Raw genomic sequence first — 56297 nt, 5'->3', positions numbered from 1 at the left:
CCTATTTCGAAGGTGACAACAACCTGCAGCGCAAGGCGAAAGCCGTGCCGGTTCAGGTCGCCTGACACTAAAACGGGCGCCTTGCGCGCCCGTTCTTCCTTACTGCACCACCACCGTGCCCGGCTTGTTGGCTATCCGATCCGCCATGGTTTGGATCGAGTCGGTGCGCAGAATATACAGCCGCTTCAGCGTATAGGGGTTATCCCCCGGCTTCACCTTGCCCTGCACCGTGGTCACCGCCAGATGGAAACCGGCGTCCTGCGCCGCCTGAATCGCCCGCTGGTTGTAGCCGCCGAACGGGTAGGACAGATACAACACGTGCGGGTTGAACTGCGACAGCGCGCGGCGCGAGCGCTCAAAATCGAACTCAATGTTGTGCAGCGAACGGCTCAGCAAAATCGGCTGGCGATTGCCGTCGGTGCGGTGCAGGAAGTGGGTGTGCGACTGCACGTCGAACACGTCCTGAATCTGCTTCAGCTCCGAGACGCTCATAAACTGCAGCGAGTCCGGGTTCCATTTCTGCGGATGGCGCTTGATGCGCGAAGAGATGATGAACGCCGTCGCGCGGAAACCGTAATCCTTCAGCACCGGATAAGCGTAGCGATAAACCGACTTCAGCCCGTCGTCGAAGGTCAGCACGATCGCCTTGCCCGGCAGGTTGATCTGGTTCTTCAGGTAGGCTTCCAGCTGATACAGCGAAATGGTGTCGTAACCCGCCTGCTTCAGGTAGGTCATCTGGTTGCTGAACGCCACGTCTGAGGTGGTGGTCGAGGTGTGGCGGAAGCGTTTATTCTCTTCGTTTTTCAGCAGGTGGTGGTAAGTCAGCACCGGGATGCCGTTATCGATCTCACAGTCCAACTCATTGACGAACCCCAGCCGATCGCCGATGTTGACCTCGTACCAGGTGTTGTTCAGCCGGTCCTTCAGCTTGCCGATGATCGGATAGCGCAGGTTGCCTTCCAGCGTGCCGAAGACCTCGCTGTCCTTGTCCGCCGCGGTGTAAACGTCGATCGCTTTTTGAGTGATCAGATTCTGGTTGGTCAGCGGTTTGTTCAACTCGCCCAAATCGTCTTGCACCTTGCGCGACTTCTTCAGCTCACGCACGTCGTCTTTATCGATAAAGCCGGTGCCGTGCCCGAATTTGAATTCATAGTATTCTGCATCCGCCGGGAACACCTGAATCAGCTGCCCGCGCTTCACTTCCCCTACCGGGATCACATGCTCGCCCACCAACGCATAGACTTCGCTGTCGCGCTGCGCTTCCATGTATTCAGATTTAACCGCGCTGTCTTCCGACAGCAGATTCGCCAGGCTCACAGGGGAAACCAACGACATCAGAATGCCGAGTAACCCAGCCGTTAACGTGTATTGAAGCCGCATGATGATGTTCTGCTTACGAGTGCGTAATAACAAAAGTGAAGGAAATGTGGAGCGCCAGCATAGCACGATTTGAACAGCGGGGAACTAGCGGTTATCTGAGCAATTCTATTGATTTACGCGCCGTCTGCGCCAAATCAAGAAAAGCGCCCCCGCCGGGAAAGCGAGGGCGCGATACGATCAGCTGCGCAGGCCGCGGCCGCGCTCGATCAGATACCAGGACAGCAGGTAGAACACCGCGATAAACGCCACCAGCACCGCCATGGTGAACGCCAGCGGCACATCGTTGATGCCGAGGAAACCGTAACGGAAGCCGCTGATCATATAGACGATCGGATTCAGCTTGGACACCGCCTGCCAGAATGGCGGCAGCAGCGACAGCGAGTAGAACACCCCGCCCAGGTAGGTCAGCGGCGTCAGCACAAAGGTCGGGATCAGGCTGATGTCGTCGAAGGTGGTGGCGAACACCGCATTGATCAGCCCCGCCAGCGAGAACAGGATCGCCGTCAGCAATAGCGTCAGCGCAATCACCCACCAGGCGTGCACCTGCAACGGTACGAAGAACAGCGAGATGATGGTCACCAGCACGCCGACGCAGATGCCGCGCGCCACGCCGCCGCCGACATAGCCGGCGATCACCACGTGGGTCGGCACCGGTGCCACCAGCAGTTCTTCAATGTTACGCTGAAACTTGGCGCTGAAGAACGACGAAGCGACGTTGGCGTAAGAGTTGGTGATCACCGCCATCATGATCAGGCCGGGCACGATGAACTGCATGTAGCTGAAGCCGTGCATATCGCCGATGCGCGAGCCGATCAGGTTGCCGAAGATGATGAAGTACAGCGTCATGGTGATCACCGGCGGCACCAGGGTCTGGATCCAGATGCGCGCGAAGCGGTTCACCTCTTTGGCCCAGATGCTCTGTAAGGCCACCCAATACAAACGCGTCATGCTTTTTCTCCATTGCCGTTAACCAGGGTGACAAACAGCTCTTCCAGGCGGTTCGCCTTGTTGCGCATGCTCAGCACCTGCACGCCCTGCGCGCTCAGCTGGGCAAACAGGCCGTTCAACCCCTGTTCGCGCATCACCTCCACTTCCAGCGTCGAGGTATCCGTCAGGCGGCTGTGATAACCGTCCAGCTTCGGCAGCGGGCTTTTCGCCGCCAGATCGAGGATAAAGGTTTCCGACTTCAGCTTGGCCAGCAGCCCCTTCATCGAGGTGTTTTCCACCAGTTCCCCGTTCTGGATGATACCGATGTTGCGGCACAGCATCTCCGCCTCTTCCAGATAGTGGGTGGTGAGGATGATGGTGGTGCCCTGGGCATTCAGCTCTTTCAGGAAGCCCCACATCGAGCGACGCAGCTCGATATCCACCCCGGCGGTCGGTTCATCGAGGATCAGCAGCTTCGGTTGGTGCATCAACGCGCGGGCGATCATCAGACGGCGCTTCATGCCGCCGGACAGCATGCGGGCGCGCTCGTTGCGCTTGCCCCACAGATCCAGCTGATTGAGGTATTTCTCGGCGCGCGCCATCGCTTCGCGGCGCGTGACGCCGTAGTAACCCGCCTGGTTCACCACGATCTGCAACACGGTCTCGAACGGGTTGAAGTTGAACTCCTGCGGCACCAGGCCGAGCTGGCGCTTGGCGTTGACGATGTCTTTATCGATGTCGTAACCGAACACCCGCACGCTGCCGGCGGTTTTGTTCACCAGCGAGCTGATGATGCCGATAGTGGTGGATTTTCCGGCGCCGTTTGGCCCCAACAGGGCATAAAAATCCCCTGCCTCGACGCTCAGGTCGATGCCGCGCAGCGCCTTGACGCCACCGGCGTAAGTCTTGGTCAGCTGCGCTAATTCCAGTGCATAATTCATATGTAAAATAGTACCTTATGACGATGAGTATGCCGCCGCGCCCCCTGTTTGCGAGGCTTGAAAAAATAACAATAATCCTAGCATCGACGGCGTTTTCACTGCGTCGAATCCGTGCGGAAAATGAGGGTGCACCACTGTTCCGATTTCCAAATTGTGACGCTTACCCTATATTACCCCAACGCAATCTGTTCGTTACGAGCCAATAACCTCCATGAAAGAAATCGAAGCGCTTATCGCCAACAACCATGCCTGGTCGGCCAATATCAGTCAGGAAGACCCGGAATTTTTTGAACGTTTAGCCCAGGCGCAAAAGCCCCGTTTCTTATGGATTGGTTGCTCTGACAGCCGCGTTCCCGCCGAACGCCTGACCGGCCTCGAGCCGGGCGAACTGTTCGTCCATCGCAACGTGGCGAACCTCGTTATCCATACCGATCTTAACTGCCTGTCGGTGGTGCAGTATGCGGTAGATGTGCTGGAAGTCGAACACATCATCATCTGCGGCCACCTGGGCTGCGGCGGCGTGCAGGCGGCGGTGGAAAACCCGGAGCTGGGATTGATCGACAACTGGCTGCTGCACATTCGCGACCTGTGGTACAAGCACAGCTCGCTGCTGGGCGAGGTGCCGCCGGAACAGCGTTTCGACATGCTGTGCGAGATCAACGTCATTGAGCAGGTGTACAACCTGGGCCACTCCACCATCATGCAGTCCGCCTGGAAGCGCGGCCAGAAGGTGATGATCCACGGTTGGGTGTACGGCATTCAGGACGGCCGTCTGCGCGATATGGAAGTGCTGGCGACCAGCCGCGAGAGCCTGGAGATGGGCTACCGCAAAGCGATAGCCAAACTGAAGCAGGATAAAGGCGTATAATCCCGCCGCGGGCGCGGCTTGCCGCGCCCCACATCGATTACTCGTCCAGCAGCACCACTTTGCCGACGTACGGCAGGTGACGGTAGCGCTGAGCGTAGTCGATGCCATACCCCACCACGAACTCATCCGGGATCGAGAAACCGACATATTCGACCGGCACCTGCACTTCACGGCGCTCAGGTTTGTCCAGCAAGGTGCAAATCGCCAGCGATTTCGGCCCGCGCAGCGCCAAAATCTCGCGCACTTTGTTCAGCGTGTTGCCGGAATCGATGATGTCTTCCACGATCAGCACGTCTTTGCCGCGAATGTCTTCGTCCAGATCCTTGAGGATCTTCACGTCGCGGGTGGTGGACATGCCGCTGCCGTAGCTGGAGGCGGTCATAAAGTCGACTTCGTGCGGCACGTCGATCGCGCGGCAGAGATCGGCCATGAACATAAAGGAGCCGCGCAGCAGCCCGACCAGCACCATGTCACTGCCGCTTTCGCGGTAATGTTCGGTGATCTGACGGCCAAGTTCGGCGATACGGGTCTTAACTTCCTGCTCGGAAATCATTACGTCTACAGTGTGTTTCATAGTATTCAGGTCAGTTGCCGGAAGAAAGGCGCAGAGTTTAGCATAGCCTTTCGCCGGTGGCGACGCGAGCGCGCCACCGCTTGAGCACCGGGCCGCCATCAATCGGCGACGGTGAACCCCATCATCATGCCGGTATCTTCATGTTCCAACAGGTGGCAGTGGGCCATGTACGCATGTTCGCTGCTGGCCGGATGGTCAAAACGCACCAGCACTTCACTGCGCCACCCTTCGACGCGCACCGTGTCCTTCCAGCCACTGCGATGCGCCGCCGGCGGTTTGCCGTTTTCCGACAGGATGCGGAACTGGGTGCCGTGAATGTGGAACGGGTGCAACATCATGTCGCCCTCGCCGGAAATGGTCCATTTCTCATACTGGCCCCGTTTGGCGGCGAACATCGGCTTGGTCATATCGAAGGCCTTGCCGTTGATCATGTTGCCGTGGCTGAAATCGAACGGTTTGGCTTTGCCCTGCGCGCCGCCGTGATCCATCCCGGCCATCTTGCCATGATCCATGCCCTTCATGTTGCCATGGTCCATGCCCTGCATGCCGCCCTTCTCCATGCCTTTCATGTTGCCGTGGTCCATGCCTTTCATGTCCCCACCGCCCGTCGCGCCATGATTCATGCTCATGCCGGCCATCGCCTGGTGACCATAGCGATCCATCAGCGCCTGCATGCCGAGCATATCCAGCTGCGGATCCATCATCAGCTGCAGCCAACGCTCCTGGATGCCGGTGGTGGCAGGCAATGTCGGCAGCTTCACCAGGCTGTCCGGCATGGTTTTGATGCCCTGCGCCAACGATGGCTGAATGCACAACACCGGCAGCGGCCGATCGAACGGCGCCAGCGTCATGCCCATCTGTTTCACCGGCAGCGTCACGATATCGAACGCTTTCCCGTCGGAGGCATCAACCAGCACTTCAAAGCGTTCGCCCATCAGCATCGGCAGCTCGGTCAGCTTCACCGGCTCCGCCAGGAAACCGCCGTCGCTGGCGATAACATACAGCGGACGGTTGTCACTGGCCGCCAGATTCAACGAGCGGGCGTTGCAACCGTTGAGGAAACGCAGGCGCAGCCAGCCGCGCGGCGCCAGATGTTGCGGATACTGCGCGCCGTTGGTGAACATGCGATCGCCAAACCAGCCCACCGCCGCGCTCATCACGTCCAGGCGGTATTCGATCTGCGCGTCTTTGCCCAGCCGCTTATCCTGCAGGATCACCGGAATATCATCCTGCCCCCAGGTTTTCGGCAGCGGCAGTTTGGCGCTCTCGTCGTCTTCCAGCAGCACCAGCCCCGCCAGCCCCATCATCACCTGGCTGCCGGTTTTACCGTGCGTATGCGGGTGGAACCAGCAGGTGGCCGCCGGTTGATCGACAGTGAAATTCACCGTGCGCGTCACGCCGGGATGAATCAATGCCTGCGGGCCGCCATCGACGTCGCCGGGAATTTCCAGGCCGTGCCAGTGGACGGTGCTGGCCTCCGCCAGGCTGTTTTTGATATCGACCGTCACCGGCTGGCCACGCTGCAGCTTCACCGCCGGCCCGAGCAGCGCGCCGTTGAATCCCCAGGTTTTGGTAGCGGCACCGGGTAACCAGCGGGTTTCCCCCGCCTGCAGCGCCAGCGCAATCTTTCCCTGCGCGTCCGGCATCAACAGCGGCGGTACCGGCAGGGCCGGCCGATCGGCCGCCCAGGCGGCCCGGCTCCATAACGGCAATGCGCTCGCGGCGCCCAGCGCAGCAGTTAATTTAATAAAATCACGGCGTAACATCGCTGACCCCCTTTTCTCAGTGACATAACTCAATGCCGCCAGCCTAAACCTTCCCCCTGGCGGAAGGTCAAGCCTTTCCTGGCGGTATTTTAAGCTATGCCTCACAATCAAGAGAGCGCCATCGACGAACGCGATGCCGCGCCCAGCGGCAATAAAATTTGGTGCCTTTACAGGCAAGTGTGTTAACGTCTGCAGACGACAAACAGGCCTATTTCATGATGAAAAAAACAACGTTATCGATGCTGCTGCTGGCGATGCTGGGCTTCTCCAACGCCAGTCTGGCGCTGAATGAATCCGAGGCGGAAGATCTGGCCGATCTGACGGCGGTATTTATTTATTTGAAAAATGATTGCGGCTACAACGATTTGCCAAATGCGCAAATCAAACGCGCCATCGTCTATTTCGCGCAACAAAACCGCTGGGATTTGAGCAACTACAACAGCTTTAACATGAAGGCGCTGGGCGAAGACAGCTATCGCGATCTCAGCGGCATCGCCATTCCAACGCCTAAAAAGTGCAAATCGCTGGCGCGCGATTCCTTGAGCCTGCTGGCCTACGCCAATTAATTTCGTCCCCTTCTCCCGCCCGTCTAACGCTCTCTCTGTCTGAAATTCAACCGTGCATCACCAGGCAGAGTTAGCTATGATGTTGCGCCGATTTTTCATGGCTGTTATTACGGAGTTTCCCGCACATGACCCAGAAAGAAATTTGGTACGAAACGCTGCATACGGGCTTCGGCCAGTACTTCTCGGTAGAGCAGGTGCTGTACCGCGAGCAGACCGATCATCAGGATCTGGTGATCTTCGAAAACCCGGTGCTGGGGCGCGTGATGGCGCTCGACGGCGTGGTGCAAACCACCGAGCGTGACGAGTTCATCTATCACGAAATGCTGACCCACGTGCCGCTGCTGGCGCATGGCCAGGCGAAGAAAGTGCTGATCATCGGCGGCGGCGACGGCGGCATGCTGCGCGAAGTCAGCCGGCATCCTGGCGTGGAGCAGATCACCATGGTCGAGATCGACGCCGGTGTCGTCGAGTTCTGCCGCCAATACCTGCCCAACCACAGCGCCGGCGCCTATGACGATCCGCGCTTCAAGTTGGTGATCGACGACGGCGTCAACTTCGTGAACCAAACCGACGAAACCTTCGATGTGATCATCTCAGACTGCACCGATCCGATCGGCCCCGGCGAAAGCCTGTTCACCTCGGCGTTTTATGAAGGCTGCGCCCGCTGCCTGAATGACGGCGGCATTTTCGTCGCGCAAAACGGCGTCTGCTTCCTGCAACAGGACGAGGCGGTCAACAGCCACACTAAACTGAGTCGCTATTTTAACGACGTCAGCTTCTACCAGGCAGCGATCCCGACCTATTACGGCGGCATCATGACCTTTGCCTGGGCAAGCCAGAACCCGGCGCTGCGCCAGCGCGATCTGCCTACTCTGCAACAGCGCTTTAACCAAAGCGGCCTACACTGCCGTTATTACAACCCGGCAATTCACGTCGGCAGTTTTGCCCTGCCGCAGTATTTGCTCAATGCCCTGAACGTAACACGTTAAGCGAGAAGATAAAGGAGGTGGCCCAAATTGCATAAGCTAAAACTGCACGGCTTCAACAACCTGACCAAGAGCCTGAGTTTTTGTATTTACGATATTTGTTACGCCAAGACCGCAGACGATCGCGACGGCTATATCGCCTACATTGACGAACAATATAATGCCAACCGGCTGACCGAGATCCTGAGCGAGACCTGCTCAATCATCGGCGCCAATATTCTGAACATAGCACGTCAGGACTACGAGCCGCAGGGCGCCAGCGTCACCATCCTGGTCAGCGAAGAGCCGATCGATCCAAAAGACGTCGATACGTCGGAACACCCAGGCCCGCTGCCGAACACGGTCGTTGCGCACCTGGACAAGAGCCACATCTGCGTACACACCTACCCGGAAAGCCATCCGGAAGGTGGGCTGTGCACCTTTCGCGCCGATATCGAAGTCTCGACCTGCGGCGTCATTTCGCCCCTCAAGGCGCTGAACTATTTAATTCACCAGCTGGAATCCGACATCGTCACCATGGACTATCGCGTGCGCGGTTTTACCCGCGACGTGAACGGCGTGAAACATTACATCGATCATGAGATCAATTCGATCCAGAACTTTATGTCAGAAGACATCAAAGCGCTGTACCACATGATGGACGTGAACGTTTACCAGGAAAATATCTTCCATACCAAGATGTTGCTGAAAGATTTCGATCTGAAGCACTACCTGTTCAACGCGGAGCCGGAAGCGTTGAGCGCCGCCGAGCGCAAGCGGATCACCGATCTGTTATGGAAAGAGATGCAGGAAATCTATTACGGCCGCAATATCCCGCATCTGTAATGGAAAGGGCGCGGCACGCCGCGCCCTGATGCTTAGTACTTCAGCATGAAAGAACGATAGGCCTTCAACACCAGCAGGAAATCCTCAACGCCGCAGAATGAGAGGCTTTCTTCGTCGTAGTAGTTCATGCCCTCCTCCATTTCATCGCCTTCGAACTCCAGCTGATTGGCGCGGATCATCACTTCTTCACCATCCATCAACAGCGTATATTCATGGCCTTCCAGCTGCCATTGACGCTCGCTACCTTTGACCTCGGCCGCACCGGCTTCTATGCGGTCCAGCAGGTTGAAATCGCCTTTGACTTCTTCGTTGATCCAGTGGCCAATCGCTTCATGCCCCATCGAAAATCTGACGATCACCTGACCGGTGACGTCACGCAGAAATTCGTAATCCATAGCATGCCCTCCTGAGCCCTTTTTCTTAGTGTAAACATAAATTGATTGCTAACTCAGTGAGCGCTCGCAAAGTTGGCAACTCGGCCAAATAAAACCTCGGCGGCGCGCAATATAGCGGCTTGCGGCGGCGATGGGAAGACGCCGGCCGCAATCGCTCAAGGAAAGCGAAGCGGTGCGTCATCGCCGCGCGGCGCTTGCCCACCATGCGGAAAGTCTGCGGATAATCCGCCGAGCGCGGGTTATTTATTTGAATCATGTAGATACCGTGGAGATGTATGTCATGATTTTATCGGGATTATATTTTCCCTTTAAAATAAACAAGTTATTAATTCCTGGCGCGACGCGGCTTTATTGACATCCCCTCAATATCGATTAGCTTTTAAATAAAGGAGCTCTAATTATGTGCACCAGCGGCCAGAGGTGTTCTCACCTCCTTCATACCTATCACCACGATCAGGATGTGTGCCATGAAATACATAACCTCCATTATCGCACTGAGCATGATGTTTTCTGCATCGGCGTTCGCCGCCAAACAAATAACGCTTGAGGAATCAGCCAACTACACCAAACTTGGCGATCTCTCCATTCAGCAGACCGGCGTGCCTACCGTCGGCCATAAATATATTTCCTCAGAGGTTGATAAAAAGTGTAATGAGCTTAGCGGGCTGGATGGAAAAGACTGTTTCTATCGCATCGTCTCCGCCAGCGGGCAAGAGAGCGATCACAAGGATATTCATGTAGAGATATTTAAAAAATAGCCCATTTAGCCGCGTGCCGACCTCGTCTCACCACGATGAAGATGCGGCTGGATGCAGGCCAATTCTCGTATCAGAGGCTTGAAAATGAACGCTATTTTATCGAAATATCCAGTGTTGTTACTGGCGTGCTTACTGCTGCTGCCCACGACCCGAGCAGCCGCAGATGTCATCGTCAATATCGGCCCGGAACCCGCCTGTCCCTATGGTTATTACGATTATGCACCTTACTATTGCGCCCCCTACGGTTATTACGGCCCCGATTGGTTTATCGGCGGCAGATTTATCGGCGCAGGCCCTTGGTTTCACGGCCCGCGAGAATTTCGCGGCCATGTGGATAACCGTTTCGATCCCAAACACGGTTACCGAGGCGCATTCCCTGAACGTGGGGATGTCCCTTTCAATCATTTTAGGGGTAATGAGATCCGCAACGGGCGTGGCTAAGCAACAGGATGTCCGGGTGAATACGGCGGCAATAAAAAATGGGGCCCTTAAAGGGCCCCATGGTTTGATCTAATGCAAATTCGAATTAAACCGCGGTTTGGAAGATCACGCCGTCGGCTTTTTCGGTGTACTGCCCCAACTGGTCAAAGTTCAGGTAACGGTAGGTATCCGCCGCCGTCTTGTCGACCTGCGCCATGTAGGTCTGGTATTCGTCCGGCGTCGGCAGGCGGCCCAGCAGGGACGCAACCGCAGCCAGTTCGGCAGACGCCAGATAGACGTTGGCACCGGTGCCCAGACGGTTCGGGAAGTTACGGGTCGAGGTGGAGACCACCGTCGCGCCGTCCGCCACGCGCGCCTGGTTGCCCATGCACAGCGAGCAGCCCGGGATCTCGATACGAGCACCGCTCTTGCCGAAGACGCTGTAGTAGCCTTCTTCGGTCAGCTGAGCCGCATCCATCTTGGTTGGCGGCGCCACCCACAGACGGGTCGGCAGCTGGCCCTTGTGCTGATCCAGCAGTTTGCCGGCCGCACGGAAGTGGCCGATGTTGGTCATGCAAGAACCGATGAACACTTCATCGATTTTGCTGTTGGCCACGTCGGACAGCAGGCGTGCATCGTCAGGATCGTTCGGCGCGCACAGGATCGGCTCTTTGATCTCGTTCAGATCGATGTCGATCACCGCTGCGTATTCCGCATCCGCATCGCCTTCCAGCAGCTGCGGATCCGCCAGCCATTTTTCCATGCCCTGAATACGGCGCTCCAGCGTACGGCGATCGCCGTAGCCTTCGGAGATCATCCACTTCAGCAGCACGATGTTGGAGTTCAGGTACTCTTCGATCGGCGCCTTGTCCAGCTTGATGGTACAACCGGCGGCGGAACGTTCGGCGGACGCATCGGTCAGCTCAAACGCCTGCTCGACCTTCAGGTCCGGCAGGCCTTCGATCTCCAGAATGCGGCCGGAGAAGATGTTTTTCTTGCCCTTCTTCTCGACGGTCAGCAACCCTTGCTGGATCGCGTAGTAAGGGATGGCATGCACCAGATCGCGCAGGGTGATGCCCGGCTGCATTTTGCCTTTGAAGCGCACCAGCACCGACTCAGGCATATCCAGCGGCATCACGCCAGTCGCGGCGGCAAATGCCACCAGGCCGGAACCGGCCGGGAAGGAGATACCGATCGGGAAGCGGGTGTGGGAATCGCCGCCGGTGCCGACGGTGTCAGGCAGCAGCATGCGGTTCAGCCAGGAGTGGATCACGCCGTCGCCCGGACGCAGCGAGACGCCGCCGCGGTTCATGATGAAGTCAGGCAGCGTATGGTGCGTAGTCACGTCGACCGGTTTCGGATACGCGGCGGTGTGGCAGAACGACTGCATGACCAGATCGGCAGAGAAGCCGAGGCAGGCCAGGTCTTTCAACTCATCGCGGGTCATCGGGCCGGTGGTGTCCTGAGAACCGACGGAGGTCATCTTCGGTTCGCAGTATTCGCCAGGGCGAATACCGGCGACGCCGCAGGCGCGGCCGACCATTTTCTGCGCCAGCGAGAAGCCTTTGCTGCTCGCGGCAACCGGTTTGGCGATACGGAACACCTCGCTGTGCGGCAGACCCAGCGCTTCGCGCGCCTTGGTGGTCAGACCGCGGCCGATGATCAGCGGGATACGGCCGCCGGCGCGCACTTCATCCAGCAGCACGTCGGTTTTCAGCTCGAAGTTGGCGATCAGCGCACCGGTCTCGTGGTTGCGCACTTCACCTTTGTACGGGTAAACGTCGATCACGTCACCCATGTTCAGCTCGGACACGTCCACTTCGATCGGCAAGGCGCCGGCATCTTCCATGGTGTTGAAGAAGATAGGCGCAATCTTGCCGCCCAGCACCACGCCGCCGCCGCGCTTGTTCGGCACATGCGGGATGTCATCGCCCATAAACCACAGCACGGAGTTGGTGGCGGATTTACGGGAAGAACCGGTGCCGACCACGTCGCCGACGTAGGCCAGCGGGAAGCCTTTCTTGTTCAGCAGCTCGATCTGTTTGATCGGGCCTACGCTGCCCGGCTGATCCGGCACGATGCCTTCACGTTCGTTTTTCAGCATCGCCAGCGCGTGCAGCGGGATGTCCGGGCGCGACCAGGCGTCCGGCGCCGGAGAAAGGTCATCGGTGTTGGTTTCACCGGTGACTTTGAACACGGTGACGGTGATCTTTTCCGCCAGCTCAGGGCGCGACAGATACCATTCGGCGTCGGCCCAGGACTGCATTATCTGTTTGGCGTGCGGGTTACCGGCCTTAGCCTTATCTTCCACGTCGTAGAAGTTGTCGAACATCAGCAGCGTGTGGGACAGCGCTTTAGCGGCGATAGGCGCCAGCTTTTCGTTGTCCAGGGCATCGATCAACGGATGAATGTTATAACCGCCCTGCATGGTGCCTAACAGTTCAATGGCTTTCTCGGGGGTAACCAGGGGGGATGTCGCTTCGCCTTTGGCGATGGCCGCCAGGAAACCTGCTTTGACGTAGGCGGCTTCGTCGACGCCCGGTGGAACACGGTTAATCAGCAGGTCTAACAGGAATTCTTCTTCGCCTTTTGGCGGATTCTTCAGTAGTTCGACCAGCGCGGCCATTTGGGTGGCGTCTAGCGGCTTAGGGGCGATGCCCTCAGCAGCACGCTCGGCTACGTGCTTACGGTATTCTTCTAGCACGACGTTCTCCTCGCTCTCATTGTCATTTATTGTGCCTGGCGTATATGCAAACCGGGTTTATACCCTTGGGGTTTCACTCTGTGGCTAGGCGATCGGCCCGTAAAGGCCCCGAAACGGTGATTGGGGCAAACAAGCACGGTCAAACAGCGTTACAGCATGAAAGACTGATGGGTAGAGCGCACGGCGATATTGATGCCATCTATCCTGACGGGGCACTGCTGTCGATGTCCTGGACTGTAAGGTACAGTGCCCGGTTCCGCTCAGCCAGCATATCAGGATTTGAAACGGTTGTTAATTCGTTCACATAAAAGCAACATTAAATCTTTGCTGAATCGTTGAGCGCAGCGTAATCGGCTGCCGGACTAGCAGGGCATTATATCCATATAGTTAGAAAGGATATAAGCAGGAGGATCGGAATTTGGCGCAGCGGCCACAAAAATACCGCTTGGTGCATCTGAGCAAAAAAAAAACGGCCCCTTCTCAGGAGCCGCTTGTTAACCGGTCAAGCCAGCAGAATTACTTCTTCTTGGCTTTCGGGTTAGGCAGGTCGGTGATGCTGCCTTCGTAGATTTCCGCCGCCAGGCCCACGGATTCGTGCAGGGTCGGGTGAGCGTGGATGGTCAGCGCGATGTCTTCCGCGTCGCAGCCCATCTCGATAGCCAGACCGATTTCACCCAGCAGCTCGCCGCCGTTGGTGCCGACAATCGCGCCACCGATGATGCGGTGAGTTTCTTTGTCGAAGATCAGTTTGGTCATGCCGTCTGCACAGTCGGAAGCGATCGCACGGCCGGAAGCCGCCCACGGGAAGGTGGAGGTTTCGTAGCTGATGCCTTTCTCTTTCGCTTCTTTCTCGGTCAGACCCACCCATGCCACTTCCGGCTCGGTGTAAGCGATGGATGGGATCACTTTCGGATCGAAGTAGTGCTTCATGCCGGCGATAACTTCTGCGGCAACGTGGCCTTCGTGCACGCCTTTGTGCGCCAGCATCGGCTGACCGACGATGTCGCCGATAGCGAAGATGTGCGGCACGTTGGTGCGCAGCTGTTTGTCGACGTTGATGAAGCCACGCTCGTCAACTTCAACACCGGCTTTACCGGCATCCAGCAGTTTGCCGTTCGGCACGCGGCCGATCGCCACCAGCACCGCGTCGTAACGCTGTGGTTCTGCCGGCGCTTTTTTACCTTCCATCGTGACGTAGATGCCGTCTTCTTTGGCTTCTACTGCGGTCACTTTGGTTTCCAGCATCAGGTTGAACTGCTTGCTGATACGTTTGGTGAAGACTTTCACCACGTCTTTATCTGCCGCCGGGATAACCTGATCGAACATTTCAACGACGTCGATCTGTGAACCCAGCGCATGGTATACGGTGCCCATTTCCAGGCCGATGATGCCGCCGCCCATAACCAGCAGACGCTCTGGGACGGTTTTCAGTTCCAGCGCATCGGTGGAATCCCACACGCGTGGATCTTCATGAGGAATGAATGGCAGTTGGATCGGACGAGAACCTGCAGCGATGATGGCGTTGTCGAAGTTGATGGTGGTTGGGCCGTTTTCGCCTTCCACAACCAGGGTGTTAGCGCCGGTGAACTTGCCCAGGCCGTTGACCACTTTCACTTTACGGCCTTTCGCCATGCCAGCCAGACCGCCGGTCAGCTGAGTGATGACTTTTTCTTTCCAGACGCGCACTTTGTCGATGTCGGTTTTCGGCTCGCCGAAAACGATGCCGTGTTCGGCCAGCGCTTTGGCTTCTTCGATCACTTTGGCAACGTGCAGCAGTGCTTTGGAAGGGATACATCCCACGTTCAGGCAAACCCCGCCCAGAGTGGAATAACGTTCAACCAGAACGGTTTCAAGACCTAAGTCAGCGCAACGAAAGGCTGCAGAGTAACCTGCCGGGCCCGCCCCAAGTACCACGACCTGAGTTTTAATTTCAGTACTCATCATGACCTCTTAATTGATTGTCCGGCGGGTCAGACGTCATTTTTATTGCTAATCGATCTCATAACGCCCTTCATCCACCGGGACGCTTACACCGCGAGCAGTTTACAGAATTGTTAATAATCTGCAAAGCGTGTTCGAGTGACCCGTGTCTCAACAATTTTGTCGAGTTGTGCAAAATCCGACAAAACTGCTACAGAATCGTCAGGGGCGCAGCATGCTGCGCCCCTTTTGCATTACATCACCAGACGGCGAATGTCGGACAACATGTTGTTGATGATGGTGATAAAGCGCGCCCCATCGGCACCGTCGATAACGCGGTGGTCGAAGGACAGCGACATCGGCATCATCAGGCGCGGCATGAACTCTTTACCGTTCCAGACCGGCTCCATCGCAGACTTGGAGACGCCCAGGATAGCCACTTCCGGCGCGTTGACGATCGGCGCGAAGTGAGTCGTCCCGATGCCACCCAGGCTGGAGATGGTGAAGCAGCCGCCCTGCATCTCGCCCGCGGTCAGCTTGCCGTCGCGCGCTTTCTTGGAGATGGCCATCAGTTCACGAGACAGCTCGGTGATGCTCTTCTTGTTCACGTCCTTGAACACGGGAACCACCAGGCCGTTCGGGGTATCTACCGCCACGCCGATGTTGATGTATTTCTTCAGCGTCAGCTTCTGGCCATCTTCGGACAGCGAGCTGTTGAAGCGCGGCATCTGCTCCAGAGCGGCAGCAACGGCTTTCATGATGAACACGACAGGCGTGAACTTCACGTCCAGCTTGCGCTTGGCCGCTTCTTCGTTCTGTTGCTTGCGGAAAGCTTCCAGATCGGTGATGTCGGTTTTGTCGAAGTGAGTCACGTGCGGGATCATCACCCAGTTGCGGCTCAGGTTCGCGCCAGAGATCTTCTGGATGCGGCCCATTTCGACTTCTTCGATCTCGCCGAACTTGCTGAAGTCCACTTTCGGCCATGGCAGCATGCCTGGCAGACCGCCGCCGGCAGCCGCCGGAGCCGCTTCAGCGCGTTTCACCGCGTCTTTCACGTAAGTCTGAACGTCTTCGCGCAGGATGCGGCCTTTACGACCGGTGCCCTTCACTTTCGCCAGGTTAACGCCGAATTCACGCGCCAGACGACGAATGACCGGGGTCGCGTGCACGTAGGCCGCGTTCTCGGCGAACTCGCCTTTATCGTCAGCTTTCGCAGCCGGAGCGGCGGCTTTAGCGGCGGCCGGCGCCGGCGCAGCGTCCGCTTTAGCGGCTGGAGCGGCGGCAGCGGCAGGCGCAGCGCCTTCCACTTCGAACACCATGATCAGAGAGCCGGTTTTCACTTTGTCGCCGCTCGCGATCTTGATCTCTTTCACGGTACCCGCGAACGGCGCAGGCACTTCCATGGAGGCCTTGTCGCCTTCCACGGTGATCAGAGACTGCTCGGCGGCAACCTTATCGCCCACCTTAACCATCACTTCGGTCACTTCGACTTCGTCACCGCCGATATCCGGCACGGCGACGTCTTTGGCTGCAGAGGCCGCAGGTGCTGCAGCGGCAGCAGGGGCTTGCGCCGCAGCCGGGGCCGCAGCGGAAGCGGCGCCGGCCACTTCGAACACCATGATCAGGGAACCGGTTTTCACTTTGTCGCCGGTCGCGATCTTGATCTCTTTCACGGTGCCCGCGAACGGCGCAGGCACTTCCATGGAAGCCTTGTCGCCTTCTACGGTGATCAGGGACTGCTCGGCTTCCACCTTGTCGCCCACTTTCACCAGGATCTCGGTCACTTCGACTTCGTCGGCGCCGATGTCCGGCACGGCAACGTCTTTGGCCGCAGCGGCGGCCGGGGCAGCTGCTGCCGCCGGTTTTTCTTCCGCTTTCGCCGCCGGTTTTTCTTCCGCTTTCGCCGCCGGTGCAGCTTCCGCTGCGCCTGCCGCTTCGAAGATCATGATCAGTTTGCCGGTTTCGGTTTTATCGCCGACCGCCACTTTGATCTCTTTCACCACGCCCGCCTGCGGGGAGGGCACTTCCATGGAAGCCTTGTCGCCTTCCACGGTGATCAGCGATTGTTCCGCTTCAACTTTATCGCCGACCTTCACCAGAATCTCGGTGATTTCGACTTCATCTGCACCGATGTCCGGTACGTTGATTTCGATAGACATTATTCAGTACCTCTTAGGCCAGACGCGGGTTAACTTTTTCCGGGTTGATGTCGAATTTCTTGATTGCATCAGCAACCACAGAAGCTTCGATCTCACCGCGTTTAGCCAGTTCACCCAGAGCAGCAACCACCACGTAAGATGCATCGACTTCGAAGTGGTGACGCAGGTTTTCGCGGCTGTCCGAACGACCGAAGCCGTCGGTGCCCAGTACGCGATAATCGCTGGCCGGCACATAAGTACGAACCTGTTCGGCGAACAGTTTCATGTAGTCGGTAGACGCTACCGCCGGCGCGTCGCTCATCACCTGAGCGATGTAAGGTACGCGTGGCGTTTCGGTTGGGTGCAGCATGTTCCAGCGCTCGCAGTCCTGGCCGTCGCGCGCCAGTTCGGTGAACGAGGTCACGCTGTAGGTGTCGGAACCCACGCCGTAGTCCTTCGCCAGGATCTGCGCAGCTTCGCGCACGTGGCGCAGGATGGCACCGGAGCCCAGCAGCTGTACCTTGCCTTTGCTGCCTTCCAGCGTTTCCAGCTTGTAGATACCCTTGCGGATACCTTCTTCCGCACCCTGCGGCATCGCAGGCATGTGGTAGTTTTCGTTCAGCGTGGTCAGGTAGTAGTACACGTTTTCCGGGTTGTCGCCATACATGCGCACCAGACCGTCGTGCATGATCACCGCCACTTCGTACGCGTAAGCCGGATCGTAAGAGATGCAGTTAGGGATGGTCAGAGACTGAATGTGGCTGTGGCCATCTTCGTGCTGCAGACCTTCGCCGTTCAGGGTAGTACGGCCCGAGGTCCCGCCGATCAGGAAGCCGCGCGCCTGTTGGTCGCCCGCTGCCCAGCACAGGTCGCCGATACGCTGGAAACCGAACATCGAGTAGTAGATGTAGAACGGAATCATCGGCAGATCGTTGGTGCTGTAGGAAGTCGCTGCGGCCAGCCAGGAAGAGGCTGCACCCAGTTCGTTGATGCCTTCCTGCAGGATTTGGCCTTTCTCGTCTTCTTTGTAGTAAGCAACCTGCTCACGGTCCTGCGGAGTGTACTGCTGGCCGTTCGGGCTGTAGATACCGATCTGACGGAACAGACCTTCCATACCGAAGGTACGCGCTTCGTCGGCGATGATTGGTACCAGGCGATCTTTGATCGACTTGTTCTTCAGCATCACGTTCAGGGCACGCACGAAGGCGATAGTGGTGGAGATCTCTTTGTTCTGCTCTTCCAGCAGCGAGCTGAAATCTTCCAGCGCCGGCATTTCCAGCTTCTGGGTGAACTCAGGCAGACGCGTCGGCACGTAGCCTTTCAGCGCCTGGCGACGTTCGTGCAGGTATTTGTACTCTTCGGACTCTTTGTCGAAGGTGATGTACGGCAGTTTTTCGATGTCAGCATCGGCAACCGGCACGTTGAAACGATCGCGGAAGTGGTGAACCCCTTCCATGTTCATTTTCTTCACCTGGTGAGCGATGTTTTTACCTTCCGCGGTTTCACCCATGCCGTAACCTTTGATGGTGTGGGCCAGGATAACGGTCGGTTTGCCTTTGGTGTCCTGCGCTTTTTTCAGTGCAGCGAAGATTTTCTTCGGATCGTGACCACCACGGTTCAGCGCCCAGATTTCGTCGTCGGTCATGTCTTTGACCAGCGCCGCGGTTTCCGGGTAACGGCCAAAGAAGTGCTCACGCACGTAAGCGCCGTCTTTGGATTTGAAGGTCTGGTAGTCGCCGTCCAGGGTCTCGTTCATCAGCTGAACCAGTTTACCGCTGGTGTCTTTACGCAGCAGTTCGTCCCAACGGCCGCCCCAGATCACTTTCAGCACCTGCCAGCCTGCGCCGGAGAAGATGCCTTCCAGTTCGTTGATGATCTTGCCGTTGCCGGTAACCGGGCCGTCCAGGCGCTGCAGGTTGCAGTTGATGACGAACACCAGGTTGTCCAGCTTCTCGCGGGTCGCGATGGTGATGGCGCCTTTGGATTCCGGCTCATCCATTTCACCGTCGCCCAGGAAGGCGTAAACGGTCTGCTCAGAGGTATCTTTCAGGCCACGGTGTTCCAGGTATTTCAGGAACTTCGCCTGATAGATGGCGCTGATTGGGCCCAGGCCCATGGAAACGGTCGGGAACTGCCAGAATTCCGGCATCAGCTTAGGATGCGGGTAAGAGGACAGGCCATTGCCGTGCACTTCCTGACGGAAGTTGTTCATTTGTTCTTCGGTCAGGCGGCCTTCAAGGAAGGCACGCGCGTAAACGCCCGGAGAGATGTGGCCCTGGAAGTACACCAGGTCGCCGCCGTCTTTCTCGTTGCATGCGCGGAAGAAGTGGTTAAAGCAGACTTCATAGAAGGTCGCGGAAGACTGGAAGGAAGCCATGTGGCCGCCCAGCTCCAGGTCTTTTTTGGATGCGCGCAGAACGGTCATGATCGCGTTCCAACGGATCGCAGAGCGAATGCGGCGTTCCAGATCCAGGTTGCCTGGGTAGGCCGGTTCGTCTTCTACCGCGATGGTGTTGACGTAGTTGTGCGCTGCAGCACCGGCCGCAACGTTAACGCCGCCTTTGCGGGCTTCTCCCAATACCTGATCAATCAGAAACTGAGCTCGCTCAACACCCTCTTCACGGATGACCGATTCGATCGCCTGCAGCCAGTCGCGGGTTTCGATCGGATCCACGTCATTGTTTAAACGTTCTGACATGGTGGTATTCCTTATCTGTCTAATGGTTTGTTTGGAGCCTGTCTTCCTGTGCTCTGTGCAAAAACACACGAAGACAGGCCCATCAGTTTAGTTGCCGCTTAAGTACTTAACTAAGTACCTCGAACTTAACCCCCGCAGGCTGGTGTACCCTGAAGAGGACAGCTCTTAATCCTTGCGTTGCTGGAGACGCCGTAGCGATCTCTCGCGCCGAGTATGCTCCCGGCTGAGATCCAGCAAGATTTCCTCGATAAACGCCAAGTGGCGATGCGAGGCTTCACGGGCCTTTTCCGGCTCGCGTGCCACAATCGCCTCAAAAATTCCGGCGCGGTGGCTGCTCACTTTTGCCAACATCTCACGGCGCGAGTAGAGCAATTCAAAGTTCTGACGCACGTTCTGTTCCAGCATCGGCCCCATGCAGCGTAGCAGGTGAAGTAACACAACGTTGTGGGCAGCTTCGGTCACGGCGATTTGATACTGCATGACCGCATCGGCTTCGGCGTCGAGATCGCCGCTGTCTTGAGCCTGTTGAATCACGATGTGGCAGTCGCGGATGCGCGCCAGATCTTCATCGGTGCCGCGCAGCGCCGCGTAATAGGCGGCAATGCCTTCCAGCGCGTGACGGGTTTCCAGCAGATCGAACTGTGATTCGGGATGGTCGGCCAGCAGCTCGGCCAGCGGATCGCTGAAGCTCTGCCACAGATTAGTTTGCACGAAGGTGCCGCCGCCCTGACGGCGCAGGAGCAGCCCTTTCGCTTCCAGGCGCTGAATGGCCTCTCTCAGAGAAGGACGGGAGACATCAAATTGTTTCGCCAGCTCGCGCTCCGGAGGCAGTTTTTCGCCTGGGCGCAGTGTCCCCTCGAGGATCAGGTATTCGAGCTGTTGCTCGATAACATCTGACAACTTGGGTTGGCGGATTTTGCTGTAGGCCATGAGTGAATTCTTCTCTGCGAATGGCGCGGAGTCAATTGGTAATACCAATTTCAAAAACGTGACGGTAAAGTAACAAAGTATTCACCTCCTGTCCATACGGGCCTTGATCGAAATCAGGTTACCCGCACATTTTAACACCCCGCTGAAAACCCCGCTGCAAACCGGTAACGCCGTGATGGTATTACCATTTACGCGCCCGGTTGGGGATTTAACTTTTACCAAACCTTACGCAAGGCAGAGTGCAAACTTTTTGCCCGAGTTTTATTGCATGGTTATGACGCTTTAATGAATGGCTATTTGGCGAGCGGCGCAGCGGGAGTTCGTTCATTATTTGAACGCACGCCGCCGCTCGGATCTACGTTATTTTTGCGCATTATGTGATTTGTTGCTTATTTCATGCACTGAATCCCCCCCGCCGTCACACAACCCGCATTTTGTTTCCTAAACTGCTGCAATCTTAATCACTCACACGACAAAGCAGGTGCAAACCGACGCACATAACATTATTCTCTGCCAAACGGTAGCGGCGCCGTGGAATTAATAGCTATAACGCCGTAAATAAAACAAAACACACATCGTAACCACTGCTTTACAGGCATGTGGGCATTCACAACGACAGAGGGTTAGATTGATGGATGGTCAACAGCATGGTGACCAGCTGAAACGCGGCCTGAAAAACCGCCATATTCAGCTCATCGCCTTAGGTGGCGCAATCGGCACCGGGCTATTTCTCGGTATCGCTCAAACAATAAAAATGGCCGGCCCGTCAGTGCTTCTCGGCTACGCCATCGGCGGCTTCATCGCGTTTCTGATCATGCGCCAGCTGGGGGAAATGGTGGTGGAAGAGCCGGTCGCCGGTTCCTTCAGCCACTTCGCCTACAAATACTGGGGCAACTTCGCCGGCTTTGCCTCCGGCTGGAACTACTGGGTGCTGTATGTCCTGGTGGCAATGGCGGAGCTGACCGCGGTCGGTATCTACGTGCAGTACTGGTGGCCGGAGATCCCTACCTGGGTCTCCGCCGCAGTGTTCTTCCTGGCGATTAACGCCATCAACCTCGCCAACGTTAAAGTTTACGGCGAGATGGAGTTCTGGTTCGCCATCATCAAGGTGGTGGCGATTATCGGCATGATCGTGTTCGGCGCCTACCTGCTGTTCAGCGGCATGGGCGGCCCGGAAGCCACCGTCACCAACCTGTGGGCGCAGGGCGGGTTCTTCCCGAACGGCTTCATGGGCCTGGTGATGGCGATGGCGGTGATCATGTTCTCCTTTGGCGGCCTCGAGCTGGTCGGTATCACCGCCGCCGAAGCCGACAACCCGCAAAAGAGCATTCCGAAAGCCACCAATCAGGTGATCTACCGCATCCTGATCTTCTATATCGGTTCGCTGGCCATTTTGCTGTCGCTGTACCCGTGGGGCAAAGTGGTTGAAGGCGGCAGCCCGTTCGTGCTGATCTTCCACGCGCTGAACAGCAACCTGGTGGCGACCGTGCTGAACGTCGTGGTGCTCACCGCTGCGCTGTCGGTGTACAACAGCTGCGTCTACTGTAACAGCCGCATGCTGTATGGCCTGGCGCAGCAGGGCAACGGCCCGAAAAGCCTGCTGAAGGTCGACGGCCGCGGCGTACCGGTAGTGGCCATCGGCATCTCCGCCCTCGCCACCGCGCTGTGCGTGCTGATTAACTACCTGATTCCGGGCCGCGCCTTCGAACTGCTGATGGCATTGGTGGTATCGGCGTTGGTGATCAACTGGGCGATGATCAGCCTGGCGCACCTGAAATTCCGCGCCGCCAAAAACCGCGAAGGCGTGGTGCCGAAGTTCAAAGCGTTCTGGTACCCGTTCAGCAACTATCTGTGCCTGCTGTTCATGGCCGGCATCCTGGTGATCATGTACCTGACGCCGGGCATTCAAATCTCGGTGCTGCTGATCCCGGTATGGGTGGCGATCCTGGCCGTCGGTTACGCCATCAAACAGCGCAGCCAACGCGTCGACGGCGTCACCAGCCGTTGAATCCCGTGACCGCACAATAAATAAAATGGCCCGCAGATGCGGGCCATTTTTTTCGCCTGAACGCCGCTTACTTGCGCAGCGCCTTCACCTGCTCGGCGGTGACGTCCGCCGGCAAGCCGCCCCAGGTCACGCGCAGGTAATTCACCAGTTCCGCCACGTCGGCATCGCTCAGCCGCTCGCCGAAGCCCGGCATGCTCTGCATGCTTTCATCGTTCGGGAACTGCTGGGCCGGCAGGCCATCCAGCACCGACACGATCAGGTTCTTGCCGTCTGCCTGACGCAGCGTGGCGTTATCACGCATCGCCGGTGCGACGTGCGGTTTGCCCTCGCCTTCGCGCGCATGGCAGCCGGCGCACTGATCCAGATAGACCATACGCCCGCTATCGCTGCCCTGGCCCATTTTCACCGGCACCGCCGCCGGCGGCTGCTCGCCCATCAAATACAGCGCCAGCGCCTGATGGTCTTCCGGCGTCAAATGACGGGTGCTAAGATCCACCACCATGTGCATCTCGCTGAAGGCGGAACCCTGCGGCGCGAGGCCGGTGCTGAGGAAGCGGCTGACGTCCTGCGGCGTCCAGCCGCGCTGCGCCAGGCCGTGCGGCGTAATGTCCGGCGCCATGAAGCGGCCGAGATCGCCGCCCTGCATCGGCTTAGCGAGATCCATCTGCCCCAGTGCGCCGCGCGGCGTGTGGCATTCGCCACAGTGGCCCAGCACGTCGGCCAGATAGCGGCCGCGCTGCCATTGCGGCGAGTTGCCCTGCGAACTGGCCGGCAGCGGATCCTGGCTACGGAACAGCAGGTTCCAGCCGATCAGCGCCATGCGCTGGTTGAACGGGAACGGCATCTCATTGGCCGGAATGGCGACGTCCACCGCCGGGCGCGTCATCAGGTAAGCGTAGATGTCGTCGGCATCCTGACGCGATATGCCCTTGTACGAGGTGTAAGGCATCGCCGGGTACAGGTGTCGCCCGCCCGGCGCCACGCCCTGCGTCAGCGCCAGGAAGAAGTCGTCCTTGGTCCAGCGCCCGATGCCGTGGTCGGCCGACGGCGTCAGGTTGCTGCCGTAAATCGTGCCAAACGGCGTGTCCAGCGGATAGCCACCGGCCAACGGCGCCCCGCCGCTGGCGGTATGGCAGGCGGCGCAGTCGGCGGCCTGCGCCAGATAGCGGCCGCGGGCGATCTGTTCGGCGCCGGCGCTCACCTGCTGCACCGGGCCGTCGTAACGCCGGTTTTCCCGCCACCACAGCAGCGCAATCACCACGATCGCCACCAGCACAATCAATACTGCGAGACGTTTTTTCATTGCGCCGTCTCCTTCAGCAGGCCCGGCGTTTTCAGCACCACGTCGCGCACCGCTTCGTAGTAACGCACATAACCGGTGCAGCGGCAGATGTGGCTGTCCAGCGCCTGCTCGATGGCGCTTTCCAGCTGTTCGCGAGCGATAGGTTCACGCTTGAGCTTTTCCACGAAAATGGTGGCGGCGTTGACGAAGCCCGGCGTGCAGTAGCCGCACTGGAAGCTGTAGTGCTCCAGAAACGCCTGCTGGATCGGCGACAGTTCAACCACCTCGCCCTGCTCGTCCACCTTGGCGTGGCCTTCGACGGTACGCACTTTCTTGCCGTTGAAGAAATGCGCGCCGGTAATGCAGGTGCGCACCTCTTCGCTGGTGCCGCTCGGGTGATCGACGATCGCCACGCAGGCGTGGCAAATGCCCTGCCCGCAGCCGAGGCGCGAACCGGTCAGGTCAAGGTACTCGTGCAGGAAATCGATCATCATCAAGCCTTCCGGCACCTCGATCGGGCCGTATTGCTTCTCGTTGATGGTCAGGGAGATCGGCTGGGTTTTAATGCTCATTGTAATACCTCACGAATATTTTCTGCACGAACGGGCAAATCACGGAAACGGTGGCCGGTGGCGTCGGCGATGGCGTTGACCAGCGCGGCCACGATCGGGATCATCACCACCTCCGCCATGCCTTTCGGCGGATCGGTTTCCGACAGCGCCGGCAGGATGTCGCCGCTCTGTTTCCACACCGCCACGTCGCTGGCGCGCGGCAGGTGGTAACGGTTGAAGTTCCAGGTGCCGTTGCCCGGGCCGTCTTCGTACAGCGGTAAATATTCGTGCAGCGCATGGCCGATCCCCATCGCCAGCCCGCCCTGCAGCTGACCGGAAACCAGTTCCGGCACGATCAGGTTGCCGCACTCCATGATCGAATGGTGATTCAGCAATTCCACCTGGCCGGTGGCGATATCCACCGCCACTTCCGCCAGCGTGCCGACAGCGCTGTAGTAGGTCACCGCCGCATTGTTGCGCTGGGTTGGCGGGTAGTAGGCCTGCCCGCGCGCCAGCGGTTTGAATTCGCCGCCGGCGATGCGCAGCGCCATGCCGTCGACCGGCAGGCGTTCGCTTTTGCCGTTCAGCGTGAAATCGGCCTCCGCCCACTGCCAGCGGTTGAACACGTGCACCGCAGCGCCGGTGACGCCGCCCATCTGATAAGCCGTCTTGGCCAACAGCTCGAGGCTCAGCACCGACATGCCCGCCGCCGTCAGGCCGCCTTCGACCCAACGCGCATCTTCACGCCGCACCACCAGCGGCGCCGCCTGGCCGCCGCCGATGCCGGCCTGCCACAGCGCCATCGCCGCCGGCCACAGGCCGTGATCGAAGATCAGGCGCGCCGCTTCGCGGGTGCTGTGCGAGAAGTAATAGGCCGAGTTGCTGGCGCTGGACGGCGAACAGTAGCTCGGCGTCCAGTTGGGGTTGGTTTGCAGCTTGTCCTGCTCTTCTTGCGACATCAGGTAAGGATCGCCGCTGGTGACCATCGGCAGTACCGACCAGTCGGTGACCGAGAAGTGCGCTTCGTCGGCCGGCTTGCCCAGCCACTGCGCGCACAGCACCGACTGCGAGGTCGACATGCCGGTGCCCATCTCCGCGCCGCTGTGATGCAGCGTGATGCGGCCGTCTTCACTCAGCTCCACCCGGGCGAACGAGGTTTCCGCCCCGGTGCCGAAGTCTTTCTGCACGCAGCCGAAGCCAACGCCATAGCGCTTGCCGGGATGGCGGCTCTCAAACTCGGCCTTGCGTTCGGCGCGCTTGAGCCACATCTCATGCTTCGCCGCCTTCTCCAGCACTTCATCGGCGCGGATCGCACCGGCCGGGATCGCCCCCTGGGTGTTTTTCATGCCGGATTTCAGCACGTTGCGCAGGCGGAACTCGATCGGGTCGATCTTCAGTTCGGCGGCCAGCTCATCCACCATCATCTCGGTGGCGGCCATGCTCTGCAGCGTGCCGTAACCGCGCGCCGAACCGGCGTCGATGGCGCGTGAGGCCAGCCCGACCGACGACAGATCGCTTTTCGGGAAGTAGTAAATCGACTGGGCGGCGGTCGCGCCGACCATCACCACCGAAGGGGTAAAGTTGCTGCGGCCGCCGCCGTCCGCCGTCATGTCACCGAGGAACGACTGCATAACGCCGGTCTGGCGATTCACCGCGATGCGATAGTTCATGTCGAACGCGTGGCGCTTCAGCGCCGTCTGGAACTGCTCGAAGCGGTCATTGGCCAGGCGCACAGGGTGGCCGTCGCCGTACATCGCCGCCACTGCGCCGTAATAGGGGAAGTTGTAGTGATCTTTCGAGCCGTAGCCCACGGTGTAGCACGGGTGCAGGATCAGCTGTTTCACCGGCGGGTTGCGCTTGGCCAGCATGCGCGGCATCTCGTCTGCCACTTCCTGCGGCGACTGGGTCGGCACCACCAGATGCAGGGTTTGCGTCTCGGCGTCGAACCAGCCGTTGGCGTTGTCCGGCTCCAGCGCCGAGGTATCGATCGACTGCGTAGTGTAGCGGCGTGACATCACCAGCCAATCGGCCGGCGGGTTTGCCATCTCGTCGGCGATCTGGCCCGCATAGCGCATGCCTTCCTGATCCAGCTTGCCGCCCTCGCGCCCTTCCGGCCACACCGGCAGGTGTTTTTTCATCGATACCGGGAAGATTGGCGTGTCCTTCAGGCTGGAGAAGCGATCGTCGTCGAACGGTTGATCGCCCCCCACCCGCACATAGCGGAAGCTGCCCCAGGGATCGCGCTCCAGCGGGCCGGTGACCGCGCCGTATTTGATGGTTTCTTCACGAAATTTCAGCTTGTCCTTGGCGAAGCGGAAACGGGCGAAGTCGTGATAGATCAGGATCGCCACCGCCTGGCCGAGGTAGGCCGGGGTTTTGCCGCTCGGCAGCAGCATGTCGTCACCGTAGAACGCCGGGAAGGCCAGGCCATCGCGCGCCAGATCTTCCGCCGTCACCAGGCGATCCGGCTGCAGGTCGTCCCCCAACAGCGACAGATCGACCCCTTCGAACAGTCGGTCGGCTTTGGTGACGCGCAGAATGAAGGCGTGCGCCTGTTTCTGCGGCCAGTGCGGCATGTCCACCGCGCGGATATCGCGCGCGAACACCTTCTGCCCCATGACCTTGGCGCGGCCATCGATACGGAAACGGACGCGTTTGGTCTGCGGATCCCAGTTGGGTGACTGGAGGATTTTTTGCTCGAACAGCGCGGCATAGGCGCGGCTGTACAGGGGTGCGAGATACACAGACACCCCCGCAATCACGGCGCTTTTGATAAAGCGGCGCCGCGACGGGTTGAAATTGCTCATAAATAAGTCCTTCACGTCTTTCTTGTAATTGGTTTTTGTTCGCGGTGTTGTTGCGCAAACGCTGACGACCTTGCCGTAGACGTCATAAGCATATGCTTATAACTAAAATTATGTGATGATTAACAGGCTGTTTTCAACAAAAAAACATTTGCAAAACACAGGTAGTTTGTAGGCTAATAAATAATTTGCGCAAACGCGGACTTCAACCATGACCACGGGCATTGTCATTACCGCCGCCGGACGCGGGGAGCGCTTTATTCAGGCCGGCGGCCAGGGCAACAAATTAAACGCCGGATTTGCCGATGCGACGGGCGAGCGGCGATCGCTGTTCGAACACACCCTGCGCCAGGCGCTGGCCTCCGGCCTGCCGGTACAGGTGGTGACCCGACCGGATAATCTGCCGGTGCTGGCAGCCTGCGCCGCCAAGCAGGTGCCGGTCACCCTGCTCGCCAGCGCGGGCCTCGGCGACTCGATCGCCGCGGGCGTTGCGGCCACGCCGCACTGGCAGGGCTGGCTGATCCACCTGGCCGATATGCCGTTCGTCAACGCCGAGGTTTTCCGGCAGGTGGCGGATGCCTTACGGCAGCACCCGATCGTGCGCCCCTGTTATGCGCAACAGCCCGGTCACCCGGTTGGCTTTTCCGCCCGATTGCGCAAACCGCTTTGCCAACTGCGCGGCGATAATGGCGCCCGTGAACTGCTGCAAGGCGCGGCGGTACACCTGCTGCCGCTTGAGCACCCCGGCGTCGTGCAGGATATTGATCTTCCATCGCAACTCCCGGCCAGCGAGTAAATTCACCTATGCAACATCTTGATGTCACCGTGGTCAGCCAGGCGATAAGCTGGCTGCAGCAACAGCCGGTCTGGTTATGCACCGTGCTCAGCACCTACGGCTCTTCGCCGCGCTCGCCGGGCGCGTTGATGGCGGCGACCCGCGACGGCCGCTACAGCGGTTCGCTGTCGGGCGGCTGCGTGGAGGAGGATTTTCTGCGGCGCGTGGCCGGCGGGGCGTACCAGGCATCCAGCCAGGTGATCCGTTACGGCGAAGGCGGCATGACGCCCAACGTGGCGCTGCCCTGCGGCGGCGTGCTGGACGTGCTGATCGAATACCTGCCGGCGGGTGAAGACAGCATCGCTTACCTGCAACGCATCGCCGGCGCGCTGGAAGGGCATCACGCGTTGATCAAACGCCTGACGCTGCCCAACGCCTGCCACAGCCTCGAGCAAAGCCACTTCACCAGCGCTACGCAGGTCGAACGCCGGCTCGAGCAGATCACCCTGCACATCGCGGCCGCGCCGCGCCTGCTGATCGCCGGGCTGTCCAGCGTAGCGCTGTACTGCGCCGATTTCGCCGTGGCGCTGGGGTTTGAGGTGCTGGTGTGCGAGAACCGCCCGGAGGCGCTGGATAACTTTGCCGCCGAGCTGAAACCGGGCGTGACGCTGCTGCGCCAGTTTCCGGCCAAATTTATTGAAGAAGGGGGATGCCACGCCAATACCGCCGTCGTGGCGCTGACCCACGATCCGCGCATGGACGACCTGACGCTGATGGAAGCGATCCACACCCCGGCGTTTTACATCGGCGCCATGGGCTCGCTCAGAAACAGCGCGCGGCGGCGCCAGCGTTTGCAGCAGATTGCCGAATTCACGCCGCAGGAGCTGGAACGCATCCATGCGCCGATCGGCCTGCCGCTGGGCAGCAAAACCCCGGCGGAGATCGCCCTGGCGGTGATGGCAGCGATCGTGCAGCAAAAAAACCGGCTGCCGGCCGCCGACGGGATCAGTGCAGCGGCACCACCGGCACCAAATGTTGCAGCTCCAGATGCAGTTCCTCTTTCCCGCTCAGCGAATAGCTAAACACCGTAATGTCCGGCCCGTCACCGCGGGCCAGCCCCATTTCGGGCAACACCTGCGTGTAGATTTTAATGATGTGATCGTTGAGTGCCACCGGCTTGCCGGAATAGCGAAAACGGCAAAATTCGCCGTGGATCTCCGGCAGCGCCTCCAGCACCACGCCTTCGCGCAGCGGGTATTCCGTCGTCACGCCCAGGGTATAATCGACCCTGACCCGCTCGCCGTCCGGCACCAGCTGGGTAAACGAATAGGTTTGTGCCGGGCGCTCACCCAGCAAGGTATAGAACTGCCCACGCAGCGCACTGCGCTGCGGCAGGTGCGACTTGTCCAGCTTCTCGATATCCAGATGGTACGCGTAATGTTTGCCGTGAAAGGCATATTGCCCTCTGGCAATGCTGACGCGTTCAACCTGAATATCGCCGGGCTGGCTGGCCGCCAGCGAACGCACCAGATTGCTGAAGTCCTGCTTGCGGGCATGGCGATACACGCTGGGCGATTCGGCGAAGTGTTTCTTGAAACAGCGCGAGAACGTCTGCTGGTTATCGAATTGGTATTCGACCGAGATATCGAGGATGCTCTTCTGCGTGAAACGCAAGGCGAAGGCGGCGAGGTAGAGGCGGCGAGCGCGGATATACGAGGCTAACGATAATCCGGTCTGCTTCTTGAACATACGCTGCAGGTACCATTTCGTATAGCCAGACTTGGCGGAAACGATATCCAACGACAGTGGATTGGTCAGGTTGTCTTCAATCCAGACCAGCAATTCCCTGATATGACTTTCCTGCGTTCCCATGTGCTTGCCGAAACCTTCTGTTGCCGATATTCCATTAGTCGAATTTTAGTGCTATCCGCGTAGGGTATACAGGTTAAAACTCGACGTCCAGCGGGCTACAGGACTTTACACAATCCCCTTCACCGCCCGCAGGCGGCGAAGGGGGCAACGCTTATTTCAGGCAGCTGGAGCATTGACCGGCCTGGATCTTCTGGAAGAAGTCATTGCCTTTGTCATCCACCAGGATAAACGCCGGGAAATCTTCCACTTCGATTTTCCAGATCGCTTCCATACCCAGCTCAGGGTACTCCACACACTCCAGGCTCTTGATGCTCTGCTGCGCCAGCACCGCCGCCGGGCCGCCGATGCTGCCGAGGTAGAAACCGCCGTGCTTGTGGCAGGCATCTGTCACCTGCTGGCTGCGGTTGCCTTTCGCCAGCATGATCATGCTACCGCCGTGAGATTGCAGCAGATCGACGTAGGAATCCATACGTCCGGCGGTAGTCGGCCCCAGCGAACCTGACGCGTAGCCTTCCGGCGTTTTGGCCGGGCCGGCGTAGTAGATCGGGTGATCCTTGACGTACTGCGGCAGGCCTTCACCGCGATCCAGACGCTCTTTCAGCTTGGCGTGCGCGATATCGCGGCCGACGATGATGGTGCCGCTCAGCGACAGGCGGGTGGAAACCGGGTACTGCGACAGCTGCTTGAGGATCTCGGCCATCGGACGGTTGAGATCGACTTTGATCGCCTCGCCTTCCCCGGCCTGGCGCAGTTCCTGAGGAATGAATTTACCGGGGTTGTGCTCCAGTTTTTCCAGCCAGATGCCGTCGCGATTGATCTTGCCTTTGATGTTGCGGTCCGCCGAGCAGGAGACGCCCATGCCGACCGGGCAGGACGCGCCGTGGCGCGGCAGGCGCACCACGCGGATATCGTGCGCGAAGTATTTGCCGCCGAACTGCGCGCCCAGACCCAGGTTCTGCGCTTCTTGCAGCAGTTCCGCTTCGAGTTCCAGATCGCGGAACGCCTGGCCATGCTCGTTGCCTTCGGTCGGCAGGCCATCGTAATACTTGGTCGAGGCCAGTTTGACGGTTTTCAGCGTCGCTTCCGCCGAGGTGCCGCCGATGACAAACGCCACGTGGTACGGCGGGCAAGCCGCGGTGCCCAGCGTACGCATCTTGTCGACCAGGTAATTTTTCAGTTTGCCCGGCGACAGCAGCGCCTTGGTTTCCTGATACAGATAGGTTTTGTTGGCGGAACCGCCGCCCTTGGCGATGCACAGGAACTTGTACTCTTCGCCGTCCACGCTGTAGAGATCGATCTGCGCCGGCAGGTTGCTGCCGGTATTGACCTCTTTGTACATATCCAGCGCGGCGTTCTGCGAATAGCGCAGGTTCTCTTCGATGTAGGTGTTGTACACCCCGCGCGACAACGCTGCTTCATCGCCGCCGCCGGTCCAGACGCGCTGGCCCTTTTTGCCGACGATGATCGCCGTGCCGGTGTCCTGGCAGGTCGGTAAAATACCCTTGGCGGCGATTTCTGAGTTACGCAGAAATTGCAGCGCAACGTACTTGTCGTTTTCGCTGGCGTCCGGATCGTCGAGGATATCGGCCACCTGCTGTTGGTGCGCCGGGCGCAGCATGAACGAGGCGTCGTGGAACGCATGCTGGGCAAGCAGGGTTAACGCTTCAGGGGCAACTTTCAGAATTTCCTGGCCTTCAAATTCGCTCACGGAAACGTGGTCGCGGCTCAGCAGATAGTATTCGGTATCGTCTTTCTTCAGCGGGAACGGATCTTGATAGTGGAACGGTTTATTCGACATTGATCTCTCACTTGCAACATCAGCTGCGTTAAATTCACACTTGCGGCGCACGGCTCGGCGCCTTGTCAAAAAACTGCCTCCACCTTACGTATTTTTAATCAGTCAGTTATTGCGCCAAATCGCAAAATAACCGCTCTTTGCGTAAGGGATTACCACAGGCGGCGTTTCAACCTTGCTCGGTGAGAACTGCGGGTACAGGCTCATCATGCACGCTTTATTATCCCGCAGTTAACACATTGATTACAATCCATCGGCGGCGATCGCCTTATCAATGTGGCGAAAAACCGGCGCACAGCGCCAAGAAAGCGTCAGATGCGGATTTAGGCCGGGGCATATTGTCAGCCGCCGCGCCATTGCTTAAGCTAGGCCGCAATGAACAAACCAAGAATCCCCATCGCGCTGCAACAAGCGGTGATGCGCTGCCTGCGAGAAAAGCTGCAGTTGGCACGCCGGCATTTTGCCGTCGAGTTCCCCGAACCCAGCATCGTCTATCAGCAACGCGGCACCAGCGCGGGCACCGCCTGGCTGCAAAGCTGGGAAATCCGCCTGAATCCGGTGCTGCTGCTGGAAAACCAACAGCCGTTTATCGATGAAGTGGTGCCACACGAGCTGGCGCACCTGCTGGTATTTCGCCAATTCGGCCGGGTGGCGCCGCACGGCCGCGAATGGCGCTGGATGATGGAAAGCGTGCTGCTGACCCCCGCCAGCCGCACTCACCGTTTCGAAACCGCCTCGGTGCAGAGCAAAACCTTCCCCTACCGCTGCGGCTGTGGGCAGCACCAGCTCACCATTCGCCGCCATAACCGCGTGCTGCGCGGCGAAAGCGAATACCGCTGCCGCCGGTGCGGCGAAAAACTGAAATTTCTCGCTAGCGAGAACCATTAGTTAAACGATTTATACGTTAAAACAAGCAAATATCGCCATTTGCCACTGCCGGCAAGTTCCGTTACCCTGCCTGCTTTTCCAATTTTGAGCTGTTTTGGAATATGCTTCGCAGAATTTTGTTTATCGCGGTTTTCGCCGCAGGCGCCGTACAGGCGCACGGCATCAATAACTTTTCTCAGGCCAAGGCGGCGGCGGCCAAGATTAATCAGGATGCGCCGGGCAGTTTTTACTGCGGCTGCCGCATCGACTGGCAAGGCAAGAAGGGCATCCCGGATCTCGCCGGCTGCGGCTATCAGGTGCGTAAAAACGCCCAGCGCGCGCAGCGCATCGAGTGGGAACACGTGGTGCCGGCCTGGCAGTTCGGCCACCAGCTGCAGTGCTGGCAGGACGGCGGGCGCAAGAACTGCAACAAAGACGCCACCTATCGCCAGATAGAAACCGATCTGCACAACCTGCAACCGGCGATTGGTGAGGTGAACGGCGATCGCAATAACTTCATGTACAGCCAATGGAACGGCGGCGAAGGCCAATACGGGCAATGCCCGATGAAGGTGGACTTCAAGAATAAACAGGCAGAGCCGCCCGCCCGCGCACGCGGCGCCATTGCCCGCACCTACTTCTACATGCGCGATCGCTACCAGCTGCGGCTGTCACGCCAGCAAACCCAGCTGTTCGAGGTGTGGAACCGGCAATATCCGGTGAGCCAATGGGAATGTCAGCGTGAAGCACGTATCGCCAAGGTGCAGGGCAACCACAATCCCTATATTCAACAGGCTTGTCAGCAGCGGAAAAGCTAACCTACTATAGCCTTTATCTTTCATGGCGCCGCCAACCCGCGGCGCCGTTTCGTCAGGATCAGACAACCCATGCGCATACCCCGCATTTACCATCCACAGCCGTTGACCGATCGGGCGGAGATCGCCCTCAGCGAGGACGCCGCCAACCACGTCGGCCGCGTGCTGCGCATGAGCGCCGGCCAGGCGCTGCAGCTGTTCGACGGCAGCAACCAGGTGTTCGACGCCGAGATAGTTCGGGTGGACAAAAAGAGCGTGCTGGTGCGCCTCGGCGACGGCCGCGTGGATGACATCGAATCGCCGCTCAACCTGCATCTGGGCCAGGTGATCTCGCGCGGCGAGAAGATGGAGTTCACCATTCAGAAATCCATAGAGCTGGGCGTCAACGTCATTACCCCGCTATTTTCCGAGCGCTGCGGCGTCAAACTGGACGGCGAGCGTCTGGCGAAGAAAATCCAGCAATGGCAAAAGATCGCCATCGCCGCCTGCGAACAGTGCGGCCGCAACCGCATTCCCGAAATCCGCGAGGCGATGTCGCTGGAGGCCTGGTGCGCCGAGCAGGACGGCAGCCTGAAGCTCAACCTGCATCCGCGCGCCAGCCACAGCATCAACACGCTGCCGCAGCCGGTAGACCGCGTCCGCCTGCTGATCGGCCCGGAAGGCGGTTTGTCCGCCGACGAAATCGCCATGACCACCGACCACGGATTTACTGATATTCTGTTGGGACCACGCGTTCTGCGTACCGAAACCACAGCGCTCACCGCCATTACCGCTCTGCAGGTCCGCTTCGGCGACCTGGGTTAAAGGAGAAAAGATGATTAAGCTCGGCATCGTGATGGACCCTATCGATTCCATCAACATCAAGAAAGACACCAGCTTCGCCATGCTGCTCGAAGCGCAGCGCCGCGGTTACGAATTGCACTACATGGAGATGAACGATCTCTATCTGCACGCCGGTGACGGGCGCGCCCGCACCCGCCTGCTGAGCGTGAAGGAAGACAAGGAGAACTGGTTCAGCTTCGGCAGCGAGCAGGATCTGGCGCTGCACGATCTGGACGTGATCCTGATGCGCAAGGATCCGCCGTTCGATACCGAATACATCTACGCGACCTACATTTTGGAGCGCGCCGAAGTCAAAGGCACGCTGGTGGTCAACAAGCCGCAAAGCCTGCGCGACTGCAACGAGAAGCTGTTCACCGCCTGGTTCCCTGAGCTGACGCCGGATACGCTGGTCAGCCGCAGCGCCGCGCACATCCGCAAATTCCACCAGCAGCACGGCGACATCATCCTGAAACCGCTGGACGGCATGGGCGGCGCGTCTATCTTCCGCGTGAAGCAGGACGATCCCAACCTGTCGGTGATCATCGAAACCCTGACCGAACACGGCAGCCGTTTCTGCATGGCGCAGAACTTCCTGCCGGCGATCAAGGACGGCGACAAACGCATCCTGGTGGTGGACGGCGAGCCGGTGCCTTACTGCCTGGCGCGCATTCCGGCGCAGGGCGAGACCCGCGGCAATCTGGCGGCCGGCGGCCGTGGCGAAGCGCGTCCGCTGAGCGAGAGCGACTGGAACATCGCCCGCACCGTCGCCCCGACGCTGAAAGAGAAAGGGCTAATCTTCGTCGGCCTGGACGTGATCGGCGATCGCCTGACCGAGATCAACGTGACCAGCCCAACCTGCGCACGCGAAATTGAGGCGGCATTCCCGATCTCGATTACCGGCATGCTGATGGACGCGATTGAAAAGCGCCTGGCGGCGAAGTAATGCGTCATGCGGGCGGCCTGCCGCCCGCTAACCTGCATCGCGCCCGCCAAAGCGCGCCTTTCGGCAACGGCTTGAAAGGCAGCGGGTATAGCCGCATACTGGCGGCTGTTTATTTTCTCACCCATTGATTACCTTATACTAACGCCATGAATTTACAGCACCATTTTCTGATCGCCATGCCCACCCTGCAGGATCCTCGCTTCAAGCGCTCGGTGATTTACGTCTGCGAGCACAACGAAGAAGGCGCCATGGGTTTGGTGATCAATAAACCGGTGGAGCAGTTCACGGTAGCCACGGTATTGAGCAAGCTGAAGATCATGCCACCTGCGCGCGATCCGGCCATCAGCCTGGACAAGCCGGTGTTCGCCGGCGGCCCGCTGGCGGACGATCGCGGATTTATCCTGCATACGCCGCGCCACGGCTTCGGTGCCAGCATTCAAATTTCGCCCAACACCATGATCACCACCTCGAAAGACGTGCTGGAAACGCTCGGCACCCCGGAACAACCGGACGACGTGCTGGTGGCGCTGGGTTATGCAGGTTGGGAAAAGGGCCAGCTGGAGCAGGAGGTGTTGGAAAACGCCTGGCTGACCATCGAAGCCAACACCGACATTCTGTTCCGCACGCCGATCGCCAGCCGTTGGCGCGAGGCGGGGAACCTTCTGGGTATCGACATTCGCAGCATCGCCAACCACGCAGGACACGCCTGATGAGCAACCGCACCATTATCGCCTTCGACTTCGGCACCAAAAGCATCGGCGCGGCCGTCGGCCAGGAGTTAACCGGCAGCGCTCGCGCCCTGCCGGCCTTCAAAGCACAGGACGGCTCACCGGACTGGCTGAAAATCGAAAAACTGCTGAAGGAGTGGCAGCCGGATCTGGTGGTGGTCGGCCTGCCGCTGAACATGGACGGCACCGAACAACCGGTAACCGCCCAGGCGCGCAAGTTCGCCAACCGCCTGCACGGCCGCTTCGGTATCCAGATCGATCTGCATGACGAGCGCCTGAGCACCGTGGAGGCGCGCGCCAACCTGTTCGATCGCGGCGGCTTCCGCGCGCTCGACAAAGGCAGCGTGGATTCCGCCTCTGCGGTAGTGATCCTCGAAAGCTGGTTCGAACGGCAGCTGGGCTAAACGCCCGCCGATTCCCCCGCACACTCTCCCAGCATTCCGGCGTCGATCCGCTGCTGCAAACCTTGCTCAAAGGTTTGCATGCCGGACTGCGCGCCGGTTTGCAACACGCTCGCCAACTGATGGGTTTTCCCTTCGCGGATCAGGTTGCTGACCGCCGCTGTCGCCGTCAGCACCTCAAAGATCGCCACGCGTCCGCCGCCAGGCCGCCGCATCAGCTTTTGTGCGATTACCGCCTGCAGGCTGCCGGCCAGCTGGGCACGCACATAGGGTTTCTCTTCCGCCGGAAACACGTCCACCAGCCGTTCCACCGCCTGCGGCGCGCTGCGGGTGTGCAGCGTCGCCAACACCAGATGGCCGGTCTCCGCCGCGGTGAGCGCCAGCCGAATGGTGGCGATATCGCGCAGCTCGCCCAGCAGGATCACATCCGGATCTTCACGCAGCGCAGCGCGCAACGCCGCATCGAAGCTGTGGCTGTCGCGGCCGATCTCCCGCTGCTGGATCAGCGAACGCCGGCTGCGGTGCAGAAATTCGATCGGATCCTCCAGCGTCAAAATGTGCCGCGGCTGGTGCCGGTTGATCTCGTCGATCATCGCCGCCAGCGTGGTGGACTTGCCGCTGCCGGTGGCGCCGGTGACCAGGAGAAGCCCGTCGTCGCGCCGCAGCAGCGCCGGGACGATGGCCGGCGCCGCCAGCTCGGCAAGCGAAGGCGCCTGCCCGGCGATGCGCCGCAACGCGAGAGACATCCCCGCGCGTTGCTGAAAAACGTTGGCCCGCAGCCGCTCCCCACCCGGCCTGTGCAGCGCCAGATCGATCTGCCCCAGCCGCCGCAGGTTCTCGCGCTGCTGCGCATTCAGCAATCCGTCGCAGAGGGTCTGCACGCCTTGCGCCGTCAGCGCTGGCGCCGCCGCCAGCGGCTGCAGTTCACCGTCGATGCGTAACATCGGCGGATGACCGGCACAAAGGTGCAGATCGGAAGCATTATGCTTTACACTAAGGGCCACGAATTCATCGATATCCATATCACTCTCCCGGGTCAATAATGAGCACTATCCAACAGAACCTGCAGGATGTCAGAAACCGCATTGCGGCCGCCGCGCAAAACTGCGCGCGGGCGCCAGAAGAAGTTGCTCTGCTTGCAGTCAGCAAAACCAAACCTGTGGCGGCGATCGAAGAAGCCATCGCCGCGGGCCAGCGTGCCTTCGGCGAGAACTACGTGCAGGAAGGGGTAGACAAGATCCGGCATTTCGCCGAGTCGCCGCAGAGCGGCGAGTTGGTGTGGCACTTTATCGGCCCGCTGCAATCCAATAAGAGTCGGCTGGTGGCGGAACACTTCGCCTGGTGCCATACCGTGGATCGGCTGCGCATCGCCCAGCGCCTGAGCGATCAGCGCCCGGCCGACCTGCCGCCGCTCAACGTGCTGATTCAAATCAATATCAGCGATGAGCAGAGCAAATCCGGCATCGCGTTAAGCGAACTGCCGGCGCTGGCCGAGGCGATCGCTGCGCTGCCGAACCTGACGCTGCGCGGCCTGATGGCCATCCCGGCGCCGGAAGCGGATTACCAGCGGCAGTTGGCGGTATTCAGCCGGATGAACGACGCCTTTCTCGCCCTGCGCCAGCGTTATCCGCAGGTCGATACGCTATCGATGGGCATGACGGACGATATGGCGGCAGCGATTGCCGCAGGCAGCACCCTGGTGCGCATCGGCACCGCAATTTTTGGCGCCCGCGACTACTCGCAGGCCTGACAAACAGACGAGGGATTTGATGCAACATCGCAAGATTACCTTTATCGGCGCCGGCAACATGGCGCGCGCAATCATCGCCGGCCTGGTGGCAGGCGGCTATCCGGCCAAATCCATCAGCGTCTGCGCCCCTTCGGCGAAAAACCGCGATGCGCTGGCGGCGGACTACGGCATCGTCAGCAGCGGCGACAACGTCGCCTGCGCGCGTGAGGCCGAGGTGGTGGTGCTGGCGGTCAAACCACAGATGATGGGCGACGTGTGCCAGCCGCTGCGCGAACAGGTCGATTTCGGCGGCAAGCTGGTGCTGTCGATCGCCGCCGGCATTCAGGTCAGTCGCTTCTATCAGCTGCTCGGCGACAAGCTGAACATCGTGCGCATCATGCCTAATACCCCGTCGCTGGTCGGCAAGGGCATGAGCGGGCTGTACGCCCCGGCGCAGGTCAGCCAACAGGATCGCGACTACACCGGCGATTTAATGGCGTCGGTCGGTAAAGTTTGCTGGGTAGATGACGAAAATGGCATCAACGGCGTGATCGCCGCCGCGGGCAGCGCCCCGGCCTATTTCTTCCTGTTTATGGAAGCGATGCAAAAAGAGGCCGAACGCATGGGCTTCGACAGCCAGACCGCACGCGATCTGGTGCAGCAGGCCGCTTCCGGCGCCGCCGCGCTGGTGGAAGCCAACCCGGACACGCCGCTGGGTACGCTGCGCGAGCAGGTGACCTCCAAAGGCGGTACCACTGCCGAAGCGCTGCGGGTGTTCAACGAGCGCCAATTGCCGGAAACCGTGGCGCAAGCGATGCAGGCCGCCGTTTCTCGTGCCCAAGAGATGGAAAAATTATTTTAAATAACCATGAGTTAAGGAGAAGGACCACTTCATGCTAACGCTGACTTTCCTGGTCAAGACCGTTATTGATCTGTACGTGATGGTGCTGTTGCTGCGCATTTGGATGCAATGGACGCGCACCGATTTTTACAACCCGTTCTCGCAGTTTGTGGTGAAGATCACCCAGCCGATCGTCGGCCCCCTGCGCCGCATCATCCCATCGCTGGGGCCTATCGACAGCGCTTCGCTGCTGCTGGCGTTCCTGCTGATGACCATCAAGTACCCGCTGCTGCTGCTGATCCAGGGCGGTGCGATGTCGCTCAGCCCCTATAACCTGCTGTTCGGCCTGATCTCGCTGGTGAAATCCGCCGGCTACCTGATCTTCTGGGTGATGATCATTCGTGCGCTGATGAGCTGGATCAGTCAGGGCCGCAGCCCGATCGACTACGTGATGTACCAACTGACCGAACCCTTGATGGCGCCGATCCGTCGCATCATCCCGGCGATGGGCGGTATCGACTTTTCCGCCATGGTGGTGATCCTGATCCTCTATCTGATCAACTACCTGGGCATGGATCTGTTCGGCGAGATCTGGTTCCTGCTGTGAGTGCAGTCACTCCGGTGCTGGACGGGCTGGCGATCAGGCTATATATTCAGCCGAAAGCCAGCCGCGACCAAATTATCGGCTTGCATGGCGACGAACTAAAAGTCGCCATCACCGCCCCGCCGGTCGACGGCCAAGCCAACGCCCATTTGATCAAGTTTATCGCCAAGCAGTTCAAAGTGGCGAAAAGCAACGTCACCATCGAGAAAGGCGAACTGGGGCGGCATAAACAGTTACGCATCGTGAATCCGCAACAGATCCCCGCCGTGGTCGCGGCGCTCATCGAATAATTTTCAAGGTAGTCATTATGCAAAAAGTCGTTCTTGCCACCGGTAACCCGGGCAAAGTGCGCGAACTTGCCGACCTGTTGGCCGATTTCGGCCTGGACGTGGTCGCGCAAACCGATCTGGGCGTGGAATCCGCCGAAGAAACCGGGCTGACGTTTATTGAAAACGCCATTCTCAAAGCGCGCCATGCGGCACAGGTCACCGGCCTGCCGGCGATCGCCGACGACTCCGGCCTGGCGGTCGACGCGCTGGGCGGCGCGCCGGGCATCTACTCCGCACGCTATGCCGGTGAAGACGCCGACGATCGGCAGAACCTCGACAAGCTGCTGGCGGCGCTGAAAGGCGTAGCGCCGGGCCGGCGCGGCGCGCAATTCCACTGCGTGCTGGTCTATCTGCGCCATGCAGAAGATCCGACGCCGCTGGTGTTCCACGGCAGCTGGGCCGGTGAGATCACCGAGCAGGCCGCCGGCGAAGGCGGCTTCGGTTACGATCCTGTCTTCTACGTGCCGGAGCTGGGCCGCACCGCCGCCGAGCTGAGCCGCGACGAGAAGCGGGCGATTTCGCACCGCGGCAAAGCGCTGAAGCTGATGTTGGAAGCCATGCGCAATGCTTAAGCTGCCCCCGCTGAGTCTCTACATTCACATCCCGTGGTGCGTGCAGAAATGCCCGTACTGCGACTTCAACTCCCATGCACTGAAGGGTGACGTGCCGCATCAGGAGTATGTCGATCATCTGTTGGCGGATCTGGATGCCGACCTGCCGCTGGCCGGCGGCCGGGAGATAAGCACCATCTTCATCGGCGGCGGCACCCCCAGCCTGCTGAGCGCAGAGGCGATGCAAGCCTTGCTGGACGGCGTGCGGGCGCGCATACGCGTCGCCGACGACGCCGAAATCACCATGGAGGCCAACCCCGGCACCGTGGAGGCCGATCGCTTCAGCGGCTACCAGCGCGCCGGCGTCAACCGCATCTCCATCGGGGTGCAAAGCTTCAGCGCCGAGAAGCTGACCCGCCTGGGGCGCATCCACGGCCCGGAAGAGGCCAAACGCGCGGCAACGCTGGCGACCGGCCTCGGCCTGCGCAGCTTCAACCTCGATCTGATGCACGGCCTGCCGGATCAGTCGCTGGAAGAGGCGCTGGACGATTTGCGCCAGGCTATCGCCCTCAATCCGCCGCACCTGTCGTGGTATCAGCTGACCATCGAGCCGAACACCCTGTTCAGCTCGCGCCCGCCGGTTTTGCCGGACGACGACGCGCTGTGGGACATCTTCGAGCGCGGCCACCAGCTGCTCAGCGCCGCCGGCTATCAGCAGTATGAAACCTCGGCCTATGCCAAACCGGGCTACCAATGCCAGCACAACCTCAACTACTGGCGCTTCGGCGACTACCTGGGGATCGGCTGCGGCGCGCACGGCAAGGTGACCTTCAGCGACGGGCGCATCCTGCGCACCGCCAAGACCAAGCACCCGCGCGGCTTTATGCGCGGCGACTACATGGACAAGCAGCATGAGGTGGCGGTGGCAGATCGGCCGTTCGAGTTCTTCATGAACCGCTTCCGCCTGCTGGAAGCTGCGCCGCGCGCCGACTTCGTCAACTACACCGGGCTGGCGGAAAGCGTCATTCGCCCGCAGCTGGACGAAGCGCTGGCCAAAGGCTATCTGGAAGAAACCGCAGAGCACTGGCAGATCACCGAGAAGGGCAAACTGTTCCTCAACTCGCTGCTGGAACTGTTCCTGGCAGACGACGAGTAAAAAAAGCGCTGAATAATCAGCGCTTTTTTATTGGTGTTAATCCGGGTAAAACGTCTGAGACAGAATCTGCCGAGTTTCCCAGATGCCGTTTTCCGGATACACATCCAGCCCGGTTTCGGCCGTGGCGAGCGCAACGGCCTTCGACCAGACGACATCCAGCCAATCAGCATCGCCCAGTTTACCTTTTAGGCTGGGAGACTCTTTCAAGCTGTAAAGCACCTCTTTGCGCTGCGCTTTAATCGTTCTCTCCCAACTGGTTCCGCGCCTGGCCGGCTGATATTTCCATTTAAGTAAATGTGCAATCAGCACCGTCATCCGGCTAGCAAGTTCCCTTTGCTCGCTCTTCCCCACGTCCTCAATCTCCTCGGCGATCTTTTCAATATCGATCTCAGACAATTTTCCGGAGCGCAAAAGAGCGGCCTGTTCATTTGCCCAGGCAACAACATCGGTTTCGTAACGTGTATGGCTCATAGCGTCCTCCGTAAACATCCCTAAATCTGTACGTAGTTTGACCAGTCTGTCAGATAAGCTTCAGAAGGTCAAAAAACGTTCTCCCGAGGAAATTCTTAAATTACTTCAACGCCTTCAGCAGATCCTTGCGCTGGGTTTCCAGTGCGGTGACGCGGTTGCAAACGTCGTGACCGAAGTTCTGGAAGTCCTGCTCCTGGTTGTTCCACTCGTTCTGGATCGCCTTCTGCAAGCCGCCCAGGTTGCCCATGATCGCCTGCAGCGGGTTGCCGCCGCTGTTGGCGGCCTGTTTGACGCCCATCTCGTTCAGGCTGTCCTGCAGCACGCCGCCCATGCTCTGCTGCACGATGTTGCGGCCGTCCTGTTCCACCTGGTCAATCGCCTGGTGGTGGAAGGTCAGACCGTCGCTGCGGTGTTCGATGATGCGATTCATCTGCTGTTTCAGCTGGCCGTTCAGGGTGGTCAGCCGGTTACGCACGTTGCTGTTACTGCCCAGCTCTTTGACGATCACCTTATCCAGCGCCGAGCGGGCTTTCTCCAGGTGCTTCTGCGCGCCGTCGTCGATCCACGGCAGCTGCTTGCGCAAGGCGCTCTGGTAACTGAAGGCTTTCTGCCGCTGGCTGTCGCTCAGGCTCAGCGCCTGGCCGTTGCGGATCACGTCGCCATCCGGCGAAATTTGCAGGTCGCCGCTGGCGCCTTTCACCTGCACGCTCTGCGGGCTGATGATCACATCGTCCTGGGGTTTAACGCTGCATTGGTACTCGGCGTGGGCCTGCGCGGCAGTCGCCGCCAGCAGCAGTAAGGCTAACCCGGTTTTCTTCAACATAGCTTCTCCTGACTCCCATCCAGATTGGGATTAAAAAATCGAACGACCGATACGTTGAGACAACAGTTCCAGCGCCGCAGTTCCCGCCAGCGAGTTGCCGGAAGCATCCAGCTCCGGCGACCAGACGACGATCGACAGCTCGCCCGGCACGATGGCCACGATGCCGCCGCCCACGCCGGACTTGCCCGGCATCCCCACCCGATAGGCGAATTCGCCGGCGCCGTCGTACATGCCGCTGGTCATCATCAGGGCATTGATCTGCCGGGCCTGCAGCGGGCTGATCACCGTCTCGCCGTTGAGATCGCGGCCGTGATTGGCCAGATAGACGAAGCTGCGCGCCAGCTCCACGCAGCTCATGCGCAGCGCACAGTAGTGGAAATAGGTTTGCAGCACGGTGATCACGTCGTTCTCGAAGTTGCCGAACGACTTCATCAGATAGGCGATGGCCGCATTGCGATCGGAGTGTTCGAACTCGGAGCGCGCCACCCGCAGGTCATAGGCCAGGTCGTCTTCGCCGGCCAGCTGGCGCACCACCTCCAGCATGCGCTGTTTGGGGGCGCTGAGCCGGGTTTGCAGCATGTCGCACACCACCAGCGCGCCGGGGTTGATAAACGGATTGCGCGGTTTGCCCTGCTCCATCTCCAGCTGCAGCAGCGAGTTGAACGGCAGGCCGGAAGGCTCTTTGCCGACGCGCCGCCAGATCTCAGGCTCCTGATAGCGCGTCAGCGCCAGCGTCAGGCTCAGCACTTTGGAGATCGACTGAATGGAGAAGCGCTCCGCGGCGTCGCCGGCTTGGAACAGTTCGCCGTCCACCGTGCAGACGGCGATCGCCAGCCGATCGGCGGGCACTTCCGCCAACGCCGGGATGTAGTCAGCCACTTTCCCCTGACCAATCAGCGGGCGCACCTGTTGCAGGATCTCCTCCAGCAACGCGTTATCCAATGTTGTTACCACCTCGGTCACACTCCGGGCAAAACAAAGGCGCCGTTAAGGCACCTTAGATCAATAAAACGGCGCGGCGCGAAGCCGCGCTCATCGGGCAAGCGCGATCAATCCCACCAGATATCGAACTCACCATTCGGTATCACTACCAACCAAATCAAGGGAACTCAAGCACAGCGCAGGCTGGGCCTGGGTTCCTATTTGGTTTATTTTGGTGCATACGGTAACCAAATAGTATATTTTCTCTTTGTCAGCACCCCATAGAGCACCCCATTTTCATGGTGACCCGGAACCGGCAAAGGAATTGAGATGGCATACTATAGCATAGAAAAACGTCCGCGCGCTGATGGTACAACGCGCTACCGCTGCACTGTGGGCGTGAAGCAAGGCGGAAAATACATCTACCGCGAGAGCAAAACCTTTGGGCGCCACCAGCTCGCTAAAACGTGGGGTGCCAACCGGGTGACCCAGATAGAGGCTGATGGGGTGCCAGGCGAAAATAGCTCAAGTGATCTAACTGTAGGTGACCTTATCAGGAAGTACGTGGATGATCCGGCGCTGGGAGGAAAAGTCGGGCGCAGTAAAGGCTATATACTCAACATGCTTGCCGATTGTGATATTGCCAATATTAAGCTGCTGGATTTGCAAGACCACCACGTTATTGAGCATTGCCGCGACCGCAACGCCGCCGGTGCTGGCCCAGCGACAGTAGCTCAAGACCTGAGTTACCTTTCGTCCGTTCTCTCAACAGCCAAACCTATATTCGGCTTGGATTACACTCGCAACCCAGCGAAAGAGGCGCGGGCTACGGCTTTAAAAATGGGATTGATAGGGAAATCACAGCGCAGAACCCGCAGGCCAGCCAGCGACGAACTGGCACGCCTCGTCGCCGGTTTGAGAGAGCGAGCAGGTAAGCGCCAGTCGATTATACCCTACGAAGATATTCTCAATTTTTCGATACTGTCATGCATGAGGATAGGTGAAGTCTGCCGCATAAGGTGGGAGGACGTGAACGAGCAGCAACGGGCGGTGATGGTCAGAGACAGGAAGGATCCGAGAAAGAAAGCCGGCAATCATATGATGGTGCCGCTTCTCGGTGAGGCATGGGATATCGTTCAGCGCCAGCCGAAAAAATCCGAGCTTATCTTCCCATACAAGCCACAGTCCGTTAGTTCAGGCTTCCAGCGCGTCAGAGACCGATTAGGCATAGAGGACTTGCGCTATCACGATATGCGTCGTGAGGCGGCCAGTAGGCTTTTTGAGGCGGGGTTTAGCATTGAGGAAGTTGCCCAGGTCACCGGCCATCGCAACTTGAATCTGCTTTGGCAGGTATACACCGAGCTCTACCCGAAATCACTGCATGAGAAGTTCGAGCAGTTGAAGAAATCGAAGTTGACCGAACAATGATCGGACTGTACAAATATCCAGCAAACTTCTATCGGGCTCAGAACATGAAATCTCAAGACGAAATTATCGGCATGCGGCAACTAACCAACTTTCAGGCAGACCATAGCGCTTTTGGCGGTTTTGTTCTGCTACACTCATCCTTCGTGGATACAATGTCATATGTTTGCGCTGACAAGGCCACTGCCTTTGCCGATCAGGATGTGATGATTCGGCTGGACGTTGCCAAGGCGCTGATCCGCGAGCTGCAGAAGCGCGTCGATTACATCGAAGCCGGCATCGAAAACAATGCCGTGCACCTGGTTGATTAAAAACTGGTTATAGGTGGTATCGGTCACCACCGCCCCACCAGCATAACGATTTGATAATATTACTAAAGATTAGCAATTACCATCCATTTTCCGCCAGGCGGTCAGCACCATCCAAGATGCTGCCCCTGCCGATGTTCAACCATTCGAACACTACGAGGCCGGCGACGGGGCAGCAGATTTTAGATAGGGGCTACGATTGAGTTTTCAAGTCTGCCGGGTTCCCTCCCGGCACAATGGCATTACCAAATCAGGAACTGCGGGCCGAACGTGAAACGCAGGTAGAGGCAGATCGATTTGTATTCATCGACTGTCAGCAGCCGATTGAACACAAGCACAACAGAAACATGCGCCCATCCCGTGAACTGCCCTGCGCTTCTGTGACCACCGATCAGCAGTGTATTCGACTGCACCTGGCGGCCAGCCCCTAGCGACGAATTAGAGACAATGTTTTTTGCGGTCGGGTCATAGAATCCAGAGACAGAACGCCCTGGGTTAAACTGGCCAGTGCCGATCACGAAGTCTGTATTCGGGATATTCACGATCGGCGTAATCGCATTCGTTAGCCCCGCAGTTACCCATGCATTCGCTACTACGGAAGTGTCAGTTAGACGCAGTGAATCTCCACCGACGCCATCATAATTTGAGATAACCATTCCCTGTCCGCCGGTACTGGAATTATCAGAGCGAAGCGCTATTGAAATGACGCTCATTTCATTTTGAGAGGGGATGCCCGTATCAAAACAGTTTTGCGCGTTACAGACGGCATACGGACCATCGAGCTGCGGACTACCCACTTTCTTCAGTGGCTTGGTTGGATCGGCATAGTTATAAAGTGCGTCGGCTGTATATTCGGTTGTGAAATACGCGCCGAGCAATCCCGCTTTGACAGGAACATCCAGAGCGATAGTTTCGAATTCAGACGCTTTCGGAAATCCTACACCTGGCATGGTCCAATTAATGATCTCAGGAAATGGCATTTTTATAACCCCTTACAAGAATTTTTCAACGTTCTGTGTTGCCAGCAGTTGTGCGCCGACGTCGTTTAGATGGAGGTTGTTAAACCAAAGACCAGCAGCATCACCATCAGCCCAATTTTTAGGAAATACGTCATATCCGCTATAGAACTCGGCATTTTTCTGGACTGATAGGCTCCTGATCGCATCGTTAAATACCGACATATTTGTAGCGCCGGTTGCGTTTGGAATTGGCGGAGAAATGAGAATGATGCCCATATCTTTATTAACTGAGCGGTATGAATCAATCAGGTCACTGTACCCTGCATAAAATGCATCAATGCTCACACTTTTCCAATAATCGTTAATGCCGATTATGATAATCGCTACGTCTGGATTAATGTACTCAACGAAATGCGGAATGTGTGGCAAAACATAACTATACATTGGCGTTGTCATGCCACCATTGCCGCATTTGTATAGCGTGGCACCGATTGGTTTATCCGCGTTAAAACCATAAAGCGAAACCGTCCCAGTGTTCCCATTTGTGTTAATGCGCAGAGAGTGCTCGCCGTCCGACAGCCCTGTGATATCGACGAATTTTTTCGTTTTCGTATTACCACCCACAACAGCCACCCAGTCGCCAGCGCCATCGACTCGGTAATTAAATGTGCCGTCACCGTCATAATAGTTGATGCGCAGCGTATTGCAGTTAACCCCATTAATTTGCAGCGTCGCAAACTGATTCGCAGATGTCAGGGAAAACCCATCATGTGAACACCCAATGTCACTATTCGGCGCGCTACCGTTTGAGGCATCATAAACAGTAAATCCGTTGTGAACGATTGACACGTTATTCAGGCAATTGTTCGTTTCCGTTCCGCCGTCAATGTTAAATGAAACCCATCCATCTCCACCGCGTCCATATTTGGAGTAAATCAAATTAGCGATAGCCTGAGAAATCGATTTCCACTCCATCCAAGAATCGCCGACAGTGATAATTCTCAGGTTTTGGTTGCTGCCAATATCATGCTTTGCCACTTTAGCGCGGTATGGCCACAGCGAGCTACCATCAGTAAAACTCATTATCGCTGAACTTTTTAATGTGTCTTTGTGAATGCCTTTAGCAACTAACATTCCATCTTTAAACCCGAGAATGACATTATCAGACATGTCTTTTATCGCAATGAGATTCCCAAGGTCACGCATCGGCTTTAACATTTTTTGAGTTATCCGTAGTTTTTTAGCGATAGATTTAACCAGTCTATTACCAGCCCCAAACGCGTCAAATCGGCCGAATTCAAATGATGTCAGCACATTGCCCGACATATCCTGCGCCGTAGAAAAGTGCTCGCGGCTTTGTGCAATGCGCTTCGTTTTACTTTCTAACGCACCAACGCGGCGCAATGCCTGCATTACGCGGCGCGATACCGATGTAACAAACCGCTCACTGGCCTCCGAATTAATAAACTCAGCCACCCCGCCAGCATTTTTGTAGTAATTGAAGATGACCGTAACACCGCCACCATCTGGTATTGCTACTCGAAACAGTTTCCCGTCTGGCGTCCCGGCTATACCTGCGATCGTGCCGTCAGGATCGGTTGATGATGTGTAATAGGTATTGGCATCTGCGATGTTCTGGGCGTTTTCTGCGGCCGTCTCGGCTCGTTCAGCGGCATCATCAGCGCCTGAAACAGCCTCTTTAGCCTGGCGGCTGAACTTAAACGCGGCATCAGCCGACTGAGCGGCGCTATCTGCCGACAGGCTGCTCTTTGCTTCGTCAGTTGCTTGTTGTGTGCTGCGGGCTCCCAGCACAATGTCTGTGCCGACGACGCCATCAACTGGCAATCCTTCAGATGACATATATTTCTCCGGTGTTGTGGAGTTGGTTATTGACAATTAGCACCAATGGGGCTATTATTTATTACATGAGGTAGCGGAAAGGCCGCAGCCCGAACCCGAAAGGAAGAACGAGATGACAAACGACATGACCACCGCAGAGCTTGAAAAGATTCACGCTGAAATCGCCAAGCTAATGGCCGAGACAGCGAAGATTAACCGGGAAACAATGTGGTATCCGGTAGCTGTCGCAACCGGTCTTATCGGTGCGGTCGCCACGGTAACTACCATCATCATCAAATTTATTTAAAAGAAGCCCCGCAAGGGGCTTTTTCGCAGGTGCGCAATGAGACTGATAAACGAATACACCCCACCCGCGCCGGAAGACCTGGAGCGGCTAAAATCAGAGCTGGGTTACACAGGTAATCAAATGGCAGATATCGCAGGCGTTGCCAGTAATAGCCAGTGGAGAAAATACACTGGCGGGGCAGAACCGCGCGCCATGTCTCCACATATCCTGTTCTTCATGGCTTCTCAGCTTGTCCTGTCAGAAGATGATTTAAACCGAGTGCTGAAGAAGATGCAGGAAATCGGAGCTGAGATAAAATAATCATGGGTTACTTTAGATTTATACTTGCCGCCTTGGTATGCTCTAATCATCTATGGATAATAGGTGGGGTGGGTAGATATGCCGTTTTCTCTTTCTATATCCTCAGTGGTTATCTTATGACTACGGTTATATGCGAGCGCTACGGAACAAGTTTTGATGGCATAAAAAGATATGCAATAAACAGGATTCTTAGAATCTACCCTATATATTTTCTAGTGTTTTTTATTGCTATACTATCTATAAATTTTTTTGGCACTAAAAACACACATGTTTTTGACCCCAACCTATCCATCCCATCAACAATTAAAAGTTGGTTTATGAACATAACCTTAATTGGACTTGACTTTAATGTTCAAGAAAGGACAATCCCGCCTAGCTGGACTCTATTTGTAGAGTTGTTTTTTTATGCAGCAATTCCATTTGCAATCAGACTGGGTTCAAAATTCATCACTTTCTGGGTTATCATTTCTGTTATTTACCATGTATATTTTTTGTATACAGCTACAGATGCTGGGCTTGATTGGAACTCAAGATACGGGACTATATTTGCCGGGTCACTTGGTTTTTCTCTTGGATGCGCAGCAAGATTCTTACCTGTGGGCGGATTGAGGTTTAAAGGCGCAGTTGTAACATCAATCCTTGGATTGGTGTTTAGTTACGCGGTTCCAACATACTTCATGTTATCTGGGTATACTGATAAAGAATGGAGATATATCTCAACATACACATTTTTACCTTTCAATTGCTTTCTCTTTGCTGTTTATTGCTAACTCTATAAATATTAAGCAATCGCCTTTCGGAAGGCTGCTTGGTGAGCTATCTTATCCTCTTTATCTTGTACACATCCCTGCCGGGTTTGTTCTGGTTAATATATTGAACCTTCAACCAAGAACATATTACACATTTGCTTTGTGCTTTGCTTTTTCTGTTGCCATCTCGCTATCTCTTCATTTAATAGATCGCAAGATAAATAAGATAAGAGACAAAGTTAGGCCTATTGCTAAAAAATCGCCCGTTTAATGGGCGATTTATACAGTCCGATTTATTTAAGTAAACTCCCACACGATGACTAGTCCCGGCGCACCGTTCCCGCCATTCTTCCCTTGTGCGCTTGGGCCGGCAAAAGCACCACTTCCACCTGAACCATACCCCGAACCATCATTTCCTTTTACGGAATTGCTCCCACTTGCGCCGACAGATGCTCCACCAGAACCTAGTGGGTTACTCCCGCCTTTTCCTGAAATCCCTGCGCCTAACGCAAATCCATTTCCGCCAGACTCGCCATCAATGGATGCTATATTCGCTCCCGTAGGCTGAAGGGTTTTGGGTGGGATTGACTGGCAAATATTTGGTATTTGAAATGAGTTCGCCGCCAGTCCTGAGTTACCACCAGGACAGGTCAATAATGTACCAAATTTCGTGTCACCACCTGGCTCGCCAATCGTTGCTCCTGATGTAGTATCTGATGCAATGCCTCCAGCCCCTCCGGTTCCAACAGTGACCGCTACGTTTCCATTTATGGTATATTTTCCCTTTCCGTAAGTTCCTGAGTTCCCACCAGCCGCCGCAGATACAGTTCCTGACGAAGGTGTGGCACAACCACCTCCGCCGCCACCGCCACCAACAGCCTCGACAATCACGTATCGCGTTCCAGGTGTTGGCGTGTAAGTGCCTGATGCGGTGAAGCGCTGAATGCCAATCAGGCAGCCGCCCATCGCCACTTTGAGCTTATCCAGCAAGCCATTCACATCGCCATCATCCAGCACATCCTGACCGGTTTTATCGGCGATAAACTGCCCCAGCACAGCGGCCATTGTCGAGCCCTGGCGCCATACAGTGTTGAGTTCCTCGGACTTCGCTACGCCCGAACTGAAGCCCGCAGAGCGTGCCGGTAGCGTCTGATAGTCAGTATTGGGTAAAACGTTGGCGTTTGCCGCAGTGCCGAAGGGTAAAAATTCGTTCTTAGCCATGTGATGCTCCCAGCAGTGTTCCCCATGCGCCCTTATCGAAGCCGGAGATAAATTCATTATCGATGTCGAAGCCAAACAGCGGCCCCGACTCGGTTGTGATGGTGTAATTTTTGATGCGGACGGTTGACGGTTTGATGTCCAGATAACCCAGCTCGATCACTGCTTTCATGACCGGCGTAATGCGGTCGCCGGTGATGTACACCGACATCGTCATGTCGAAGTTATCGACGGCGAAAATCTTCGTTTTTCCGTCTGGGAAAATAATCTGGTAGACATCACTGAGCGTCTCCGTGGTGCCGTCCCAATGGTTGGCCGCAATTTTCGCGCGAATGATGGTTCGGTAGGTGTCATCGTCCAGTTCAGTGAAGCCACCGGCATCGAATCGGCCACGCCATAGCCCGGCATCAAAACCGAGTTCCTCATCGTCCAGCGAGAAATAAACGCCGGTGATCGGCGTGGCAATCTTCCGCCCTATTCCCACCCACAATCCGACAGCGTCCAGCTGCTTACCTACGGCAGTGTCCAGGTCGAAATCGTCAATCAGCTTCGCTGTGGCGTTCTGCACGTCGATCAGGGCTGTGTGATGAGGGAGATATGATCGTAAAATTTCGGCTTGTGCTTGTGATAGGACGTGATGAGCTTTTGGTATTTCGTCTCACTCATGGGATCACCACCACCTCGACATTCGCCGGCGCACAGGCGGCTACCGCGTTGAACCCGATCACGACATTTGCCGGCGCCAGGCTACCCGGTGAGGTGCCTATCTGCAGGTCGGTAATGTCGAACGTTGCGCTGTCTGCGCTGCCGTTCAGATTGGCAGGCAGGAATAGACGCGTCAGGTATACCGGATCGCCGATCTCGATTTCGTTGATGTATGCCGCAACAGCCGTTCTGATTTCCTCGCCGACCGCCGACGTGTAACCCTGCAGCGCTTTGATCTCGACGCGCGCGTAAATATTAACGCTGGTCGGGCGGAAGAAGCTGATCGGATGCACGATGCCGTATTTGTCGGTAACGTCGATTGTGGTCGTGCCGTAGGTGCCGCCGCCAGGCGTTTTCTTGGTGGCGATGGTTTTGGCGATCGCCGCCGCGTCACCGCCGGCAACAACAAGCGAAAATGCTGTGAGGCGGTAAGCCGTTGGCATCTTCTACGCTGGTGTCGTTCTCATACCCACGGTAGCGCTCTACGCCGTCCAGGGTCGCTACAGCGCCCATAATGCCATCCAGCACCGTCAGCGATGGATAGCCACGGATTTTAGCTGGCGCTGGCGCAACTCCGCATCCGTCTCCACTTTTTCGCCCAGCGGTTGCGGCTGCCGGGTTGGTTACCGACTGCCAACCTCGCGTAGGGGTGCCGATCTCGGTAATGCTACCTGCAGGTGCCACGACGGCGGCCATCAACCTGGCACGTTGCTGTCACGGTGACTGTGCATCTATGCCGATCACCACACTGGCAGTAATGACCAGGTGATGCCGTTGCTGTCACGCACTGTGGCCGTTGGTGATCAGCGTGCCGACCTGCCCCACGATCCGCACATCAGCAGTGGAGCGAGACGCCGGCGTTACTGCAATGCCATTAATTTTCACGTTGGAGGCCAAACCGCGCCCCTGCGCTGTTGCCGGGCTGAACGAGTTATAGACGGCGATCGCTGTGTGTTTCGCGTCGTGGATGCCCAGCGCGTAAATAGCCAGCATCTGGCCGTCTTTGCTGTCAAGGTTCCCAGATAAACATCGTCACCGTAGATCTGTTGGAAATAACCGGTCAGCGTGTTGAGTATCGTCTGATAATCGGGCGCGCTGACCCCGCTCGCAGTCACTGTGGCCGCAAGCCCTAGCGTATCGAGATTGAGCATTATGCCTCGCTGGTTACAGTCGTTTCGCCGTACAGCGTGTTGATGGTCGCGGTGAACGTCACGCGGCGCGTATCTGGGTTATATTCCGTGGTGAATTTGAGGATTTCGGTCACGCCCTGCGTGCCGAGGATCCGCTCGCGCACAGCCATGTTGTAGGCGGCTGATTTGTGCTTGCCGAGTATCGTCTCACGATACGGCGTGCCGTCGGTCACATCGAGAAACCATTCGCCCGTCCACAGTTCAAAGCGCGTTTTCACAGCCTGTGCGACCGCCTCCGGGGTGTTCTCCAAAAAGGTGTTATCACCCTGGCCGGAAGGTGTAATCGCCGTTCTCGTCCTCTTTGCGGTACTTCACTCCGGGCCTCCTGTCTGGCCGCTGCCAGTTTCTACGCCCGCCGTGTTTATGCGTCTGCAGGCTGACGCCGCCAGCCTTGACGTCGTTCGTCACGCTCACCGGCCCCAGCATCGTCGCCGTGCCGCCGTCTGCACCCATGCCCTGCGACAGGTTGCCGTTTATTCGTCACGTTGCCATTGAGCACGATTTCTGGGGAATTGGATCTCTGTGCCGCCCTGCGCGCTGGCGGTCATTTTCCCCGTGTGTGGTGACGTTAACGGCATGATTGTCTGGGTCGAGTTCGATAAATGCGGCGCCGTCATCGGTGCGCAGTTGCGCGGCCGTGGAGCTGATGCCGATGATTTTCTTCGCCTGAGACTGCGGCCCGACAGCGCAAAAGCATCTGCAAGATGGTGCTGTCGCTGGTCTACGGGTTTCCTGCACCCCGCCGTTCTGCCACCAGTAATCGATGCAGCGGTCGGGCGAACACGACAAGGCACTCGTCGCCGGCAGTCACTGGAACGTCAGCGTGACGCCTCCGCCGCGCGGAACACGACAGGAACATCAACAAGTAGTGGCAGCGCCACCGATGACAAGGACCGTCCAGATTGCCGCACAGAGGCTTTTACAGCCGGTTGGATCGTGGCAGTTACCGCGTCAACGTCGAAAGACTGGATGATGCCGGCATTGCCACCCGTAGACTGGTACTGAGCGAATCAGCCACGGCTTTCAGCACCAGCTCAGGGGAGTCCTGGCGTTCGTTGTTCGTTACCACGTTATGCTCCTGCCCGGATGGTGGATTGGGTTCAAGCAGCCCCGCGCGCCCTTGGCAATACAGATCATGTCTGATACCAGGCCATTGCCGCGCGTGTCGCCGTAATAGGCGATGTTCTTCACGATGTAATCACCGTCCATGTCCAGCAACTGCCGGCTGCTGCACTGAGGGCGCCCGCTGTGCTGCCGGTGGCGATCTCTTGGTTTGACAGGCCGACCTGGTTTATCGATTTGTTGTCGAGGCGATCAGCGTGTCGAGGCTGGATGTTCGGGTTAATCAGGCATTTCACGTTGATGCCGCCGTTAATGGTTTTGCTCAGGCATGCCGATTCCAGCCGTCTGCGCGTTCAGCACGATGGCATCGGCCAGATGAGGCGTTTTGCCGGCACATCTGCAGGCGCCCGTTCTCATAGCGGCCATGGTTGCCTTGCACTGCGCCGCCAGCTGGAAACTTCATCCCGGTGCATGCCGAACATCGGTTTACGCGTGGCGCCTTGGTGGTGCAAATTCCGGCGTAGCGCCGGCGACGATGTCGTAAACCCCGAATCGGCTTCATCAGCGCGGTGTGTACGTCCTGTTGCGTGTACCCGGCTGCGAGCGTGGTGTTTCATCACCGCGAAGTTATGCGCCTGGTCACTGTCGGCCGCCTGGATCACCACGTAGGTGTCGGTCGGGTTTTTCACGCCCGCTGTAGGAATACTGGATCTGACCGGAAAAAATCAGTCCGAAATTGTCCTGGGTAGCCGGCGACAAACTTTATCTGCGTGAATTCGTTCTGCCTGATCCGGCTGTTGGTGTTCCGGCTCAGGTTGTAAATCTTGAACATCGCCGTGGCGGGGTAGCTGATGTCGGGCCTGCTGATGTTGAAGCTGATTTTCAGGCCGGATAACTCCAGCCCTTCCCCGGCATCGTTCGCCACGATAAGGCTGCATTTTCGCATCCAGTTAGTGGTCATAGGCGCCCCATAAAAACCGCCCGGAGGCGGTCAGTTGGTCAGAAAGTATAGGTGGGATTCAATGCCCAGGTTGGTCTGCGTCGGCGGCGCCAGCACGGCGGGATCTGACATCACGAACAACTGGCCGCCAATCCCGAGGTAGCGATACTGCGCTAGCAGGTCAGCACCGGCCACCAGCGGGATACCTTGAATAATCGGCGTTCTGTCGTTGCTCGCGATATCCAGTACCCACCCGGCCATATCGCGCCACATCAGCGTAAGCTGGTACTGCACGCCGGCCAGTTGGATAGCAAATTGCTGAGATACCGGCGTAAGGGGGATTTCAACCAATGCCAAGGAAGCCTCCTGCAGACTTTAAAATGCTCTGCTGCTTTTCCGGTGTGGTCGGGTTTTTCAGCCCTGTGTTGCTCACGCCGCCGGTGTCCTGGGGTGATTGCATGTTTTTCCGACGGTGTGGTCGTCACCTTCTGCGTTTCAGTGATGATGAGCTCGCGCAGGGTGAGCGTTGTCATCAGCACGTTCTCGCTGGTTTTATCGGTCAGCACCTCAATAGCGCGGATCAGCATGTTCTGATACTGCCGCTTTCCGGTGGTCACGGCAAAAGGCACTTTGCTTTTTTTTCAGCTCCAGCAGCTGCTGATAGACGTCCGCCGGGCTGGTGCCCAGCGATAAACCGGTACTGACGTTAAAAATCTCGGTCGTGTCGATTCCATCGATCAGCGATCCGCCGCTGGCAAACCCCAGCTCCATCGTCACCTCAGCTGGGCGATCATAAGCATGGTCACTTGTCGGTGCGCCGAGCTCCACGGGGTGCTCGGTGATTTCCGTCGCGTCCATGTGCTTCTCGCTGATTGCCACGCTCGGCACGATAATGCCGATGCGGCGCCGCTGCTGGGAGAACAGCACAGATAAAATATCCATCAGCCCACCTGTGTTTGCATGTTGCGTGTCTGCCGGCGGTAAACGCCCTCAACCGCATCACCGGTAAGACGCGCCGTTTCGTGGATCACCGCCGCCCTGCACGTTGATATTGAACACGGAGCTATTCGAGCCGCCAGCGCCAACGGCTGATTGAGCCGCCTTCAGCACCATTTCTGGAGCGTAAGGATTTTTGCCGTTCTCAATCTGCGTGATGCCATTCATCAGCGTTGCCAGCACCTGTGGATCCTGAATATTCAGCGAGTCACCCCGACCAACGCCGAGCATTTTGCTCAGCTTGTTGATATAGGCCTGGGTGTTGTTCTCGCTGGCCGGCGCAAAGCGGCTGATGATGTCCTCTACAGATTGCAGCTTCTGATAACCTGCGGCCTTTGACGTCCCGTTGTAGTACGCCTTGATCTGCTTACCCAGCGCCGCGAACCCTTCAAAAGCAGAATTGAAGCGAGCAAAG

The 56297-nt window shown here is 57.9% G+C and carries 53 protein-coding genes and 5 pseudogenes (1 of these 58 running past the window's edge); 27 read left to right on the top strand and 31 right to left on the bottom strand.

All coding sequences use genetic code 11. From position 1 onward, the window contains the following. Positions 1–65, top strand: the end of a protein-coding gene (gene panD, locus FHU12_RS00280) for an aspartate 1-decarboxylase (protein WP_004937544.1). 316 nt of this gene lie to the left of the window's left edge; only the last 65 of its 381 coding nucleotides appear in the window; its start codon lies beyond the left edge, outside the window; it ends in the stop codon at positions 63–65. A 34-nt stretch (positions 66–99) separates the two neighbouring features. On the opposite strand, the gene FHU12_RS00275 is transcribed toward panD, so the two are convergent. From FHU12_RS00275 to FHU12_RS00265, 3 genes are all read right to left on the bottom strand, one after another. Next, positions 100–1380 carry a polysaccharide deacetylase family protein gene (locus tag FHU12_RS00275; protein WP_141966689.1) on the bottom strand — a complete coding sequence of 427 codons (1281 nt, stop codon included), beginning with the start codon at positions 1378–1380 and terminating at the stop codon, positions 100–102. Between the two features lie 177 nt (positions 1381–1557). After that, on the bottom strand, positions 1558–2328 hold the full coding sequence (locus FHU12_RS00270) for an ABC transporter permease (protein ID WP_004937535.1): 771 nt from the start codon (positions 2326–2328) through the stop codon (positions 1558–1560). Next, positions 2325–3248: an ABC transporter ATP-binding protein gene (locus tag FHU12_RS00265; protein WP_015379030.1), complete on the bottom strand. Its 924-nt coding sequence runs from the start codon at positions 3246–3248 to the stop codon at positions 2325–2327. The genes FHU12_RS00270 and FHU12_RS00265 overlap by 4 nt, the downstream gene beginning before the upstream one ends. 211 nt (positions 3249–3459) lie before the next feature. Here FHU12_RS00265 and can point away from each other — a divergent pair, with 211 nt between their 5' ends. After that, the gene (can, locus tag FHU12_RS00260) at positions 3460–4116 is read left to right on the top strand and encodes a carbonate dehydratase (RefSeq protein ID WP_141966687.1); all 657 of its coding nucleotides are present in this window, start codon (positions 3460–3462) and stop codon (positions 4114–4116) included. Between the two features lie 37 nt (positions 4117–4153). On the opposite strand, the gene hpt is transcribed toward can, so the two are convergent. Together hpt and cueO are read right to left on the bottom strand one after the other, a co-directional pair. Continuing rightward, on the bottom strand, positions 4154–4690 hold the full coding sequence (hpt, locus tag FHU12_RS00255) for a hypoxanthine phosphoribosyltransferase (RefSeq protein WP_141966685.1): 537 nt from the start codon (positions 4688–4690) through the stop codon (positions 4154–4156). Positions 4691–4788: 98 nt separating this feature from the next. Then, a complete protein-coding gene (gene cueO, locus FHU12_RS00250) occupies positions 4789–6456 on the bottom strand; it encodes a multicopper oxidase CueO (RefSeq protein ID WP_141966683.1) in 1668 nt (555 codons plus the stop codon). Positions 6457–6674: 218 nt separating this feature from the next. Between cueO and FHU12_RS00245 the strand changes: the two genes are divergently transcribed. The 3 genes from FHU12_RS00245 to speD all read left to right on the top strand — a co-directional run bounded on the left by FHU12_RS00245 (position 6675) and on the right by speD (position 8833). Continuing rightward, positions 6675–7022 (top strand): YacC family pilotin-like protein, encoded by a 348-nt coding sequence (locus FHU12_RS00245; RefSeq protein ID WP_004937515.1) that lies wholly within the window; start codon positions 6675–6677, stop codon positions 7020–7022. A gap of 125 nt (positions 7023–7147) precedes the next feature. Then, positions 7148–8011, top strand: a complete 864-nt coding sequence (gene speE, locus FHU12_RS00240) for a polyamine aminopropyltransferase (RefSeq protein ID WP_141966681.1) — start codon at positions 7148–7150, stop codon at positions 8009–8011. A 27-nt stretch (positions 8012–8038) separates the two neighbouring features. Further along, entirely contained in the window at positions 8039–8833 is a 795-nt protein-coding gene (speD, locus tag FHU12_RS00235; RefSeq protein WP_141966679.1) for an adenosylmethionine decarboxylase, read from the top strand. A gap of 32 nt (positions 8834–8865) precedes the next feature. On the opposite strand, the gene yacL is transcribed toward speD, so the two are convergent. Then, positions 8866–9228 carry a protein YacL gene (gene yacL / locus FHU12_RS00230; protein WP_004937507.1) on the bottom strand — a complete coding sequence of 121 codons (363 nt, stop codon included), beginning with the start codon at positions 9226–9228 and terminating at the stop codon, positions 8866–8868. A gap of 467 nt (positions 9229–9695) precedes the next feature. On the opposite strand from yacL, the gene FHU12_RS00225 reads away from it, so the two are divergent. Both FHU12_RS00225 and FHU12_RS00220 read left to right on the top strand, forming a co-directional pair. Next, positions 9696–9986: a hypothetical protein gene (locus tag FHU12_RS00225; protein WP_228011744.1), complete on the top strand. Its 291-nt coding sequence runs from the start codon at positions 9696–9698 to the stop codon at positions 9984–9986. 84 nt (positions 9987–10070) lie between these two features. After that, the gene (locus tag FHU12_RS00220; protein ID WP_141966675.1) at positions 10071–10427 is read left to right on the top strand and encodes a hypothetical protein; all 357 of its coding nucleotides are present in this window, start codon (positions 10071–10073) and stop codon (positions 10425–10427) included. Between the two features lie 85 nt (positions 10428–10512). Here FHU12_RS00220 and acnB read toward each other — a convergent pair whose 3' ends face one another. The 5 genes from acnB to pdhR all read right to left on the bottom strand — a co-directional run bounded on the left by acnB (position 10513) and on the right by pdhR (position 20796). After that, positions 10513–13110 (bottom strand): bifunctional aconitate hydratase 2/2-methylisocitrate dehydratase, encoded by a 2598-nt coding sequence (acnB, locus tag FHU12_RS00215; protein ID WP_049200102.1) that lies wholly within the window; start codon positions 13108–13110, stop codon positions 10513–10515. A gap of 516 nt (positions 13111–13626) precedes the next feature. Beyond that, the gene (gene lpdA / locus FHU12_RS00210; RefSeq protein WP_004937500.1) at positions 13627–15051 is read right to left on the bottom strand and encodes a dihydrolipoyl dehydrogenase; all 1425 of its coding nucleotides are present in this window, start codon (positions 15049–15051) and stop codon (positions 13627–13629) included. A gap of 233 nt (positions 15052–15284) precedes the next feature. Further along, on the bottom strand, positions 15285–17189 hold the full coding sequence (aceF, locus tag FHU12_RS00205) for a pyruvate dehydrogenase complex dihydrolipoyllysine-residue acetyltransferase (RefSeq protein ID WP_141966673.1): 1905 nt from the start codon (positions 17187–17189) through the stop codon (positions 15285–15287). Between the two features lie 13 nt (positions 17190–17202). Then, positions 17203–19866, bottom strand: coding sequence for a pyruvate dehydrogenase (acetyl-transferring), homodimeric type (gene aceE, locus FHU12_RS00200; RefSeq protein ID WP_141966671.1), 2664 nt, complete (start codon positions 19864–19866; stop codon positions 17203–17205). Between the two features lie 165 nt (positions 19867–20031). Next, positions 20032–20796: a pyruvate dehydrogenase complex transcriptional repressor PdhR gene (pdhR, locus tag FHU12_RS00195; RefSeq protein ID WP_004937490.1), complete on the bottom strand. Its 765-nt coding sequence runs from the start codon at positions 20794–20796 to the stop codon at positions 20032–20034. Positions 20797–21427: 631 nt separating this feature from the next. On the opposite strand from pdhR, the gene FHU12_RS00190 reads away from it, so the two are divergent. After that, on the top strand, positions 21428–22804 hold the full coding sequence (locus FHU12_RS00190) for an amino acid permease (RefSeq protein ID WP_141966668.1): 1377 nt from the start codon (positions 21428–21430) through the stop codon (positions 22802–22804). A 67-nt stretch (positions 22805–22871) separates the two neighbouring features. On the opposite strand, the gene FHU12_RS00185 is transcribed toward FHU12_RS00190, so the two are convergent. The 3 genes from FHU12_RS00185 to FHU12_RS00175 are packed head-to-tail and all read right to left on the bottom strand — an operon-like array spanning position 22872 to position 27444. Beyond that, positions 22872–24107 (bottom strand): cytochrome c, encoded by a 1236-nt coding sequence (locus FHU12_RS00185; RefSeq protein ID WP_141966665.1) that lies wholly within the window; start codon positions 24105–24107, stop codon positions 22872–22874. Beyond that, complete coding sequence (locus FHU12_RS00180; protein ID WP_038879260.1) at positions 24104–24658, bottom strand: (2Fe-2S)-binding protein; 555 nt, start codon at positions 24656–24658, stop codon at positions 24104–24106. Before FHU12_RS00180 ends, FHU12_RS00185 begins: the two co-directional genes overlap by 4 nt. Then, positions 24655–27444, bottom strand: a complete 2790-nt coding sequence (locus tag FHU12_RS00175; protein ID WP_129993409.1) for a xanthine dehydrogenase family protein molybdopterin-binding subunit — start codon at positions 27442–27444, stop codon at positions 24655–24657. The genes FHU12_RS00180 and FHU12_RS00175 overlap by 4 nt, the downstream gene beginning before the upstream one ends. Before the next feature lie 208 nt (positions 27445–27652). Between FHU12_RS00175 and FHU12_RS00170 the strand changes: the two genes are divergently transcribed. Together FHU12_RS00170 and FHU12_RS00165 are read left to right on the top strand one after the other, a co-directional pair. Continuing rightward, on the top strand, positions 27653–28237 hold the full coding sequence (locus FHU12_RS00170) for a nucleotidyltransferase family protein (protein ID WP_141966663.1): 585 nt from the start codon (positions 27653–27655) through the stop codon (positions 28235–28237). 8 nt (positions 28238–28245) lie between these two features. Next, the gene (locus tag FHU12_RS00165; RefSeq protein WP_141966662.1) at positions 28246–29298 is read left to right on the top strand and encodes an XdhC family protein; all 1053 of its coding nucleotides are present in this window, start codon (positions 28246–28248) and stop codon (positions 29296–29298) included. Here the strand turns inward: FHU12_RS00165 and FHU12_RS00160 are convergent. Together FHU12_RS00160 and fumA are read right to left on the bottom strand one after the other, a co-directional pair. Beyond that, positions 29222–30088 carry a helix-turn-helix domain-containing protein gene (locus tag FHU12_RS00160; RefSeq protein ID WP_129993412.1) on the bottom strand — a complete coding sequence of 289 codons (867 nt, stop codon included), beginning with the start codon at positions 30086–30088 and terminating at the stop codon, positions 29222–29224. The genes FHU12_RS00165 and FHU12_RS00160 overlap by 77 nt on opposite strands. Before the next feature lie 151 nt (positions 30089–30239). Further along, complete coding sequence (gene fumA / locus FHU12_RS00155; protein WP_033635936.1) at positions 30240–31886, bottom strand: class I fumarate hydratase FumA; 1647 nt, start codon at positions 31884–31886, stop codon at positions 30240–30242. Between the two features lie 372 nt (positions 31887–32258). Here fumA and FHU12_RS00150 point away from each other — a divergent pair, with 372 nt between their 5' ends. From FHU12_RS00150 to ruvX, 6 genes are all read left to right on the top strand, one after another. Then, positions 32259–32771 (top strand): SprT family zinc-dependent metalloprotease, encoded by a 513-nt coding sequence (locus tag FHU12_RS00150; RefSeq protein ID WP_141966660.1) that lies wholly within the window; start codon positions 32259–32261, stop codon positions 32769–32771. A gap of 101 nt (positions 32772–32872) precedes the next feature. Next, entirely contained in the window at positions 32873–33568 is a 696-nt protein-coding gene (endA, locus tag FHU12_RS00145; protein WP_141966658.1) for a deoxyribonuclease I, read from the top strand. A gap of 69 nt (positions 33569–33637) precedes the next feature. Then, a complete protein-coding gene (gene rsmE / locus FHU12_RS00140) occupies positions 33638–34369 on the top strand; it encodes a 16S rRNA (uracil(1498)-N(3))-methyltransferase (RefSeq protein ID WP_049194742.1) in 732 nt (243 codons plus the stop codon). 10 nt (positions 34370–34379) lie between these two features. Beyond that, a complete protein-coding gene (gene gshB / locus FHU12_RS00135) occupies positions 34380–35330 on the top strand; it encodes a glutathione synthase (protein WP_141966656.1) in 951 nt (316 codons plus the stop codon). 146 nt (positions 35331–35476) lie between these two features. Beyond that, entirely contained in the window at positions 35477–36040 is a 564-nt protein-coding gene (locus FHU12_RS00130) for a YqgE/AlgH family protein (RefSeq protein WP_033635940.1), read from the top strand. Further along, on the top strand, positions 36040–36462 hold the full coding sequence (gene ruvX, locus FHU12_RS00125) for a Holliday junction resolvase RuvX (protein ID WP_015379046.1): 423 nt from the start codon (positions 36040–36042) through the stop codon (positions 36460–36462). The genes FHU12_RS00130 and ruvX overlap by 1 nt, the downstream gene beginning before the upstream one ends. On the opposite strand, the gene FHU12_RS00120 is transcribed toward ruvX, so the two are convergent. Continuing rightward, positions 36459–37481, bottom strand: a complete 1023-nt coding sequence (locus FHU12_RS00120) for a type IV pilus twitching motility protein PilT (RefSeq protein WP_141966654.1) — start codon at positions 37479–37481, stop codon at positions 36459–36461. The genes ruvX and FHU12_RS00120 overlap by 4 nt on opposite strands. Positions 37482–37501: 20 nt before the next feature. Here FHU12_RS00120 and FHU12_RS00115 point away from each other — a divergent pair, with 20 nt between their 5' ends. Genes FHU12_RS00115 through hemW form a run of 6 tightly spaced genes read left to right on the top strand, consistent with a single transcriptional unit; the run spans position 37502 to position 41669 of the window. Then, positions 37502–38209 carry a YggS family pyridoxal phosphate-dependent enzyme gene (locus FHU12_RS00115; RefSeq protein ID WP_141966652.1) on the top strand — a complete coding sequence of 236 codons (708 nt, stop codon included), beginning with the start codon at positions 37502–37504 and terminating at the stop codon, positions 38207–38209. Positions 38210–38228: 19 nt separating this feature from the next. Next, a complete protein-coding gene (gene proC, locus FHU12_RS00110) occupies positions 38229–39050 on the top strand; it encodes a pyrroline-5-carboxylate reductase (RefSeq protein ID WP_141966650.1) in 822 nt (273 codons plus the stop codon). Between the two features lie 31 nt (positions 39051–39081). After that, positions 39082–39636 carry a YggT family protein gene (locus FHU12_RS00105; protein WP_084827144.1) on the top strand — a complete coding sequence of 185 codons (555 nt, stop codon included), beginning with the start codon at positions 39082–39084 and terminating at the stop codon, positions 39634–39636. Beyond that, positions 39633–39923, top strand: coding sequence for a DUF167 family protein YggU (gene yggU / locus FHU12_RS00100; RefSeq protein ID WP_004948014.1), 291 nt, complete (start codon positions 39633–39635; stop codon positions 39921–39923). The genes FHU12_RS00105 and yggU overlap by 4 nt, the downstream gene beginning before the upstream one ends. A gap of 17 nt (positions 39924–39940) precedes the next feature. Beyond that, a complete protein-coding gene (locus FHU12_RS00095; protein ID WP_038879287.1) occupies positions 39941–40534 on the top strand; it encodes an XTP/dITP diphosphatase in 594 nt (197 codons plus the stop codon). Next, positions 40527–41669: a radical SAM family heme chaperone HemW gene (gene hemW, locus FHU12_RS00090; protein WP_141966648.1), complete on the top strand. Its 1143-nt coding sequence runs from the start codon at positions 40527–40529 to the stop codon at positions 41667–41669. Before FHU12_RS00095 ends, hemW begins: the two co-directional genes overlap by 8 nt. 36 nt (positions 41670–41705) lie before the next feature. On the opposite strand, the gene FHU12_RS00085 is transcribed toward hemW, so the two are convergent. The 3 genes from FHU12_RS00085 to glsB all read right to left on the bottom strand — a co-directional run bounded on the left by FHU12_RS00085 (position 41706) and on the right by glsB (position 43917). After that, positions 41706–42140: a DUF29 domain-containing protein gene (locus FHU12_RS00085; protein WP_141966646.1), complete on the bottom strand. Its 435-nt coding sequence runs from the start codon at positions 42138–42140 to the stop codon at positions 41706–41708. A gap of 100 nt (positions 42141–42240) precedes the next feature. Then, positions 42241–42963 carry a YggN family protein gene (locus tag FHU12_RS00080; RefSeq protein ID WP_025304254.1) on the bottom strand — a complete coding sequence of 241 codons (723 nt, stop codon included), beginning with the start codon at positions 42961–42963 and terminating at the stop codon, positions 42241–42243. Between the two features lie 30 nt (positions 42964–42993). Further along, positions 42994–43917, bottom strand: coding sequence for a glutaminase B (gene glsB / locus FHU12_RS00075; protein ID WP_033649631.1), 924 nt, complete (start codon positions 43915–43917; stop codon positions 42994–42996). A 297-nt stretch (positions 43918–44214) separates the two neighbouring features. On the opposite strand from glsB, the gene FHU12_RS00070 reads away from it, so the two are divergent. Both FHU12_RS00070 and FHU12_RS00065 read left to right on the top strand, forming a co-directional pair. Then, positions 44215–45312 carry a tyrosine-type recombinase/integrase gene (locus FHU12_RS00070; RefSeq protein WP_141966644.1) on the top strand — a complete coding sequence of 366 codons (1098 nt, stop codon included), beginning with the start codon at positions 44215–44217 and terminating at the stop codon, positions 45310–45312. 44 nt (positions 45313–45356) lie between these two features. Then, a complete protein-coding gene (locus tag FHU12_RS00065; protein WP_141966642.1) occupies positions 45357–45620 on the top strand; it encodes a hypothetical protein in 264 nt (87 codons plus the stop codon). 239 nt (positions 45621–45859) lie between these two features. Here FHU12_RS00065 and FHU12_RS00060 read toward each other — a convergent pair whose 3' ends face one another. Both FHU12_RS00060 and FHU12_RS00055 read right to left on the bottom strand, forming a co-directional pair. Continuing rightward, positions 45860–46597, bottom strand: coding sequence for a hypothetical protein (locus FHU12_RS00060; RefSeq protein ID WP_141966640.1), 738 nt, complete (start codon positions 46595–46597; stop codon positions 45860–45862). A 12-nt stretch (positions 46598–46609) separates the two neighbouring features. After that, positions 46610–48436 carry an SGNH/GDSL hydrolase family protein gene (locus FHU12_RS00055; RefSeq protein WP_141966639.1) on the bottom strand — a complete coding sequence of 609 codons (1827 nt, stop codon included), beginning with the start codon at positions 48434–48436 and terminating at the stop codon, positions 46610–46612. Positions 48437–48548: 112 nt separating this feature from the next. Here FHU12_RS00055 and FHU12_RS27060 point away from each other — a divergent pair, with 112 nt between their 5' ends. The 3 genes from FHU12_RS27060 to FHU12_RS00045 are packed head-to-tail and all read left to right on the top strand — an operon-like array spanning position 48549 to position 49792. Then, positions 48549–48722 (top strand): hypothetical protein, encoded by a 174-nt coding sequence (locus FHU12_RS27060; protein WP_153860755.1) that lies wholly within the window; start codon positions 48549–48551, stop codon positions 48720–48722. A 36-nt stretch (positions 48723–48758) separates the two neighbouring features. Next, positions 48759–49022: an XRE family transcriptional regulator gene (locus FHU12_RS00050; RefSeq protein ID WP_141966638.1), complete on the top strand. Its 264-nt coding sequence runs from the start codon at positions 48759–48761 to the stop codon at positions 49020–49022. 2 nt (positions 49023–49024) lie between these two features. Next, a complete protein-coding gene (locus FHU12_RS00045; protein ID WP_141966637.1) occupies positions 49025–49792 on the top strand; it encodes an acyltransferase family protein in 768 nt (255 codons plus the stop codon). Positions 49793–50068: 276 nt separating this feature from the next. Here the strand turns inward: FHU12_RS00045 and FHU12_RS00040 are convergent, their stop codons facing one another. From FHU12_RS00040 to FHU12_RS27055, 9 genes and pseudogenes are all read right to left on the bottom strand, one after another. Then, the gene (locus FHU12_RS00040; RefSeq protein WP_185742256.1) at positions 50069–50992 is read right to left on the bottom strand and encodes a glycine-rich domain-containing protein; all 924 of its coding nucleotides are present in this window, start codon (positions 50990–50992) and stop codon (positions 50069–50071) included. Then, the gene (locus tag FHU12_RS00035; protein ID WP_260440684.1) at positions 50985–51557 is read right to left on the bottom strand and encodes a DUF2612 domain-containing protein; all 573 of its coding nucleotides are present in this window, start codon (positions 51555–51557) and stop codon (positions 50985–50987) included. Before FHU12_RS00035 ends, FHU12_RS00040 begins: the two co-directional genes overlap by 8 nt. 94 nt (positions 51558–51651) lie before the next feature. Continuing rightward, positions 51652–52848, bottom strand: a pseudogene (locus FHU12_RS00030) (baseplate J/gp47 family protein). Further along, a pseudogene (locus tag FHU12_RS00025) lies at positions 52845–53199 on the bottom strand (contractile injection system sheath initiator). The pseudogenes FHU12_RS00030 and FHU12_RS00025 overlap by 4 nt, the downstream one beginning before the upstream one ends. Next, positions 53196–53917 (bottom strand): annotated as a pseudogene (locus tag FHU12_RS27550) (Gp138 family membrane-puncturing spike protein). Before FHU12_RS27550 ends, FHU12_RS00025 begins: the two co-directional pseudogenes overlap by 4 nt. 714 nt (positions 53918–54631) lie before the next feature. After that, on the bottom strand, positions 54632–54907 hold the full coding sequence (locus FHU12_RS00015; protein WP_141966636.1) for a hypothetical protein: 276 nt from the start codon (positions 54905–54907) through the stop codon (positions 54632–54634). Positions 54908–54937: 30 nt separating this feature from the next. Further along, positions 54938–55243, bottom strand: a complete 306-nt coding sequence (locus FHU12_RS00010; RefSeq protein ID WP_141966635.1) for a phage baseplate plug family protein — start codon at positions 55241–55243, stop codon at positions 54938–54940. After that, positions 55230–55828 (bottom strand): annotated as a pseudogene (locus FHU12_RS00005) (phage baseplate protein). The gene FHU12_RS00010 and the pseudogene FHU12_RS00005 overlap by 14 nt, the downstream one beginning before the upstream one ends. A gap of 57 nt (positions 55829–55885) precedes the next feature. Then, positions 55886–56297: pseudogene (locus tag FHU12_RS27055) on the bottom strand (hypothetical protein); the annotation flags it as partial.

Source organism: Serratia marcescens (genome assembly GCF_006715005.1).
GTDB lineage: Bacteria > Pseudomonadota > Gammaproteobacteria > Enterobacterales > Enterobacteriaceae > Serratia > Serratia montpellierensis.
The sequence above is the reverse complement of the archived record's forward strand: the minus strand, read 5'-3'. Positions and strand labels throughout refer to the sequence as shown.

What these genes read in the sequence shown, in the direction of transcription:
- FHU12_RS00270 (WP_004937535.1), bottom strand. Translation starts at nt 2,328, where the DNA reads ATGACGCGTTTGTATTGGGTGGCCTTACAGAGCATCTGGGCCAAAGAG.
- gshB (WP_141966656.1), top strand. Translation starts at nt 34,380, where the DNA reads ATGATTAAGCTCGGCATCGTGATGGACCCTATCGATTCCATCAACATC.
- can (WP_141966687.1), top strand. Translation starts at nt 3,460, where the DNA reads ATGAAAGAAATCGAAGCGCTTATCGCCAACAACCATGCCTGGTCGGCC.
- FHU12_RS00065 (WP_141966642.1), top strand. Translation starts at nt 45,357, where the DNA reads ATGAAATCTCAAGACGAAATTATCGGCATGCGGCAACTAACCAACTTT.
- endA (WP_141966658.1), top strand. Translation starts at nt 32,873, where the DNA reads ATGCTTCGCAGAATTTTGTTTATCGCGGTTTTCGCCGCAGGCGCCGTA.
- FHU12_RS00180 (WP_038879260.1), bottom strand. Translation starts at nt 24,658, where the DNA reads ATGAGCATTAAAACCCAGCCGATCTCCCTGACCATCAACGAGAAGCAA.
- FHU12_RS00120 (WP_141966654.1), bottom strand. Translation starts at nt 37,481, where the DNA reads ATGGATATCGATGAATTCGTGGCCCTTAGTGTAAAGCATAATGCTTCC.
- FHU12_RS00245 (WP_004937515.1), top strand. Translation starts at nt 6,675, where the DNA reads ATGAAAAAAACAACGTTATCGATGCTGCTGCTGGCGATGCTGGGCTTC.
- pdhR (WP_004937490.1), bottom strand. Translation starts at nt 20,796, where the DNA reads ATGGCCTACAGCAAAATCCGCCAACCCAAGTTGTCAGATGTTATCGAG.
- FHU12_RS00070 (WP_141966644.1), top strand. Translation starts at nt 44,215, where the DNA reads ATGGCATACTATAGCATAGAAAAACGTCCGCGCGCTGATGGTACAACG.
- FHU12_RS00045 (WP_141966637.1), top strand. Translation starts at nt 49,025, where the DNA reads ATGGGTTACTTTAGATTTATACTTGCCGCCTTGGTATGCTCTAATCAT.
- FHU12_RS00275 (WP_141966689.1), bottom strand. Translation starts at nt 1,380, where the DNA reads ATGCGGCTTCAATACACGTTAACGGCTGGGTTACTCGGCATTCTGATG.
- FHU12_RS00050 (WP_141966638.1), top strand. Translation starts at nt 48,759, where the DNA reads ATGAGACTGATAAACGAATACACCCCACCCGCGCCGGAAGACCTGGAG.
- FHU12_RS00130 (WP_033635940.1), top strand. Translation starts at nt 35,477, where the DNA reads ATGAATTTACAGCACCATTTTCTGATCGCCATGCCCACCCTGCAGGAT.
- rsmE (WP_049194742.1), top strand. Translation starts at nt 33,638, where the DNA reads ATGCGCATACCCCGCATTTACCATCCACAGCCGTTGACCGATCGGGCG.
- FHU12_RS00080 (WP_025304254.1), bottom strand. Translation starts at nt 42,963, where the DNA reads ATGTTGAAGAAAACCGGGTTAGCCTTACTGCTGCTGGCGGCGACTGCC.
- FHU12_RS00160 (WP_129993412.1), bottom strand. Translation starts at nt 30,088, where the DNA reads ATGGGAACGCAGGAAAGTCATATCAGGGAATTGCTGGTCTGGATTGAA.
- FHU12_RS00060 (WP_141966640.1), bottom strand. Translation starts at nt 46,597, where the DNA reads ATGCCATTTCCTGAGATCATTAATTGGACCATGCCAGGTGTAGGATTT.
- aceF (WP_141966673.1), bottom strand. Translation starts at nt 17,189, where the DNA reads ATGTCTATCGAAATCAACGTACCGGACATCGGTGCAGATGAAGTCGAA.
- proC (WP_141966650.1), top strand. Translation starts at nt 38,229, where the DNA reads ATGCAACATCGCAAGATTACCTTTATCGGCGCCGGCAACATGGCGCGC.
- FHU12_RS00095 (WP_038879287.1), top strand. Translation starts at nt 39,941, where the DNA reads ATGCAAAAAGTCGTTCTTGCCACCGGTAACCCGGGCAAAGTGCGCGAA.
- lpdA (WP_004937500.1), bottom strand. Translation starts at nt 15,051, where the DNA reads ATGAGTACTGAAATTAAAACTCAGGTCGTGGTACTTGGGGCGGGCCCG.
- FHU12_RS00105 (WP_084827144.1), top strand. Translation starts at nt 39,082, where the DNA reads ATGCTAACGCTGACTTTCCTGGTCAAGACCGTTATTGATCTGTACGTG.
- FHU12_RS00185 (WP_141966665.1), bottom strand. Translation starts at nt 24,107, where the DNA reads ATGAAAAAACGTCTCGCAGTATTGATTGTGCTGGTGGCGATCGTGGTG.
- aceE (WP_141966671.1), bottom strand. Translation starts at nt 19,866, where the DNA reads ATGTCAGAACGTTTAAACAATGACGTGGATCCGATCGAAACCCGCGAC.
- FHU12_RS00165 (WP_141966662.1), top strand. Translation starts at nt 28,246, where the DNA reads ATGCAACATCTTGATGTCACCGTGGTCAGCCAGGCGATAAGCTGGCTG.
- FHU12_RS00040 (WP_185742256.1), bottom strand. Translation starts at nt 50,992, where the DNA reads ATGGCTAAGAACGAATTTTTACCCTTCGGCACTGCGGCAAACGCCAAC.
- FHU12_RS00265 (WP_015379030.1), bottom strand. Translation starts at nt 3,248, where the DNA reads ATGAATTATGCACTGGAATTAGCGCAGCTGACCAAGACTTACGCCGGT.
- FHU12_RS00225 (WP_228011744.1), top strand. Translation starts at nt 9,696, where the DNA reads ATGAAATACATAACCTCCATTATCGCACTGAGCATGATGTTTTCTGCA.
- FHU12_RS00220 (WP_141966675.1), top strand. Translation starts at nt 10,071, where the DNA reads ATGAACGCTATTTTATCGAAATATCCAGTGTTGTTACTGGCGTGCTTA.
- hemW (WP_141966648.1), top strand. Translation starts at nt 40,527, where the DNA reads ATGCTTAAGCTGCCCCCGCTGAGTCTCTACATTCACATCCCGTGGTGC.
- FHU12_RS00115 (WP_141966652.1), top strand. Translation starts at nt 37,502, where the DNA reads ATGAGCACTATCCAACAGAACCTGCAGGATGTCAGAAACCGCATTGCG.
- FHU12_RS27060 (WP_153860755.1), top strand. Translation starts at nt 48,549, where the DNA reads ATGACAAACGACATGACCACCGCAGAGCTTGAAAAGATTCACGCTGAA.
- FHU12_RS00190 (WP_141966668.1), top strand. Translation starts at nt 21,428, where the DNA reads ATGGATGGTCAACAGCATGGTGACCAGCTGAAACGCGGCCTGAAAAAC.
- FHU12_RS00150 (WP_141966660.1), top strand. Translation starts at nt 32,259, where the DNA reads ATGAACAAACCAAGAATCCCCATCGCGCTGCAACAAGCGGTGATGCGC.
- FHU12_RS00170 (WP_141966663.1), top strand. Translation starts at nt 27,653, where the DNA reads ATGACCACGGGCATTGTCATTACCGCCGCCGGACGCGGGGAGCGCTTT.
- yacL (WP_004937507.1), bottom strand. Translation starts at nt 9,228, where the DNA reads ATGGATTACGAATTTCTGCGTGACGTCACCGGTCAGGTGATCGTCAGA.
- FHU12_RS00055 (WP_141966639.1), bottom strand. Translation starts at nt 48,436, where the DNA reads ATGTCATCTGAAGGATTGCCAGTTGATGGCGTCGTCGGCACAGACATT.
- ruvX (WP_015379046.1), top strand. Translation starts at nt 36,040, where the DNA reads ATGAGCAACCGCACCATTATCGCCTTCGACTTCGGCACCAAAAGCATC.
- hpt (WP_141966685.1), bottom strand. Translation starts at nt 4,690, where the DNA reads ATGAAACACACTGTAGACGTAATGATTTCCGAGCAGGAAGTTAAGACC.
- FHU12_RS00085 (WP_141966646.1), bottom strand. Translation starts at nt 42,140, where the DNA reads ATGAGCCATACACGTTACGAAACCGATGTTGTTGCCTGGGCAAATGAA.
- cueO (WP_141966683.1), bottom strand. Translation starts at nt 6,456, where the DNA reads ATGTTACGCCGTGATTTTATTAAATTAACTGCTGCGCTGGGCGCCGCG.
- fumA (WP_033635936.1), bottom strand. Translation starts at nt 31,886, where the DNA reads ATGTCGAATAAACCGTTCCACTATCAAGATCCGTTCCCGCTGAAGAAA.
- FHU12_RS00015 (WP_141966636.1), bottom strand. Translation starts at nt 54,907, where the DNA reads ATGACCACTAACTGGATGCGAAAATGCAGCCTTATCGTGGCGAACGAT.
- speE (WP_141966681.1), top strand. Translation starts at nt 7,148, where the DNA reads ATGACCCAGAAAGAAATTTGGTACGAAACGCTGCATACGGGCTTCGGC.
- FHU12_RS00175 (WP_129993409.1), bottom strand. Translation starts at nt 27,444, where the DNA reads ATGAGCAATTTCAACCCGTCGCGGCGCCGCTTTATCAAAAGCGCCGTG.